General features: G+C 32.7%; 53 protein-coding genes (2 of these 53 running past the window's edge). 27 read left to right on the forward strand and 26 right to left on the reverse strand.

The genetic code is table 11. The features are described from left to right. The 4 genes in view from RH81_RS00575 to RH81_RS00590 are tightly spaced (each overlapping or abutting the next) and all read left to right on the forward strand, a layout consistent with a single transcriptional unit that may run on beyond the window. Window positions 1-235 carry the final stretch of a DUF4381 domain-containing protein gene (locus RH81_RS00575; RefSeq protein ID WP_033956134.1) on the forward strand. The gene continues 239 nt to the left of window position 1, outside the view, so 235 of the gene's 474 nt are visible here — the last part of the coding sequence; its start codon lies beyond the left edge, outside the window; it ends in the stop codon at window positions 233-235. Next, window positions 228-1,220 (forward strand): VWA domain-containing protein, encoded by a 993-nt coding sequence (locus RH81_RS00580; RefSeq protein ID WP_033956138.1) that lies wholly within the window; start codon window positions 228-230, stop codon window positions 1,218-1,220. The genes RH81_RS00575 and RH81_RS00580 overlap by 8 nt, the downstream gene beginning before the upstream one ends. Beyond that, a complete protein-coding gene (locus RH81_RS00585; protein WP_033956142.1) occupies window positions 1,220-2,926 on the forward strand; it encodes a VWA domain-containing protein in 1,707 nt (568 codons plus the stop codon). The genes RH81_RS00580 and RH81_RS00585 overlap by 1 nt, the downstream gene beginning before the upstream one ends. Then, entirely contained in the window at window positions 2,920-4,275 is a 1,356-nt protein-coding gene (locus tag RH81_RS00590; protein WP_052172346.1) for a BatD family protein, read from the forward strand. Before RH81_RS00585 ends, RH81_RS00590 begins: the two co-directional genes overlap by 7 nt. On the opposite strand, the gene RH81_RS00595 is transcribed toward RH81_RS00590, so the two are convergent. After that, window positions 4,265-6,433, reverse strand: a complete 2,169-nt coding sequence (locus RH81_RS00595; RefSeq protein WP_052172347.1) for a multiheme c-type cytochrome — start codon at window positions 6,431-6,433, stop codon at window positions 4,265-4,267. The genes RH81_RS00590 and RH81_RS00595 overlap by 11 nt on opposite strands. Before the next feature lie 286 nt (window positions 6,434-6,719). On the opposite strand from RH81_RS00595, the gene RH81_RS00600 reads away from it, so the two are divergent. Together RH81_RS00600 and RH81_RS00605 are read left to right on the forward strand one after the other, a co-directional pair. Continuing rightward, the gene (locus RH81_RS00600; RefSeq protein ID WP_033956143.1) at window positions 6,720-7,406 is read left to right on the forward strand and encodes a hypothetical protein; all 687 of its coding nucleotides are present in this window, start codon (window positions 6,720-6,722) and stop codon (window positions 7,404-7,406) included. 356 nt (window positions 7,407-7,762) lie between these two features. Further along, window positions 7,763-8,251, forward strand: a complete 489-nt coding sequence (locus tag RH81_RS00605) for a YybH family protein (RefSeq protein ID WP_033956144.1) — start codon at window positions 7,763-7,765, stop codon at window positions 8,249-8,251. A gap of 80 nt (window positions 8,252-8,331) precedes the next feature. Here the strand turns inward: RH81_RS00605 and RH81_RS00610 are convergent, their stop codons facing one another. Then, window positions 8,332-9,501: a hypothetical protein gene (locus RH81_RS00610; protein WP_193788475.1), complete on the reverse strand. Its 1,170-nt coding sequence runs from the start codon at window positions 9,499-9,501 to the stop codon at window positions 8,332-8,334. A gap of 392 nt (window positions 9,502-9,893) precedes the next feature. Between RH81_RS00610 and RH81_RS00615 the strand changes: the two genes are divergently transcribed. The 8 genes from RH81_RS00615 to crcB all read left to right on the forward strand — a co-directional run bounded on the left by RH81_RS00615 (window position 9,894) and on the right by crcB (window position 19,359). Then, window positions 9,894-10,946 carry an AI-2E family transporter gene (locus RH81_RS00615; RefSeq protein ID WP_033956145.1) on the forward strand — a complete coding sequence of 351 codons (1,053 nt, stop codon included), beginning with the start codon at window positions 9,894-9,896 and terminating at the stop codon, window positions 10,944-10,946. A gap of 8 nt (window positions 10,947-10,954) precedes the next feature. Further along, the gene (locus tag RH81_RS00620) at window positions 10,955-11,893 is read left to right on the forward strand and encodes a transporter (protein WP_241478940.1); all 939 of its coding nucleotides are present in this window, start codon (window positions 10,955-10,957) and stop codon (window positions 11,891-11,893) included. A gap of 130 nt (window positions 11,894-12,023) precedes the next feature. Continuing rightward, a complete protein-coding gene (locus RH81_RS00625) occupies window positions 12,024-12,755 on the forward strand; it encodes a DUF3575 domain-containing protein (RefSeq protein ID WP_033956148.1) in 732 nt (243 codons plus the stop codon). Window positions 12,756-12,766: 11 nt separating this feature from the next. Continuing rightward, window positions 12,767-13,789, forward strand: coding sequence for a DUF481 domain-containing protein (locus RH81_RS00630; protein WP_052172348.1), 1,023 nt, complete (start codon window positions 12,767-12,769; stop codon window positions 13,787-13,789). 49 nt (window positions 13,790-13,838) lie between these two features. Continuing rightward, window positions 13,839-14,684 (forward strand): phosphatase PAP2 family protein, encoded by an 846-nt coding sequence (locus RH81_RS00635; protein ID WP_052172349.1) that lies wholly within the window; start codon window positions 13,839-13,841, stop codon window positions 14,682-14,684. A 189-nt stretch (window positions 14,685-14,873) separates the two neighbouring features. Continuing rightward, window positions 14,874-17,675, forward strand: coding sequence for a T9SS type A sorting domain-containing protein (locus RH81_RS16220; RefSeq protein WP_052172350.1), 2,802 nt, complete (start codon window positions 14,874-14,876; stop codon window positions 17,673-17,675). Window positions 17,676-17,971: 296 nt separating this feature from the next. Next, window positions 17,972-18,991, forward strand: a complete 1,020-nt coding sequence (locus RH81_RS00645) for an SRPBCC family protein (RefSeq protein ID WP_033956152.1) — start codon at window positions 17,972-17,974, stop codon at window positions 18,989-18,991. Next, the gene (gene crcB / locus RH81_RS00650) at window positions 18,991-19,359 is read left to right on the forward strand and encodes a fluoride efflux transporter CrcB (protein WP_033956157.1); all 369 of its coding nucleotides are present in this window, start codon (window positions 18,991-18,993) and stop codon (window positions 19,357-19,359) included. The genes RH81_RS00645 and crcB overlap by 1 nt, the downstream gene beginning before the upstream one ends. A gap of 4 nt (window positions 19,360-19,363) precedes the next feature. On the opposite strand, the gene RH81_RS00655 is transcribed toward crcB, so the two are convergent. Next, a complete protein-coding gene (locus RH81_RS00655; RefSeq protein WP_033956173.1) occupies window positions 19,364-19,966 on the reverse strand; it encodes a DUF1684 domain-containing protein in 603 nt (200 codons plus the stop codon). A 228-nt stretch (window positions 19,967-20,194) separates the two neighbouring features. Between RH81_RS00655 and RH81_RS00660 the strand changes: the two genes are divergently transcribed. Genes RH81_RS00660 through RH81_RS00670 form a run of 3 tightly spaced genes read left to right on the forward strand, consistent with a single transcriptional unit; the run spans window position 20,195 to window position 22,543 of the window. Beyond that, window positions 20,195-21,406, forward strand: a complete 1,212-nt coding sequence (locus RH81_RS00660; protein WP_033956193.1) for an MDR family MFS transporter — start codon at window positions 20,195-20,197, stop codon at window positions 21,404-21,406. Next, window positions 21,403-21,780: a VOC family protein gene (locus tag RH81_RS00665; RefSeq protein WP_033956196.1), complete on the forward strand. Its 378-nt coding sequence runs from the start codon at window positions 21,403-21,405 to the stop codon at window positions 21,778-21,780. The genes RH81_RS00660 and RH81_RS00665 overlap by 4 nt, the downstream gene beginning before the upstream one ends. Before the next feature lies 1 nt (window position 21,781). After that, window positions 21,782-22,543: a DJ-1/PfpI family protein gene (locus RH81_RS00670; protein WP_033956199.1), complete on the forward strand. Its 762-nt coding sequence runs from the start codon at window positions 21,782-21,784 to the stop codon at window positions 22,541-22,543. Window position 22,544: 1 nt separating this feature from the next. Here RH81_RS00670 and RH81_RS00675 read toward each other — a convergent pair whose 3' ends face one another. Next, a complete protein-coding gene (locus tag RH81_RS00675) occupies window positions 22,545-22,988 on the reverse strand; it encodes an Lrp/AsnC family transcriptional regulator (protein ID WP_033956202.1) in 444 nt (147 codons plus the stop codon). A gap of 115 nt (window positions 22,989-23,103) precedes the next feature. On the opposite strand from RH81_RS00675, the gene RH81_RS00680 reads away from it, so the two are divergent. After that, window positions 23,104-23,499, forward strand: a complete 396-nt coding sequence (locus RH81_RS00680; RefSeq protein ID WP_033956204.1) for a PLC family EF-hand domain-containing protein — start codon at window positions 23,104-23,106, stop codon at window positions 23,497-23,499. 5 nt (window positions 23,500-23,504) lie between these two features. Here the strand turns inward: RH81_RS00680 and RH81_RS00685 are convergent, their stop codons facing one another. Both RH81_RS00685 and RH81_RS00690 read right to left on the reverse strand, forming a co-directional pair. Continuing rightward, window positions 23,505-23,972, reverse strand: coding sequence for an OsmC family protein (locus RH81_RS00685; protein ID WP_033956207.1), 468 nt, complete (start codon window positions 23,970-23,972; stop codon window positions 23,505-23,507). 3 nt (window positions 23,973-23,975) lie between these two features. Continuing rightward, window positions 23,976-27,386 carry a methylmalonyl-CoA mutase family protein gene (locus tag RH81_RS00690; protein WP_033956210.1) on the reverse strand — a complete coding sequence of 1,137 codons (3,411 nt, stop codon included), beginning with the start codon at window positions 27,384-27,386 and terminating at the stop codon, window positions 23,976-23,978. A 212-nt stretch (window positions 27,387-27,598) separates the two neighbouring features. On the opposite strand from RH81_RS00690, the gene RH81_RS00695 reads away from it, so the two are divergent. Further along, window positions 27,599-28,699, forward strand: a complete 1,101-nt coding sequence (locus tag RH81_RS00695; RefSeq protein ID WP_033956213.1) for an OmpA family protein — start codon at window positions 27,599-27,601, stop codon at window positions 28,697-28,699. Between the two features lie 37 nt (window positions 28,700-28,736). Here RH81_RS00695 and RH81_RS00700 read toward each other — a convergent pair whose 3' ends face one another. Continuing rightward, window positions 28,737-29,849, reverse strand: a complete 1,113-nt coding sequence (locus RH81_RS00700; protein ID WP_033956217.1) for a TlpA family protein disulfide reductase — start codon at window positions 29,847-29,849, stop codon at window positions 28,737-28,739. A gap of 141 nt (window positions 29,850-29,990) precedes the next feature. On the opposite strand from RH81_RS00700, the gene RH81_RS00705 reads away from it, so the two are divergent. Next, window positions 29,991-30,701 carry a DUF4197 domain-containing protein gene (locus RH81_RS00705; protein ID WP_033956221.1) on the forward strand — a complete coding sequence of 237 codons (711 nt, stop codon included), beginning with the start codon at window positions 29,991-29,993 and terminating at the stop codon, window positions 30,699-30,701. A gap of 4 nt (window positions 30,702-30,705) precedes the next feature. Here the strand turns inward: RH81_RS00705 and RH81_RS00710 are convergent, their stop codons facing one another. Beyond that, window positions 30,706-31,209 (reverse strand): hypothetical protein, encoded by a 504-nt coding sequence (locus tag RH81_RS00710; RefSeq protein ID WP_033956224.1) that lies wholly within the window; start codon window positions 31,207-31,209, stop codon window positions 30,706-30,708. A 240-nt stretch (window positions 31,210-31,449) separates the two neighbouring features. Here RH81_RS00710 and RH81_RS00715 point away from each other — a divergent pair, with 240 nt between their 5' ends. Continuing rightward, entirely contained in the window at window positions 31,450-31,650 is a 201-nt protein-coding gene (locus RH81_RS00715; protein ID WP_033956227.1) for a Lacal_2735 family protein, read from the forward strand. Between the two features lie 21 nt (window positions 31,651-31,671). On the opposite strand, the gene RH81_RS00720 is transcribed toward RH81_RS00715, so the two are convergent. The 8 genes from RH81_RS00720 to RH81_RS00755 form a co-directional block, all read right to left on the reverse strand. After that, window positions 31,672-32,454 carry an ABC transporter substrate-binding protein gene (locus tag RH81_RS00720; protein WP_033956242.1) on the reverse strand — a complete coding sequence of 261 codons (783 nt, stop codon included), beginning with the start codon at window positions 32,452-32,454 and terminating at the stop codon, window positions 31,672-31,674. A gap of 11 nt (window positions 32,455-32,465) precedes the next feature. Beyond that, window positions 32,466-34,067, reverse strand: a complete 1,602-nt coding sequence (gene bshC, locus RH81_RS00725) for a bacillithiol biosynthesis cysteine-adding enzyme BshC (protein ID WP_033956243.1) — start codon at window positions 34,065-34,067, stop codon at window positions 32,466-32,468. A gap of 112 nt (window positions 34,068-34,179) precedes the next feature. After that, window positions 34,180-35,652 carry an IMP dehydrogenase gene (guaB, locus tag RH81_RS00730; RefSeq protein ID WP_033956245.1) on the reverse strand — a complete coding sequence of 491 codons (1,473 nt, stop codon included), beginning with the start codon at window positions 35,650-35,652 and terminating at the stop codon, window positions 34,180-34,182. A gap of 35 nt (window positions 35,653-35,687) precedes the next feature. Next, entirely contained in the window at window positions 35,688-36,197 is a 510-nt protein-coding gene (locus tag RH81_RS00735; protein ID WP_033956248.1) for a hypothetical protein, read from the reverse strand. Beyond that, entirely contained in the window at window positions 36,197-36,724 is a 528-nt protein-coding gene (locus RH81_RS00740) for an FMN-binding protein (RefSeq protein ID WP_033956252.1), read from the reverse strand. The genes RH81_RS00735 and RH81_RS00740 overlap by 1 nt, the downstream gene beginning before the upstream one ends. A gap of 89 nt (window positions 36,725-36,813) precedes the next feature. Next, window positions 36,814-37,971, reverse strand: coding sequence for a porin (locus RH81_RS00745; protein ID WP_033956254.1), 1,158 nt, complete (start codon window positions 37,969-37,971; stop codon window positions 36,814-36,816). A 187-nt stretch (window positions 37,972-38,158) separates the two neighbouring features. Further along, window positions 38,159-39,022, reverse strand: a complete 864-nt coding sequence (locus RH81_RS00750; protein ID WP_033956255.1) for a hydroxymethylglutaryl-CoA lyase — start codon at window positions 39,020-39,022, stop codon at window positions 38,159-38,161. Between the two features lie 37 nt (window positions 39,023-39,059). Further along, complete coding sequence (locus tag RH81_RS00755) at window positions 39,060-39,686, reverse strand: LysE family translocator (RefSeq protein WP_033956256.1); 627 nt, start codon at window positions 39,684-39,686, stop codon at window positions 39,060-39,062. Between the two features lie 95 nt (window positions 39,687-39,781). Between RH81_RS00755 and RH81_RS00760 the strand changes: the two genes are divergently transcribed. Both RH81_RS00760 and RH81_RS00765 read left to right on the forward strand, forming a co-directional pair. Then, window positions 39,782-40,732: a spondin domain-containing protein gene (locus RH81_RS00760; protein ID WP_033956260.1), complete on the forward strand. Its 951-nt coding sequence runs from the start codon at window positions 39,782-39,784 to the stop codon at window positions 40,730-40,732. Between the two features lie 87 nt (window positions 40,733-40,819). Then, window positions 40,820-42,568 carry a zinc-dependent metalloprotease gene (locus tag RH81_RS00765; RefSeq protein WP_033956263.1) on the forward strand — a complete coding sequence of 583 codons (1,749 nt, stop codon included), beginning with the start codon at window positions 40,820-40,822 and terminating at the stop codon, window positions 42,566-42,568. A gap of 36 nt (window positions 42,569-42,604) precedes the next feature. Here the strand turns inward: RH81_RS00765 and RH81_RS00770 are convergent, their stop codons facing one another. Continuing rightward, complete coding sequence (locus RH81_RS00770; RefSeq protein WP_033956266.1) at window positions 42,605-43,630, reverse strand: quinone-dependent dihydroorotate dehydrogenase; 1,026 nt, start codon at window positions 43,628-43,630, stop codon at window positions 42,605-42,607. 146 nt (window positions 43,631-43,776) lie between these two features. Between RH81_RS00770 and RH81_RS00775 the strand changes: the two genes are divergently transcribed. Further along, entirely contained in the window at window positions 43,777-44,607 is an 831-nt protein-coding gene (locus RH81_RS00775; protein WP_033956268.1) for a universal stress protein, read from the forward strand. A 77-nt stretch (window positions 44,608-44,684) separates the two neighbouring features. Here the strand turns inward: RH81_RS00775 and RH81_RS00780 are convergent, their stop codons facing one another. The 5 genes from RH81_RS00780 to RH81_RS00800 are packed head-to-tail and all read right to left on the reverse strand — an operon-like array spanning window position 44,685 to window position 52,371. Beyond that, the gene (locus RH81_RS00780) at window positions 44,685-45,128 is read right to left on the reverse strand and encodes a phosphate-starvation-inducible PsiE family protein (protein WP_033956270.1); all 444 of its coding nucleotides are present in this window, start codon (window positions 45,126-45,128) and stop codon (window positions 44,685-44,687) included. Then, the gene (locus RH81_RS00785; RefSeq protein WP_033956273.1) at window positions 45,112-45,795 is read right to left on the reverse strand and encodes an ion channel; all 684 of its coding nucleotides are present in this window, start codon (window positions 45,793-45,795) and stop codon (window positions 45,112-45,114) included. The genes RH81_RS00780 and RH81_RS00785 overlap by 17 nt, the downstream gene beginning before the upstream one ends. Before the next feature lie 9 nt (window positions 45,796-45,804). Continuing rightward, complete coding sequence (locus RH81_RS00790) at window positions 45,805-48,918, reverse strand: efflux RND transporter permease subunit (RefSeq protein ID WP_033956275.1); 3,114 nt, start codon at window positions 48,916-48,918, stop codon at window positions 45,805-45,807. Between the two features lie 7 nt (window positions 48,919-48,925). Further along, window positions 48,926-49,975 (reverse strand): efflux RND transporter periplasmic adaptor subunit, encoded by a 1,050-nt coding sequence (locus RH81_RS00795; RefSeq protein WP_033956277.1) that lies wholly within the window; start codon window positions 49,973-49,975, stop codon window positions 48,926-48,928. 59 nt (window positions 49,976-50,034) lie between these two features. Further along, window positions 50,035-52,371, reverse strand: a complete 2,337-nt coding sequence (locus RH81_RS00800) for a TolC family protein (protein WP_033956280.1) — start codon at window positions 52,369-52,371, stop codon at window positions 50,035-50,037. A 137-nt stretch (window positions 52,372-52,508) separates the two neighbouring features. On the opposite strand from RH81_RS00800, the gene pepT reads away from it, so the two are divergent. Beyond that, window positions 52,509-53,753, forward strand: coding sequence for a peptidase T (pepT, locus tag RH81_RS00805; RefSeq protein ID WP_033956283.1), 1,245 nt, complete (start codon window positions 52,509-52,511; stop codon window positions 53,751-53,753). Between the two features lie 12 nt (window positions 53,754-53,765). Continuing rightward, window positions 53,766-54,365 carry a YdeI/OmpD-associated family protein gene (locus RH81_RS00810; protein WP_033956284.1) on the forward strand — a complete coding sequence of 200 codons (600 nt, stop codon included), beginning with the start codon at window positions 53,766-53,768 and terminating at the stop codon, window positions 54,363-54,365. 71 nt (window positions 54,366-54,436) lie between these two features. Here the strand turns inward: RH81_RS00810 and yajC are convergent, their stop codons facing one another. The 4 genes from yajC to RH81_RS00830 all read right to left on the reverse strand — a co-directional run bounded on the left by yajC (window position 54,437) and on the right by RH81_RS00830 (window position 57,515). Next, window positions 54,437-54,718: a preprotein translocase subunit YajC gene (gene yajC / locus RH81_RS00815; RefSeq protein WP_152604758.1), complete on the reverse strand. Its 282-nt coding sequence runs from the start codon at window positions 54,716-54,718 to the stop codon at window positions 54,437-54,439. A 13-nt stretch (window positions 54,719-54,731) separates the two neighbouring features. Next, complete coding sequence (locus tag RH81_RS00820; RefSeq protein ID WP_033956286.1) at window positions 54,732-55,232, reverse strand: DUF1573 domain-containing protein; 501 nt, start codon at window positions 55,230-55,232, stop codon at window positions 54,732-54,734. Between the two features lie 138 nt (window positions 55,233-55,370). Continuing rightward, on the reverse strand, window positions 55,371-56,315 hold the full coding sequence (gene nusB, locus RH81_RS00825; protein ID WP_173424361.1) for a transcription antitermination factor NusB: 945 nt from the start codon (window positions 56,313-56,315) through the stop codon (window positions 55,371-55,373). 96 nt (window positions 56,316-56,411) lie between these two features. Further along, complete coding sequence (locus tag RH81_RS00830; RefSeq protein ID WP_033956289.1) at window positions 56,412-57,515, reverse strand: Glu/Leu/Phe/Val family dehydrogenase; 1,104 nt, start codon at window positions 57,513-57,515, stop codon at window positions 56,412-56,414. A 132-nt stretch (window positions 57,516-57,647) separates the two neighbouring features. Between RH81_RS00830 and RH81_RS00835 the strand changes: the two genes are divergently transcribed. Further along, window positions 57,648-57,671, forward strand: partial view of an ABC transporter ATP-binding protein gene (locus RH81_RS00835; RefSeq protein WP_033956290.1) — the start only. 1,731 nt of this gene lie beyond the right edge of the window; the window shows 24 of its 1,755 coding nt (coding positions 1-24); its start codon is at window positions 57,648-57,650; its stop codon lies off the right edge, out of view.

The following is a 57,671-nucleotide window of genomic DNA, read 5'->3' on the forward strand; positions in this document are numbered from 1 at the left end:
TATGTTTTTATTGAAACAAACGGCTTTAGAATCTTACGATAGAAAAAAAGTAGCATCATTAGAAGGTGAAAAATGGTTGACTTTTTTAGATAGCAAATTAAATCAAACTGGTTTTATAAAACATCATGATGTTATTTCATCAGCGATTTATAAAAATGAATTTAATGATACAAATTCTTTTAACCTTAAGAGTTTTTCTAATATGAGTATAAATTGGATTAAGAAACATGCCTGATAATTTTCATTTTGCATATCCATATGTCGCTTTTTTAGCGATAGTGCCTTTTATTATATATTGGCTGTTACCTGCTATAAAAAACAGAAGTACGGCACTAATTCACCCTTACTTCGAAGCTAGCGCAACATCTGCTAAACAAAAACCAAAAAAAGCATCACAGATAAAAAAAAGAACTTGGTTTGCTTCCATTTGTATGTATGTAATTTGGTTATTACTTCTATTAGCTATGGCATCACCCGAATTAGTGGGTAAACCAGAAAAGAAAGTAAAAACCTCACGGAATTTTTTAATTCTAGCAGATTTATCCTTCAGTATGGCCAACAATGATTGGTATATAGATAAAAAACGTGTTACGCGTTGGGAAGCCGTCAAAAACATTATGCAAGATTTTATTGTCAAGAGAGAAAGCGATAAAATGGGACTCATATTTTTTGGAAGTAATGCTTATATCCAAGCGCCTTTTACTACAGATCTTAAAACGGTTAAATCCATGCTTGACGAAGCCGATGTTGGAATGGCTGGTCAAATGACTAACATAGGAAAAGCTATTGTTAAAGGAATGGATATGTTTGAACGAGACACCATTCAAAACAAAGTTATCCTATTGCTCACAGATGGTATTGATAGTGGTACAGATATACTTCCGCTTGATGCAGCAAATATGGCCAAAAAAGATTCTACTGTAATTTATACCGTAGGAATTGGAGATCCTGGCAGTCGCTCTTCGGATCTGGATGAGCGTACATTAACAGAAATAGCAGAACTTACCAATGGTAAGTACTTTAGAGCTAAAGATGCCGAAGCTCTAGAAAAGATTTATACCGAATTAGAGAAATTAGAACCAATAGAGTACGAAGAAGAAGTATATACACCAAAGACCTTTTTGTATTACTACCCTTTAGGAGCGGCACTTTTATTAGGTGCCATATTAGCCATACTTAACAACTTTATAATCATATATAAACGATTTACATCGCATTAATGCTGGAGAAAATTAAAAATATAAACTGGGAAGACTTTCATTTTTTACGTACCGATTACGTATGGGAAGGTATTGCCGTATTAGTTTTAATTTCTATTGGATTGCTTTTTCACAAGGAATCTAATGCATGGAAAAAACATATCAGCAAGCATTTACAGCCTTATGTTATTCAAAAAGGTACAACATGGAAAACCAGCTTAATTCGACTTTCCGTCATTTTTATGTTTTGTATAGGTTTCATTGCTTATTTAGGACCTACTTGGAATAAAATTAATGGTCCAACAAAAAAAATAAAATCTCAATTTGTCATTGCTTTAGATTTGTCTAAAAGCATGTTAACTAAGGACGTCTCTCCTACTCGATTAGAGCGAGCAAAATTCAAAATTCACGATTTATTAGAAGCTAATCCAAGAGCAGAAACTAATTTAATGGTTTTTTCAGGTTCTACTCACGTGGCTATTCCTTTTACTACAGACTATAAAATTATACTTGACCAATTAGACGGATTAATGCCCAAAATGATGCCTGTTTCCGGAACGGCTTTTAATGGGTTATTTAATAAAATGGATTCACTCTTTATAGATAACAAAGCCCAAGGAAAAATTCTTCTCATAACCGATGACTTAGAAGATTTATCTATTGAAAGAGTTAGCGTGTTTTTACAACAGAACAACGTAAAGCTTTATATATATCCTTTTGCCACTCAAAGCGGAGGAAACATACCAACATTTAAGAAAAATTCAGCTCTTGATCTTAACAAGCTTAATAGTTTGGCACAAATGGACGCCATTGATATTTTAGAATTTACATTAGACGACAGTGATGTAAAAGATTTAGCTAAAACAATTAGTGATGAATTAGTTTTTGAAGATAAGCCCGATGATAAAGAAGAGAATTGGAATGACAACGGATATTGGCTAATATTTCCATTGGCTTTTTTATTGCTTTTTAGTTTTAGAAAAGGTTGGACTTTAAACCTAATAATTATTTTCATCTCCTTCAGTTCTTGTTCAAATGATAACAACGAAAAAATTACCGATTTAAAATTCAAGGATTTATGGTATACCAAAGCTTATCAAGCGCAACAAGAATTCGATAAGCAAAATTACCTAACAGCAGCTGTTCAGTTTGAAGACCCTATGCACAAGGGAACAGCGTATTACAAAGCAGGTGATTATTTGAGTGCACAAACTGCATTTGAGCAGGATACAACAGTTAGCGGGATCTATAATCTTGGATTAACTTATGCCAAACTTGGGCAATTAAATAAATCACAAGAAATGTTTGAGAAGGTCTTGCAAAAAGACCCTTCAAACCAAAATGCAAATTCCAATCTACAACAAATTATAAAAGCGATTGATGAAATTAGCACCTTAAAACCAGAAAATGCTGATTTAAACGACGACAAGCCAAACGCAAAAAATGAACAAAATGACTCTCCAGAAGATTTGAGTGGTGGTGGACAAGAAGCCACGAAGAAAGATATGGAGAAGGAAAGAAAAGAAGAAACAACAGAAACTGGAGAGCGAAAAGGAAAGGAAATGGAAGACTTACCAGATGATTTCAAGGTTGGTGAAGGCGAATTACCGAAAAATGTATTAATGCGGAAAGTAGATGATGATCCATCTCTATTTTTAAGAAAAAAATTTAGATATCAAGTTAGAAAAGGAATAATTGAAGTTGAAAAAACAAATAAGAAATGGTAAAAAAACTGAAATTAATTATTCTTTTTTTACTGCTGTCCTTTACTGGATTTAGTCAGAACATAATCAGTTATGTCTCTGTCAATACTAATGACGCATATGTTGGCGAACCTGTTCAACTCATTGTATCTGTCTACTCTTCTACTTGGTTTACTGCAGGAATTGATTTAGGCAATATAAAAGTTGATGGTGCATTAACTGTATTTTTTCGTTCTGTAAGCAATTCCAAAAAATTTAACGGTAAAAACCATGCTGGAGTTGACTTTTATTATAATGTTTTCCCAACAAATAATGGAACTATTACAGTCCCTAGCTTATCTATTAATATTGAATCTCCAGCACCAGGAGGCTACAAAGGGATTAAACGTACAGTAAAAACTAAACCAAAAAGCTTTAATGTCAAAGCAATTCCTTTTGGCTATGATCCAAATCAATGGCTTGTAGCAAGTTATTTAAACGTACGTGAAAAATGGTCGATACAACTAAATGATATCAAGGTTGGTGATGTGGTTCAACGTACAATTAACCGCTCGGCAGGAGGTACCTTATCTGAATTTATTCCAGCCACAGTTTGGGATAGCATTTCTGGTGTTAGCCTTTATCCTAAAAGAGCGTCAGTGAACACAAATAAGTCAAAAACTGGTGTATCCTCTTCGCGTTCAGAAACGGTTAATTACTTGTTTGAAAAAGAAGGCCAAGTTTTAATACCATCTATCAACTATTTGTATTGGAATTCAAGAACGAAGACATTCTATAAAAAACGACTGGATTCGATTACGGTTTCTGTTAAACCAAATGCCGATTTACAAATGCTTGCTAGCATTAAAAGATCATTGCAACAAGAAAATACTGAAGAATTAGAAGCTGAAGAAAAACCGTTCTTATTATTTGGATTGCCTCCAAAAACCGTTCTTCAATATTTGATTATTTTGATACTTGGATTGTATATTCTATTTAAGATATTACAAAGAGGCATTAGGTTTTATAAAAAGTATCATTCAGCATATTTAGAATCAGAAAAGTATGCATTTAAAAAAGTCAATAAGACTATAGCCAATAATGATATAATCTTGTTTTCTAAAACATGTAATTCTTGGTTATTAAAATTAGGTGCTAATGATTTGAATCTACAAAAATTTGTAAAAAACTATGGAACTGAGGAGCTTAAAATGGTCCTTCATCAAATCAACCAAGATACTTATAAGCATCACAGATCAACTGACAAAACAAGTTTCACATCATTATTAAGTGAATTAAAAAAAGCAAGAAAACACTTTTTTAAACTTCAAAAGGAAGCAGGTCATTCTAAACAAAAAAATGACTCATGGCTAAATCCAAGGGCTATTGATTAGGATCTAATTCTTGTAAGATTTTTTGGCTGGCAATTGCATTTCCTTGATCACGATAAATTAAAGCTAACAAATACTTATAATCCTGGTTGGATGCTTCTATTTTTAAAGCCCTTTTAATATAGGATTCTGCAAGCTTCAAATCTTTTTTATCTTGAAAATAATAGGTCGCAATATTATACATTGAGCGTGTATCATTCGGATTAAGTTCTATCGCTATGTTTAATTCTGATATAGCATCTTCATTTTTATTCTTCTCGAAATTCAATAACGCTTTTAAATAATGTGGTCTGCTCGCTTTTGGTTCAAGATCGATCCATTTATTTAGTGTCACAGAAGCATTCTCATAATCACTAATCAAGGAATAAGCAGTCGCTAAATTAGAATAAACAGGCGTCAGTAACTCGTCTTTAACTAATGCCATTTTATAATGTTTAATGGCCTCTTTATGATTGTTTTTTTGCAGATAATAATCTCCCAATTGCATCCTTCCACTAGAAAAATCGGCATTACTAAAGAGCATAGTCTCTAGTTCAGTTCGAGCAGTAGTAAAATTCAATTTATCATTTACACCTAAGGTATTCTCATCAAGTCCAATTACCAATTGAGCAGCTCCAATTCTAACTAATCGCGTTGAATCATTTAAATGTTTTAATGCGATAGAGAGTCGATCTTGAGGAGATAATGCACGAAATTTTAATAAGGCATTATATCTAATAATCGCTGAAGAATCATTAAGGGACTGAACCAAAGCGCTAAATTGTTCTTGATTTGTGAAATTCATATTCTCAATTACTGTTGCTCGAGCAATTTCTGGAAAATCTAAATTATTAATAAACGTGTTTAATTCCTCTATCTCAGTTGGACTTAGATTGTTTTTACCACTTAATAATAAAGCATCTGAAAAATGTGGTTGTCTTTCACTCCCATACCATTTTACTATTGTAGAAGCAGCCCACTGGTTTGACTTATCTTTATGACACTCATTACATGCATTTGGTGTTTCATGGGTTACTGATTGATCAGGTCTCGGAATTCTAAAACTATGGTCACGTCGAAAATCATTCCCCATATAAACCTTACCTGTCATATGACAATTAATACATAGACTAGCTTCTGTACTTTCTTTATGAAAGTGATGTGCCTTAGTATTATAATCTGCTGGAACGTGACATTGTGTGCACAAATTGTTCCCTTCAAATTTGAGTTCTAATGAATGTGGATCATGGCAATCACTACACTTAACACCTTCAGCATACATTCTACTCTGAAGAAAAGATCCATATACATAATCCTCCTCCTCTATTTGACCATCACCATGATAAAATTCAGTAGATAAATTTTGTATCAAATATTGATCTTCAAAATTTTCTCCAGTTTTCAAGTTAAATGTAAGTTTAGTGCGTCTTGCATGACATGAAGCACATAAATTCAATTGGTCATTCTGATTCAATCCATTCAAAATATAAGTATCGATCCCTTTAGGATCATCTGTAGCCCAAGTAACATGTTTATTTGCTGGACCATGGCAGCTTTCACAAGCCACATTTATTTCACTATAAGTAGTATTATACGAATCATCTTCAAGGCTATAATTCTCTTCAAGGTTTGTGGAATGACATTCTGCACACATGGTATTCCAGTTTTGAGCACCTCTTGTCCAGTGCAACCAATCATGAGGTTCAATCTGATCGCCTTTATATTGATGATACCATACATTTTTAATAGCATCCCATGTAACTCGCAATACTTGTTTCTTGCCTTTATCAAAATCAACTAGGTACTGCTGCAAGGGTGTAACACCAAAAGTAAATGTTACCTTATACTCAGTTTCTGAAGCATCAATTTCTTTAATCCTAACAAAAAATTCTTTGTTTTTTTTGAAAAAGAAGTATTCTACACCATCAATTTTAGTGTTGATATTGTCAAAATTCCCTAATACAGTTGAATCATTTGCAATCTGCATTGCTAAATCATGATGAGAACCTTGCCATTTGTCAAATTCCTGTTTATGACAACTAACACATGTTTTTGACCCGGCAAATTCTTTAATTACTAATTGCTTTTTATCATCCTTGACTTCTACATAACCACTCTCCTTGCAGTTAATAAAAAATACACATAATATAACTATGCAAGTTATCTTAAAGAAGTCCCTCATTAATAAAATTAGTTTAAAACAAACATAAAGAAAACAGTCCAAAACATCAATTTATTTTTAGTTAAAGGCGGAATTATAACTTGAACTAAATAGTATAAAATCAAATCATCAGTGCTATGGGTTTCAAGAAGAAAAATAAAAACCTACACAACTCTCAAAGTACTGGTTTGTAATTAAGTAATTATTGGAGTTAATTACATAAATTAAATTCTAAATATTTTCTCATATAGTTATATTAACCGTTCTTTGTTACTCACAAATTGACAACTATTTTAAAACACTGACCATGAAAAGCAAAAATTATTTAATCCTTTTAACTTTCTCATTTATCTTTTTTCAAAATTGCTCTAGTACTAAAGTATTAGATTCATGGAAAGCTAATGATGATGTTATAAATAAATTCAAAGAAAAGAATGTTCTTGTAATTGCAAGAACTTCAAATAATCAAGCACGAATTGCTTTTGAAAACGCTTTAGCTGAAGATCTTAGAGGAAGAGGACTAAAAGTTACTGAAAGTTACTCCAAAGCTCCTCAAATTTATCCTAATCGTGAAATGTCTGAAGAGCGCGTAGCTTTAATGAAAAGCTTGTTGGATAGCGAAGGTTTTAACGCCATAATTCTAATAGTTATCAAGGATAAAAGTTCGATAACAAGAACATCAAATAGCGGTATTTATGTTGGCGCTAGTTATGGTAACTACTATCCAAATCATTACGGTGGATTTTATAATTACTACTCCTACCCTTATGCTTATGGTTCTTATTATAATTCATTTGGCGGATATATTCCGACTTCAAGTTCTACATATACTGAAACAAAATATGTTTTAGAAACTGTAGTCTACAACCTTGATGAACCGTCTGAAGACCAGCTTGTTGCCGTAGTAACAACAAGTATTGACGATCCTAAAGACGCCTATAAAACGGCAGATCTGTATGTAGAAGAAATGATGAAAAGCCTTGAAAAAAAATAGAACCTTTTTGATGAAAAAGTTCTTTATAGTTTACATTACCTAAAGATAGGCAAATCATGATTTTTTAAATTATAATTTGCCTATCTTTTTGGTTCGTAATTTAACTCCATAAAAGGATAAATTGAAGTTTCATTAGATTCTAATACTACTGATTAAAGTGATCTAGGTTTAATGATTAATCATACAGAAATATCAAATAAAGATTATAATTGTATAAACGCATTCTACTTAAAGGGCGTAATTCACTTATCTATTTAAGAAGCATTCGATAAAAACATTTTTGGATGTAAATAAATTGCATTTTATTATTACTTTTGATATATTAACAAAATGATTTTTTGAAAAAAAGGATAAATATGAAAAACAAGTTTGTAAAAGGGATAGTATTTGGTAGTCTAGTTTTATTAATGACTTCTTGTAATACGAATGAAGAAAAATCAACGTCTATAGTTGTAGATAAAGAACAGGTAAAAATCGATATTCAAGCTAGGGAGAATCAATTTGCTGAATTATTAAATAGTGGTGAACTTAAGAAGATTGGGTATTATGCTGATGACGCAGTTACTTTTTATCAAAACATGGCTCCAGTAAGAGGCAAGAAAGAGAGGTATGATTTTTTTAAAAGAGATATAGCAGTAAATAATAAAAACAAAATTTCAATCACAACCACTGAAGTATTTCCATCCAAAGATGGAGTTCAAGTATTGGAAATAGGATATTATACAGTAGTTGATTCTACTAATACTGCAATTAATACAGGGAATTATATGAGCCTTTTTGAAAAAAGAGACGGACAATATGTCTGTCTTAGAGATATGAGTGCCTCTGATATGCCTATTGATTAGAGCTATAAATCAATATTAAAAGAGGAGCCCATTTTCAAATGAAAATGGGCTCCTCTTTTTTCAGTAAATAAATACGAAAATTAGCGTCTTCTTCTACCTGCGGTTCTACTTGAGCTTGCTCGACTCGAATTTGTACGGGTTGCACGACTCGTACTTGAAGATGAACGTGATGATCCCATTGACCTTGAAGCGGATGGCCTAGATGTTGACCCTCTACTTGTAGATGCTCTGTTATTATTGGTTCTGTTTGTATTTCCTCTATTAGTTGAAGTTCTGTTTGTATTTCCTCTATTAGTTGAAGTTCTGTTTGTATTTCCTCTATTAGTTGAAGTTCTGTTTGTATTTCCTCTATTTGTAGACGTTCTATTAGTATTTGCTCTATTTGTAGACGTTCTATTTGAACCATTTCTGGCCCGCGAAGCCGAAGGACGAGATCCTCTTTGACCTGACGTTCTGAAATTACCATTATTAATATTTCTATTTACAGTATTAGAGGTGTTTCTTCTGGTAGAATTGTAATTGTTATAGCTATTGTGGTTATGAATATTGACAGTTGTATGACCATAACCTCCATGATAACCATGATGATGATGATAATGATGATGATGATAAACACCAATACTTATTACAGCCCAAGGATTCCAGTAAACAGGGTAGTATCCATAATAATAAGGAGGGTAATAAGGAATGTATGCAGGTGAATAGACATATTGAACTACAGGAGCCGTTTGAACGACCACAACCTTTGTAGTTGCTTCTACATTTACAGTGACTGGATCGTCTCCTACATAAGCTGGATTAGATGTCACTGCCTCTGTAGCTTCAGTACGGGGTTCAATAACATAATCTTTTCCATATAATTCCTTATCTCCAATAATCTGCATGGTAACTTTACCAGCAGTATCTTTTGATACCGTAATTACTGCAACGTCCTGATTTTCTTTTTCACTTATTGCGTCCTGAAGAATAAATAAGAAATCATCTCCATCTTTTTCAGTTACAACTTTTATGAAATCAACTTTACCATCATTATTTAGGTCTAAATTGACAATTCCAGCTTTTTCATCATTTAACGACTTTTCAAAAGCCTCAATGGTCTTTGACTGCTGAAAAACGTTCAATACCGCATAAAGATCTAGATCATCACCTGGCAAACCTAACAGAGGCATTTCATTCTCTGTTTGAGAAAAAGCTGACAAACTAATTAAACTTATTGCTAGTAGTAAAATTGATAATAATCTATTTTTCATAACATTATTTTAATTTTCTCCTTAAAACAATCGAAGAGTGAAATTTTGTTTTCGCCTGAATTATTGTACGTCGTATTAATCGTAAACATTCATAAAATAATAAAAATTCAAAATTATTATTTATTTCTCAAATATATGGGAATTCTAATTATATCTCATTAATTTTGAGATATAATTAATTAACTTCTACTTTATATCAAGGCACTTTGATGTAAAATTATACGGTATTTGTATTTTGCTTTTTTCCATACACTATTTTTGGCTATGCGAATCATAGAAATTATAATTCCAATAGAAGTAGTACCAGAGGTAGTCTTAGTGGTGGCACTGCTCGTCGACGTGGCTAAAATTCACGATAATGAATTAAGGGTTAATTAAATAAGGTTTAAAGAATGAATAAAAACATTTCGATTACAGAAATTTTAAAAATCATCGTTTTATTACTGATGGTTACCTGGTGCTTTTTTATTGTACGTCCTTTTTTATTAGCTATTCTATGGGCTATTATACTTGCCGTAGCATTGTATCCACTGTTTGAAAAATGGATGAAAAAATTCGGCAAAAACAGAAAAACAGGTGTCTCATTATTCACATTATTTGGTTCAATTATTTTGTTTATCCCGTTGTACTTTATGATTGGATCTATTGTAGAAAACACCAAAGTAACTATTAATCAAATCCAAAATCATTCTTTACAAATTCCGCAACCAGAAGACTCAATTAAAGATTGGCCATTGATTGGAGAACCTCTATATAAAGAATGGGACGATCTTGCTACAAATGCTCGTGAATACGCTGTGTTACATGAAGATCTTATTTTAGAAAAAGGTAGTGGCTTGATTACTAATATTGGTGGATTTATAGGGTCTTTAATAACCTTTATTATCTCTTTTCTTATTGCAGTTCTATTTATGTATCATTCCGATTCTGGATATAAGATATCTAAACAGCTTATGCAAAAGCTATTAGGTGACCAATCCGAAGAAATCATTAATATGTCAAGAGACACCATTCGGAGTGTTGTAAAAGGTATTTTACTGGTTGCTCTTATACAAGCATTTCTTGCATTTATTGGGTTTAAAGCCATCGGTTTACCAGCAGCTGGTATTTTTGCATTGGTTGTTTTAATTACAGCAATTGTTCAAATACCTGCCATATTAACTATGATACCTGCAATAATTATTGCTTTTTCTACTTCAGACCCAACTCCCGCTATAATTTTTGCGATTTACTGTGTTTTAGTGGGTCTAGCAGATAACGTTCTAAAACCATTACTTCTTGGGAAAGGATTGCAAACTCCTATGATTATTATTTTAATTGGGACAATTGGAGGTATGCTTTTGCATGGAATAATTGGTCTTTTTGTAGGCGCAATAGTTTTAGCTGTAATGCATAGAATATACATATATTGGGTAACGAGTCCTGATAAAAAAATTAACCTATAAAAATACTATTGAAAAAGATTAGAACATTTATTTTGACTTTTAGAAGAATCTTAGCTCTTTTTGGGTTTCTTATGCTACTGGGCAGTTCTTGTTTCGCACAAGATATTGAACCTAGAAGATGGTCAAACATTCCATTAGGCACTGATATTTTAGGAGTTGGATATGTCCATACAAATGGAAAAATATTTTTTGACCCTCTACTACAAGTTCAAGATGCTAAATTTACTAGTAATTCGTTTATAGTTCAGTACATTAAACCTTTTAAAATTGGAAGCAAATCGGCACGTCTAGATGTAATGATACCTTATAGTATTGCGCGTTGGGAAGGTCTATTAAATGGAGTTTCTACAACTGTTAATCGCAATGGTATTGCTGATCCAAGAATACGGATTTCTTTAAATTTCATTGGTATGTCTGCAATGAAACCTAAAGAAATGATAGAATTTTTAAAAACAAATCCTAAACGAACTTCATTTGGTGCTTCATTAGCTATCACATTACCATTGGGACAGTATTTTGATGATAAGCTACTTAATTTAGGCCAAAATAGATTTGTTTTCCGCCCACAAATAGGAATGCTACACCATTGGAAAAATTGGTCCTATGAATTATCTGGGTCTGTTTTTTTATATACAAAAAATGAAGATTTCTCGAATGGCAAAACCAGAAAACAAAATGCTGTGTTTGCTGCACAAACACATTTGATCAGAAGTTTTAAATCTAAAATGTGGGTGTCTTTAAGTTTTGGATACGGATTAACAGGAGAATCTTTTGTAAATAATGAACCTAATAATGATGATCGGTCAGATATTTTAGGTGCAACTTCCTTTGGATTTGCTTTATCTAAAAAGCAGGCTATAAAACTATCATATATTCGTACTGAAACTCTTAATGATATAGGAGCAAATTTGAATTCAATTTTACTTTCTTGGTCGACCAGAATGTAGATTTAGCATTACACATTTTTGAGAAAAATTAAAAATAAAAAATTAATTTTACTTTATATCTGTAATTAAAAGAGTTAATTTTAAGAATGATTTTTTGAGAGTTTATTTTAAATAATTAAAACTAATAATTATGAATTTAATAAAACTATTTTGTCTGGTTATCCTTTTTCTAGGATCCTTTAATACTAGTGCTCAAGAAATTGAAGAACAAGAGCAATATAAAAACCAAATAAGCATCGTAGCAAGTGATTTAATTGATGGCACACTACAATTAAAGTATGAACGTCTACTTGGTAAACATATATCAGTTGGTTTAGGTTTAGGTCTCCGAGGAGAAGACGGTCTTATTCGCTTGTCCGGTTTAGACACAGAACACATAAAAACAAGTGATATTTTTTATTCTGGATTTAAAATTATACCAGAGGTAAAGTATTATGTAAGTAAAACACAACAATATAGTATGGATGGTTTTTATTTTGGGGCGTACTTAAAGTATTCTAATTTTAAATCTGATATAAATGGTACCTATACAGACGATGCAGACCAAACATTTCTTGTGGCTTTTGAGGGCGAAATTAACGTTACGTCGGTAGGATTTATGATTGGTTACAAGCTTCCTATAGGAAAGCGGTTTTCTATAGATTTTTTAATTGCTGGACCAGGAGCTGGATTTCATAATTATTCTTTTAAAAACACAACAGATTTACCTGAATCCTTTTATGAAGACTTTAATGAAGCCTTAGAAAAATACAGCTTTTTTGATGAATTAAATGGTGATTTCAGATTTTCATCAACAAATGGAACAACACGTTTTACAATACCATCATTTAGATATGGTATTACTTTAGGATTTTCTTTATAATTATTTCGAATTTGAACACCACCATAAATACATATCTATTTTCATTCTTCCTATTATTAACGTGTATTGTTAACGCTCAAAACGATACAATTCAATTAAAAAATGATAATGTTTTAGTCGGTGAAATAAAATCATTTTCAAAAGGCATTTTGATTATGGAGACCTCCTATAGCGATAAGGATTTTAGGATAGAGTTTAATAAAATTGAATCAATAGTTATTCAAAGAAAATGCTTAGTAATCTTGACAAATGGTAGACGACGATTTGGAAAATTAAGCACCAATGTAGATGGACAAGCTGTCATTACCTTAGAAGATGGAACTAAAGAAAAATTTAAGCTAGAAGAGATCGTTGCTCTAGAAGAGATAAAGGATAATTTCTGGAATAGGTTTACAGGAGCTATAGATTTAAGTTTTAGTCTTTCTAAGGCCAATTCTTTTGAACAGTACAACATTGGTGGCAATCTTAATTACGTTGATGAATTATGGTTAGTAAAAGGTTCGATGAGTTTATTGAATTCTAAACAGGATGATGCAGAAACCACTAAACGTAACGATGCAAAATTAGAATTTTATCGTTTACTCCCTAGTTCGCTGTATTTGATAGGAGAAGTATCCTTTCTGGCAAATACCGAACAAGAGATAGAAGGAAGACTAAGCCCTAGTATTGGAGCTGGGAAATTTCTAATTATCACCAATAATTTATATCTTGGTCTGAGTGTTGGGTACGCCTACAACATTGAAAACTATTTGGATTCATCTTTTAATAAAACCTCATCAGAAGCTTTTATTAGAGGATCTTTTAGTATGTTTGATTTTGAAGACATAAGCCTGGATTCTAATATTAATTTTTCTCCAAGTTTATCAGAAAAGGGAAGAATCAGGACCGATTATGATATAGACCTCAAGTATGATTTACCTCTTGATTTCTATATTAAATTGGGGTTTACAATTAATTACGATAATCAACCTGTTTCTATAGGTAATGAGGTTGATTATATTTTCACTAGTGGCTTTGGATGGAGCTTTGACTAAGAAAGATGTAATACATAAATAATATTTAAGACCATTAAAACTATACCATATGAAAAACAAAATGAACTTAATCTTAACCACTATTCTTGGTTTCCTTTGTGCATTAAACTTAAATGCACAAGCTGACTCTACCAAACTAAAAAAAGATAAGCCACAAGTATATAATTACAATAACAAAATAGATATCCCAATTACAAGTTTAGCAGCAGGAATTTCAATCTTTAATTTTACTCAAATCTATTCAAAAGACAGGTCTTCTGAGGAATCCATATTAGCACTTGATGCAAATGAAGTTAATAAGTTTGATCGTCGTGCTGCTGGAAATTATAACGAAGATGCAAAAAGAGCTAGCGATGTTTTCTTTAAAGCTGCAATTCCGTTACCGCTTGTAGTATTTGCTTTTGACGATTCAATGAGAAAAGACTATTGGAAACTTTCTTTATTATATGTAGAAGCCATGTCCATTACTGGTGCTGCTTATAGTACATCACAGCAACTAAATGATCGATTAAGACCATTTACGTATAACCAAAATTTGTCATTGTCTGAGAGAACAAAAGGAGGTGCTAAAAATTCGTTTTACTCAGGTCATACGGCATTAGTTGCTACGTCAACCTTTTTCTTGGCACAAGTTTATGCAGACTATCATCCAGATTCTTCATCCAAATGGATAGTTTATGGTGGTGCAGCTTTAGCCACATACTTTACAGGATACTTTCGAGTTCAAGCAGGACAGCATTTCCCCTCTGATGTTATTGTTGGAGGTCTTGTTGGAGCAGCATCTGGAATTCTAGTACCACTTCTTCATAAAAATAAATTATTTGAAGATGAAAATTTAAGTCTATTACCAGTAACAGGTGAATACCATGGATTAAGACTTGCATATCAGTTTTAATGTTAGTCCATTAAAATTAAAGAACTTTTAAAGCTTTTCTAAAACAATCATAACAGAGTTAAAATCTACTATTCCAAAGGAATACGTGTACGAAAATCTAAAATACCCTTTATTGGGTATTTTTTTTGTAAAATATATTTCCTACATTTATTACAGCTATTAATTCAACATTTTAAAAACCAATTAATTATGAAGAAATTATTACTTAGTTTGACTGCCCTATTATTAACCTTTCTTGCTTTTTCTCAAGTTCCCGCAAATGATTTAATTGAAAATGCCATTCTAATTGACCCTTCAAATTATAGTGAAGAAAACATACGATTAGATTTGGCTACTACTACTGGTGTAGAACCAGGAGGATGTGGAACTGGCACCTTTACTAAAGTATATTATAAATTTACTGCTACTAGTGATGCTAGAGTTAATGCTACGCTTACAGATATGATTAACACTCCTATCACCCAAAGTTTTGTTGTTTTTTATACTGCAGCAGATTTGAATCAAACAGATGAGTCATTACTTAATCTGGCTTCCGACTGTGCCCTTGCAAGTTCAGGTGCTGCAACAGTAACTGCAGGTCAGTCTTATTATTTGCAAGTACATAGAAGTGATGCCAATGCGTTTTCTAGAATACAAGTTGCTTTAGGACCATCAAATGACAGCATTGAAAACGCCATTGAAATGACTTCAACCTTTTATGATGAAAACATACGTCTAGATTTAGCAGTTGCAAATCCTGGTGGTCAAGTTGGCTGCGAATTAGGAGGTTTCAGCAATGTGTATTATAAATTCACAGCAACAACCGATGGTAATGTTACTTTTTTCCTATTCCCTCAATTTGGTGGCCCAGTTACAGGTAATGCATTTGTTATTGTTTATACCGCAGCAAACCTTAATGCAACATCAGATTCGGAATTAACAATTAATTCTAATTGTTCTTTTGACACGCAACCAACCATAGGAATTACAAGTGGTCAAAGCTATTATGTCTTAGTCAGTAGAGATGCTCCAGGTGAGTTATCGAAATTTTCTGTTACCATTCCTGAAGATGGCACTCCAGGTGAGCGACAAGCGTTGATTGATTTTTACAATGCAACTGATGGACCAAATTGGGCTATTAATACCAACTGGGATACCTCAGCACCTTTATCAGAATGGGCAGGAATTACAATTGAAAATGGTCATGTTGCATCAATGGGACTAGGTAATGTTGGAGTAAGTGGAAACATACCTAATTCAATTTTTGACTTACCTTTTTTAGAAAGTTTTGTTTTTCAAAACAATGAATTAACTGGTGAGATACCAGATCTTACTGCTTTAACAAACCTTGAAATCTTTGATGTTTTTGGGAATCGATTCGCTTTTAGTGATTTAGAACCTAATTTAGCCGTTAACTCAACATTAACAAGTTTTGTGTATTCAAATCAAAAGAATATTAATGAAGAAATCATTATTGACGATCCCATAATTGGTCAAGAATATACCTTTACCACAACAACTACAGGAACAAATTTATCCTACCAATGGTATAAAGCTGGAACAACGTTTTCACCTGACGATGAATTAATACCTGGAGCAACAAATTCAGATTATATTATTCCTAGCTTACAAATAGATGATATTTTCACATATACTTGCTTAGTAACAAGTCCATTGATACCTGATTTAACCCTTAGAAGAAATAACATCAAATTGAGAGTTCCTGTATCTCAGTCAGAACGCGACGCATTAATTGCAATTTATAACAGTCTCGATGGCGCCAATTGGGACAATAATGAAAATTGGTTAAGCACAGCTCATGTAGATGATTGGAAAGGAGTTGAAACTTTTGGCGGACAGGTAGTAGTGCTTCTATTAAATTTTCAAAATCTAAATGGACAATTACCAGACGAAATTGGTGATCTTATTCATTTAAAAGAAATTAGAATGAGTGTTAACCCTAACCTTACAGGATCAATTCCATCAACTATTGGCAATTTGACTGATTTAAAATGGCTTAGATTTCAACAAAATGGCATGTCTGGAGAAATTCCAGCCTCTGTCACTAATCTTATTAATTTAGAATACGTGTATTTACAAAACAATCAATTTAGTGGCAACATCCCAGTAGGATTTGGTAATGCACCACTGATGTTTCAAATGTTTCTTAATGACAATCAACTTGATGGAAACATACCAACAAGTATAGGCAGTTTAGATGAGCTAGTATCCTTTGATATTTCAAATAACGGCCTTTCAGGAACTCTGCCTTCTGAACTTGGAAACCTATCATCGATTTTATTATTTGGAATAGCAAACAATGATTTTTCGGGAACTTTACCTGATTGGTCCGGAATCAGTGAGCCAGAAAACGCGAATTTCGATTTAACAAATAACTATTTCGATTTTAGTGACCTAGAACCTTTTATAAATAATGGAGTCGCTTTTGAAAACATATTTTATTCGCCTCAACGTACTTTGGATCAAGAAGAAGAAATCATGTCTCCTCCAGGTGCAGATATTATTTTAGATATTAATGATGCAACCATTGATCGTGATGGCCAGGATACAGCATCAAGCAACCAATTTCAATGGTACAAAGATAATGTGGCTATTAGTGGCGCAATTGCCGACACCTACACCATTGTAAATGCACAAATAGCCGATAGCGGAGTTTACTTTTGTGAAATCACAAATACTACACTACCAGATTTGGTTATTGTTAGAGCAAACATTACAGTAATAGTTGATGATAGTTTGAATACAGCAGGTTTTGAAAATGACGGTTTTGGTATCTATCCAAATCCTGCTAATGATTGGATTTCTATAAAAACCAAATTAGGAAATGATACTGTTGCAAAAGTATTTGATCTAAATGGCAAATTATTATACGAGAAACAACTAACATCTGAGATTACGGCAATTGCTATAGACAATCTATCTGCTGGTATGTATCTCATTTCTGTAAGTAGTGATGCTGTACAAACAACGAAACGATTTATAAAACAATAAATAGTGAGTTTTATTTAACTGTCTTAAAAAACCCCCTTAATTGGGGATTTTTTATTGGCCAATGTGATGACATATATCGGTTTTTAAAGATGTTAAACAACATACAATCATGACTATCATAACTATTTTTATTTCGCTAATTATAATCAATTTAATTTTACTAAAATTTAGTATTAATAAATACAAGCACTAGTCTATATAAAAGTATAGAAGAGCAAAATCTAAGGCTCCAATGATATCATCTAAAAATGATTATCTTTGATTATACAATCAATAATCAATCAAATAATCTGAAGATGAAAGCGTTTAAGTACATTTTATTTTTAATTCTAATTCTCATCATAGGCTTAGCTATTTATATTGCTGTTCAGCCAAATTCCTTTGAAGTTAAACGATCAAGAACCATAAAAGCACCTGTGGCTGTAGTTTATGAAAACATTATTGATTTCAAAAACTGGGAAGCTTGGTCATCTTGGGTTGAAGAAAAACCAGAAATAATAATCACTTTAGCCGATCAAACTAATGGCATTGGAGGTTCATATTCTTGGAAAGATGAAGATGGTGTAGGAACTATGAAAACTATTGATACTAAGCCAATGACATCAATTAGTCAAGAGATGCAGTTTGGTGACTTTCCTAAATCTGATATTACTTGGAATTTAAAACCTAACAGTGATGGTTCTACAGAAGTCTCATGGAATATATCAGGTAATGATTTACCATTTGGTTTCAAGATGTTTTCAACCTTAATGGGAGGAATGGAAAAACAAATCGGACCTCATTTTGAAAGAGGTTTAGAGAAACTAGATAGTATTTTAATTGCAGACATGAAAAAATACAGCGTTAACATCGAAGGTACAACACAACATAGTGGTGGCTTTTATCTCTATAACACAACGTCTTGCAAGATGTCTGATTTCAAAGAAAAAATGCAAGAGATGTTACCAAAAGTTGGTGCTTACGCAATGGTAAACAATATAACTATGGCTGGTAAACCTTTTGTAATTTATCATAAATGGGATCCAGAAAACGATGCTGTAATGTTTTCTTGTTGCATACCAACAACTTCAAAAATAGTAGCAACAGAAGCTGATATAATTACTGGACAACTAGAACCATTTAGAACTGTTAAAACAGTACTTAAAGGCGATTATGATAATCTCCAGGAAGCTTGGGAAAAAACCATGACTTATATTAAAACTAATAATTTAGAACAATCAGTAACTGGACCAATGATTGAATCTTATTTAACCGATCCAAATAGTCATCCTAATCCAGCAGATTGGATAACCGAAATCTTTATTGCTGTTAACTAATGGTCAAACAATTATTACTAGTTTTTATTGGTGGAGGTTTTGGGAGCGTGCTTCGGTTTATCTTTGGAAAATTTCTAAATAATTCTCAAAATGGGATTCCATACGGAACATTTGCTGCCAATATTATTGGGAGCCTTTTAATAGGAATTATTTTAGGGATGGCTGCAAAAAACGACTCTTTAACTTCTAACCAAACACTATTACTTGCTACAGGGTTTTGTGGTGGCTTTACAACGTTTTCAACCTTTGCTTATGAAAACCATATCTTTTTAAAGTCAGGAGATTTCACCTCTTTTGCTATTTACACCATAGCTAGTTTTATTGTGGGATTTTTGGCAGTTTTCTTCGGAATGTATTTAGTGAAATAACCGTTTAATGTTTATCAAACGCCTTCACTCCTGCTCTAACATTTAAAGCTAGATAATTACCTCTTGGAACTATCGGACAAGAATATTTATCATTATAAGCGCAATAGGGATTATACGCTTTATTGAAGTCAATCTCAATAGTATCACCTTCTGGTATTCTCAAATCAATATAGCGTCCGCCTCCATAACTTTCCTCACCATTTGTTTCATCAATAAATGGAAGAAATAGATAATCTGCTAAACCTTCCTTTTCCATAAGATCTTTGCCTTGATATACATTTAAGGTATAGGTTTGTCCTTTGAGTTCAAAAGTCAAGATTCCATAAATACGTTCAGGAGATACACGACTTGTTGTCGTTTTCATATCAAACCATTCTGTGTCTGGAGTTCGCTTTAAATTTGCTTTTACCACATAAGTAGAATCAAACTTAAAAAAGTCAAGACCTTCAAAATGCTTTCTGTCTTTATCTTTTAATGGAGAACTCGTCGCATCTTTATATTCCGAATTCATCTCACGCTGAAATTCAGTTTCTCCTAAAACAGGTTTTTTATCCTGCGCACAACTTAATGCAAATACCAATACTACTCCTAATAAAAAAGACTTCATGTTTTTAGTTTTCTAATTCAAAAATACAACTTAAACATATTTTTCATAGATTTGACTGTAATTAAAAAACAAACCATGCAAAATTGCGTCGTAACCTATACAAAAAGACAAACCTCTTATTTAAAGAGTCGGACTTGCTATATGCTATGATAATATAAATATATAACCAATCAATCATAAAAAGTCCGACGATATCGTCGGACTTTTTATATTTATACAACAACCAAAATGAAAACACTATTTTACAACTATATCGATACGTTTAAAGGCCTTTCCAAAGAAGTTTGGTGGTTGGCTCTTATGACTTTTATTAATAGATCAGGAACTATGGTCATTCCTTTTCTGTCTTTGTACCTCACCGACGATTTAGAGTTCTCTCTTAAAAATGTAAGCTGGATAATGAGTTGCTTTGGTTTGGGTTCTGTAGTTGGAACTTGGATCGGTGGAAAGCTTACTGATAAGATTGGCTATTACAAAGTTATGGTTAGAAGCTTACTAAGTACTGGTGTTTTATTTATTGCATTACAGTTCTTAGATACTTTTGCAGGTTTATGTATTGGAATCTTTTTAGTTATGCTTGTTGCTGACACGTTCAGACCAGCAATGTTCGTTGCTATGAGTGTGTATAGCAAGCCTGAAAACAAAACACGATCTGTTACACTTGTTCGTCTCGCAATTAATCTAGGATTCTCTGCTGGACCTGCTATTGGTGGTTTAATTATCACTACAATAGGCTATTCAGGATTGTTTTGGATGGATGGTATTACTTGTATTCTAGCGACGTTACTATTAATGAAAGTGCTAAACCCAAGAGTTGCGAAACCTATTGATGATATAATTGTTGAAAATCCTGTTTCGGTTTTTAAAGACAAACCATTTTGGGTGTTTTTTGCTGCCATGCTTATTTTTGGAATCATATTTTTACAATACTTTTCTACTATGCCTTTATATTACAAAGAAATCCATGGCTTAACAGAACTTGAAATCGGATTGCTTTTAGGCCTTAACGGATTCTTTATTTTTGTTTTAGAAATGCCGCTGATCAAATGGTTAGAAGATAGCCGCTTTAAAAAAGTAAGTTTAATGCTATTTGGATTATTCCTAACTGTTTTAAGTTTTTATGTTCTTAACTTAACTAGTTGGATTGGCATACTGCTCGTAGGCATGTTATTTATGACTGTAGGAGAAATGATTGCTTTTCCTTTCTCTAATGCGTTTGCAATGGATCGCGCTAAAAAAGGAAAACAAGGTCAATATTTATCAATGTATGTGATGTCATTTTCAATTGCTCATGTTTTTGGTCATAACGTTGGTCTTAGATTGGTAGATAGTTTTGGATACAATAACACTTGGTATATTATGATAGGCTTAGGATTTATAGGTGTATTACTATTAATGTACTTAAGAAAAATGCTTGCTTCAAAAAATAATCTAACATGAATCTAAATCAAATTACCATACCATCTTTAAATGTTGAAAAAGCAACAGCGTTTTATAAAACTTTAGGACTGAAACTGATTGTAAATGCCTTACCAAGATATGTTCGGTTTGAATGTCCTGACGGAAATTCTACTTTCTCTATCCATAAAGTAGAAGGCTTACCTGTTGGAAATGGGCTTAAAATTTATTTTGAAGATGACAATCTTGATGAATTAGTCACTAGCCTTCAACAAAAAGGAATTATATTTACTTCTGAAGCTGAAGATAAAGATTGGTTGTGGCGTGAAGCTCATTTAAATGACTTAGACGGCAACCATATCATTTTATACAAAGCAGGAAAAAACAGAACAAATCCGCCTTGGCGAATAGACTAAAATGAAACATATCTTTTTATTATTCACGATACTAACTTTTGTAAGTTGTAATACTAACAAAGAGAAGAAAGAGAACTCTAATAGTGAGATCCAAAAACAAGTTCAACAGGACGAGAAAGAATTCCCTAAGCTTGAACCTAATAGGTATAATGTCGCATTCTTGATAATGGATGGTGTTTTTAATACTGAATTAACAGCGCCTTTTGATATTTTTCAACACACTATTTTTAGAGATAGTATCAAACCAATGAATGTATTTACAGTAGCCAATACAGATGATCCAATAGTAACATTTGAAGGTATGCGAATTGTTCCCGATTTTAATTATCTAAAGGACGACTTACCAAATATTGATATTCTAGTTGTCCCAAGCGCTGAACATCATTTAGATACTGATTTAGAAGATGAAGCGATGATCAATTTTGTTAAACAAGTAGATACTGAAGCGCAATTTATAACGTCTCATTGTGATGGTGCTTTCGTTTTAGCACAAGCAGGATTGCTTAATAATTCGGTGTCAACAACATTTCCAAGTGATATTGATACCATGAGAGAACGTTTCCCAAAACTAGATATTAGAAAGGATGTGCTATTTGTTCACGACGGAAAATATATCACCTCAGCAGGAGGTGCAAAATCGTTTGAAGCCGCTTTATACTTATGTGAATTTCTTTATGGTAAAGACATCGCTGAAAGTTTAGCAGGTGGCTTGGTGATTGATTGGAAATTAGAAGATGTTCCTCACCTTATTATTGAAAAGTAATTTATTTTAATTGCTTTACCTCATTGTGTTTAATAACGTGAGATAGCACAATTTGAGTTTTGGTTTCTCCGTAAACAATCAATTGATCAATGAATGCTTCTAAGTGTTTTTGGTCTTTTAAAACCACTTCCATCACAATATTCTCGTTACCAGTTATTCGATAACAATTAATCACTTCATTATAGGTTTTTACCTTTGCCAAAAAAGGCTTAAGCATTCCCATAAAAGCGCGTAACGTAATTAGTGCTTTTAGTTGGTAGCCAACTTCAAACGGACTCACGAGAGTGTTATAATTCTGTATAACTCCAGCATCTTCCATCTTTTTAATGCGTTCAGAAACTGCAGGTGAACTTATTCCAACCTGACGACCAATTTCGGCATTAGATAGACGCGCATTGGTTTGCAAGAATTTCAAAATCTTCCAATTTAGGCTATCAATATTCATTTAAAGAATTTTTAAAATATACATTAATAATTAAATCAAATATACGATTTTACTTTAATATCTAAAGTAAAATTTCAACACTTGTCACTAATTTTGTTACCATTGCTATTGAAAAATGAATTATAATATCCCATCACATTTATCTGAACTGCCTATATATCAAAAGGCTATGGACATTCTTGTATTATCAAGAAATATTTCGACGTACATTGGTCAAGATCTATCGTATTTAAGATCTGATGGTACTGAAGATCTTGATATTTACTTTTCTGGAGATATCATTCAACAATCTGAATCTTTAGCTCCAGAAATTGAAAAAGCCCAAGCAGAACGCTTTTCAGAAAACAAACACAAACATTTAGATTCAATTGAACGATTGACACATCGATTACATCTCAATTGCAACCGTTTACAACATTGCAATAGTAACGGTAAAGACTACTTACCTATTCTTCAAAATGAATTAAAGAAATTTAAACGTTTAAAGCGTAGTTGGATGATGACCTTGTAGTTTCATTATTCTACGTTAGCAATCTTAATTACAACGTTGTGTTCAATTGGAAAATTACAAGAGTTAGCTATAAAGCATAAATTATTGGCTTCTTTATGAAGACTAATGGCTTTATCTTTCTTGTGTTCTTGTGATATTGTAATAACAAGATTAAGCATGACAGATGTAAAAGCTCCACTGCCATCAGAATTCAATTCTAAAACACCAACAGCATTATCTGTGTAGTCCACTAAATTTATTCCGTTTTGCTGACATACATAAAAATAAGACATCATATGGCAGGACGACAATGCGCTTAGTAATAAATCTTCAGGATTATGTTTAGATTCATCGCCTTTAAAGGCTTTGGCAGCAGAAATAGTTAAAGGTGCTTTTTTATCAATAAAAACTTGATGAGTTTTCTCGTTTACGGAAACCTCTAAAGCATCTTTAGCTGACCATTTTGCCTGAACTTTGAATTCTTTTTTAAACATGAACTACATGTTTCTTCTGTACTGACCTCCTACCTCAAATAAAGCTGAAGTGATTTCTCCAAGAGAACAGACTTTACAAACATCCATTAACGCTTCAAAGATATTTTCATTATTAATAGCTCTATGCTGTAAGTCATTTAATAACGATTTACTATCATTCGCTTTGTGAAGATTCTCTAATGTCTTAATTTGGAATTGCTTTTCTTCTTCCGTTGCTCGAATAACTTCCGCTGGTAAAACCGTTGGAGATCCTGTACTACTTAAAAAGGTATTTACACCAATAATAGGAAACTCTCCATTATGTTTTAAAGTTTCATAGTACAAACTTTCTTCTTGAATTTTAGAACGTTGATACATCGTTTCCATAGCTCCTAAAACACCACCACGTTCTGTAATACGATCAAATTCTAATAAAACAGCTTCTTCCACTAAATCGGTTAACTCTTCAATAATGAATGATCCTTGGATTGGATTTTCATTTTTATTTAAACCTAACTCCTTATTGATAATTAGTTGAATTGCCATTGCGCGACGCACAGACTCTTCAGTAGGTGTTGTAATTGCCTCATCATATGCATTTGTATGCAACGAATTGCAATTATCATATATAGCGTATAACGCTTGAAGCGTTGTACGAATATCATTAAAATCGATTTCCTGAGCGTGTAAACTTCTTCCTGAAGTCTGAATATGATATTTCAACATCTGCGCTCGTGAATTTGCACCATACTTATTTTTCAAAGCCTTTGACCAAATTTTTCTTGCGACACGTCCTATTACTGCATATTCTGGATCAATTCCATTTGAGAAAAAGAAGGATAAGTTTGGACCAAATTTATTGATGTCCATTCCTCTAGAAAGATAATACTCTACATAAGTAAACCCATTTGATAATGTGAACGCTAATTGTGAAATTGGATTCGCTCCAGCTTCAGCAATATGATATCCTGAAATTGATACCGAATAGAAATTACGAACGTTATTTTCAATGAAATACTCTTGTACATCTCCCATTAATCGCAGTGCGAATTCTGTAGAGAAAATACAAGTATTTTGAGCCTGATCTTCTTTTAAAATATCGGCTTGAACCGTTCCTCTTACTTGAGCAATAGTTTTAATCTTAATATCAGCATAAACATCAGCCGGCAACACTTGATCACCAGTTACTCCAAGAAGCATTAATCCTAATCCATTATTACCTTCAGGTAATTTCCCATTATAAGAAGGACGAACATTATCTTTATAGAGTTTAGCTATTTTAGCTTCGACCTCTTTTTCAAGTCCATTTTCTTTAATATAAATCTCACATTGCTGATCGATTGCTGCATTCATAAAGAAACCTAACAACATTGGTGCTGGACCATTAATAGTCATGCTTACAGACGTCATTACATCTGCTAAATTGAAACCAGAATATAACTTCTTAGCATCATCTAAACAACAAATTGACACACCTGCATTACCAATTTTTCCGTAGATATCTGGTCTGTGATCTGGATCATTCCCATAAAGTGTTACACTATCAAAGGCAGTAGACAAACGTTTTGCAGGTAATCCCATACTCACATAATGGAAACGACGATTAGTACGTTCTGGTCCACCTTCACCTGCAAACATACGTGCTGGATCTTCACCTGTTCGTTTAAATGGATACAATCCTGATGTATACGGAAATTCTCCTGGTACATTCTCTTGTAAGGTCCATCGTAAAATATCTCCCCAAGCCTGATACTTTGGTAAAGCTACTTTAGGAATTTGAGAATGCGAAAGCGATTCCGTATGCGTTTCTATTTTTATTTCTTTATCACGAACTTTAAATGAATAAATCGGATTTTTGTATTTGTTTACCTTATCGTCCCAACCTGTAATGACTTCCCAATTATATGGATCCAAATTAAGTTTTACTCTATCAAATTCTCCAACAAGTAATTTAATGAAGTCTTTGTTTTCTATAGATTCAACAGATGTAGAATCGATTCCAGCTTTATCTAATTGTGGTGCACTACCAACAACAGATTGGATCGTTTTATATATTCCGTATAGTCGTTGAGCAACTTCAACTTGTTCATTTGCCGTTTTATCGTAAGCACGATTACTTTCTGCAATTTCAGATAAGTAACGCGTTCTCGCAGGAGGAATCACAAAGATTTTCTCACTCATTTCATCTGAAATTTCAAATGTCGATTTTAAATCGGTATCTGTTTTCTCTACAAGTTTATCCATTATCGCTTTGTAAAGCGTATTCATTCCTGGATCGTTAAACTGAGATGCGATTGTTCCAAATACTGGCAAATCATCTTGATGTGTGTCCCAAAGATGATTATTACGCATGTACTGCTTTTTCACATCACGTAAAGCATCTAGTGATCCTCTTTTATCAAATTTATTTATAGACACTAAATCGGCAAAATCAAGCATGTCGATTTTTTCCAATTGTGTTGCAGCTCCAAATTCTGGAGTCATTACATAAAGCGACACATCGCTGTGTTCTATAATTTCAGTATCAGATTGTCCGATACCTGATGTTTCTAATATGATTAAATCAAATTCAGCAGCCTTTAAAACTTGAACAGCTTCGTTTACATATTTAGACAAAGCCAAATTAGATTGACGTGTTGCCAAACTTCTCATGTATACTCTAGGAGAATTAATAGCATTCATACGAATTCTATCACCTAAAAGCGCTCCTCCAGTTTTTCGTTTTGAAGGATCTACAGAAACAATACCAATTGTCTTTTCAGGAAAATCAATTAAGAAACGACGAACTAACTCATCTACTAAGCTAGATTTCCCTGCGCCTCCTGTTCCTGTAATTCCGAGAACTGGTGTTTTTGAATCTTTATTCTTAGAATGTATTTTATCTAAAGTTTCCTTTGCTACTTCTGGAAAGTTCTCTGCAGAAGAAATAACACGAGCAATAGCTTTTGGGTTTTTATTTGGAAGGTTATCAATTTCACCATTTAAGACATCACCAATTGCAAAATCTGACTGTTTAACTAAATCGTTAATCATACCTTGCAATCCCATCTCTCTTCCATCATCTGGAGAGTAGATTCGAGCAATACCATAATCCATCAGTTCTTTAATTTCTGACGGAAGAATTACGCCGCCTCCACCTCCGAAGATTTTAATATGACTTGCTCCTTTTTCTACTAAAAGGTCGCGCATATATTTAAAATACTCATTATGACCACCTTGATACGAGGTTAAACAAATGGCATTGACATCTTCTTGAATTGCGGTGTTTACGACTTCTTCAACACTTCTATCATGACCTAAGTGAATCACTTCAACACCAGTAGCCTGAATGATTCTACGCATAATATTTATAGAGGCATCATGACCATCAAAAAGAGATGCTGCAGTTACAATTCTAACTTTATATTTCGGGTTATATGGTGCGACTTGCTTCATTCGTAAAATTATGTGTTTTATAGGGTACGAATTTACGGAATTTTCAAAAAAAGACATCTATTATTTAGAATTGTTTAAGGGTTAATTATGTGTTTTAAAATAAAATGTTAAAAAAAAATGTGACTTTAAATACTTTACGGGTGTCTTAAACTTAGGGGTTCGAATTTTATAGTTCGATATAACCATTAAATAACCATATATATTTTGAAATTATGAAACAAAAATTATTTTTCACGCTATGCTTATTATTAAGTGTAGGTTACGCACAAGCTCAAGGGCTTCCAACAAATCCAGAACCTGGAAAATGTTATGTAAAATGTATTACAAAAGATACGTTTAAAGAAGTAACAGAAACTTTACAAGTTTATCCTGCATATTCAACGTTACAAGTTGTACCAGCGACATACAAAACTGTAGAGGAAACTGTATTAGTTAAAGAAGCAACTGAGAAGTATTCTTATACTCCAGCGACTTATGAAACAGTAGATGTATCTTACATTGGAAAACAAGGTCGTACTGATTTAAGTGTTATTCCTGCTACATTTGGTAGAGATTCAAGAACATTTGAAACTTATCCTGCAACTTCAGGTTGGGAATACAAAATTCTTGAAGATTGCCCTTCTGTAAACAAAGATGATTGTGTTGCTGCTTGTTTTGTTGAATATCCTTCAACTATGAGAGATGTACCTTTCACGACTTTAGCTACAGATGCTTCTACTGCAAGTAATTCTGTTCCTGAAAGAAGTTCACTATACAAGAAAAGAGTAATTAAAACTCCAGCACGTATGGACAAGGTTGATATTCCTGCAGAATACAAAACTATTACACGTCAAGTTGTTGATATTCCTGCATCTACAACTAGTAATACAATTGCTGCAAGATCTGAAACTGTAACTAGAACTATTTTAGATAAAAAAGGAGGTATCACTACTTGGGAAGAAGTTGAATGTGCACTTTTAGACCCAACTATTATTCCAATTTTTTATGAAACTGCAAGTGCTCGTTTAACTCCAGCTTCTAAAAGAACTATTGATGAAACATTATTACCTATCTTAAAAGATCAACCAGTAAATATTGAGATTATGGCTCATACAGATGCAAGAGGAAATGATGATTACAACATGTCTTTATCTCAACAACGTGCTAATTCAGTAGTAAACTACTTAGTATCAAAAGGAGTTTCTAGAAGCCGTTTATCTGCAAAAGGATATGGTGAGTCTAGATTAACTAACCGTTGTGCAAATGGTGTTGAATGTGCAGATGAGCAACACAGAAGAAACAGACGTACAGAATTTAGAATTCTAAATAACTAGAATACAATTTCTAAATACATAATAAAAAAAGGCACCTTTAAGGTGTCTTTTTTCTTATTGTATATGTTTTAAAACTGCCTTTATCCTTGCTGGCTTTAATACCATAAGTGTCTTCCAGATCAGTTTGCATCAAGTTATAAAATCTATGATGTATTTGCCAATCATGCTTTTCAGTATCCGCATCAGCTCCTTTAGTAACTACAGGTAAATTTAATACAGAGGCCAATTGAAACATTACATCTTCAAAGGTTACATTGTCACCTTGTATTTGAGAATCATCTATTAAATATTCAGCTGTATTTTTCCCCCAATCTATTTGTTGAGTGTCCCAGTAATTCATATTAGATATATCTAGTAATATGACATCTCCTTGAGTTTCCGAATGAAATAAGTCTAATTTTAATTCGTCAAGTATTGAAAATAATCCGTTACTCCCTTTTTTAATATAAACCTTATACGTTTTGTTCAATTCTGGAGCAACTTGAAGTTGGCTTTCTAATATCCTCTTTTCTTTAGCTATGATACTTTTTAAATCACCTTTGTAAATAATATAATCTCCAATAGAACTCGTAACTATAGTCTCAAAACTTTCGTTTTTTATTCGTTTTATCTCAAAATCTGCAGATGGTATATAATCTGCTTTAAAAACTTCTTCTTTTATTTTTTGAACTTTTAATACTTTATTGACTTCTTTTTGTTTTGAATTTTGTTTTAAAAAATGCTCTAGATCTGCTTTCTTAAAATCTGTTGGACTCCCTTTCCATAAAACGGTTCCATTGGAATTTAATAATAACCCATAAGGCAATGTTCTTGTATTATTAGCTTTAAATGTTTCACCTTTATAATCTATAGAAACTGCTAAGTCTGTAGGTTTCCTTTTTAAGAATCGTTTCACAATTTCAGGGTTTTCTTGACTTAGAGAAACCACATAAAAACGATCAGGATATTGTTTTTGCAAAACACCCAAATATTCCGAAGCATAAACACATGGACCACACCATGTTGCCCAAAAATCTACAAAAAAAAGGGATGCTTGAGTATCTGTTGCCAATTTTGAGCTTTGGATTGTTTCAGAAAAACGAATTTGACTGTTCCCTAGAAACGGAAGGTTTACAAAAAATATGACTATGAAATACTTAACTAAATTCATCTATTTGTTTTATAACTACCTATATATTAACAACTATTGTGCTAAAATAGTGTTTTACCAAAATAATTTTAGGATTGATTCCAATAATTACTATAAAAAATGTAAAACAATTATATTTGCTACTCAATAAAACCTTAAATCATGTTACGTAAATTATTAGCCTTTGTCCTTATTTTTAGTCTAACTTCTTGTGGAGAGCTACAAAGTATTGTTGACCAATTGCCACAACAAACTGGGACAATATTGAGTAATGCAGATATGGCATCAGGATTAAGACAAGCGTTAGATTTAGGAATTGACAAACAGGTCAGTAAGCTGACTCAAAAGGATGGTTTTTTTAAAAATGAATTGGTTAAAATCTTATTACCTGAAGAATTACAAAAAGTTGATAAAGGCTTACGTGATATAGGTTTAGATAATTTAGCTGATGAAGGTCTTAAAGTATTAAATAGAGCTGCAGAAGATGCTGTAAAAGAAGCGACACCCATTTTCGTAAATGCAGTAAAGGATATAACTTTTAATGATGCAAAAAACATTCTATTAGGAACTGATAATGCAGCAACACAATACTTAACAAGTAAAACACAAACGGAACTTTACAATAAATTTAAGCCTGTTATTAATAATAGTTTTAGTAAGGTAGGAGCTGATCAAATTTGGGCTAATCTTATTAATAAGTACAATGCTATTCCATTTACAAATAATGTAAATCCAGATCTAACAGACTATGTAACTGGTGAAGCTTTAAAAGGTGTCTATACAATGATTGCTGTTGAAGAAAAAGAGATTCGTACAAAAGTATCTTCTAGAACTACAGATTTACTTCGCAAAGTATTTGCATTGCAAGATTAAAACATCATTCCATTTTTTTATACAAACCGTCAAAGGCTACTGTCAAGTCTTTTTCATTAGTTATTGTTTCCCAATATTGACGAACAGATCCGTCTTCATTTAACGTCCAAGTCACACGATGAAAATATGGATCACCATCTTTGTTTTTCTCTTCATCTGTTTGCAAAATCATTTGGTTTCCAATCTTGTTTCCTTTAAGATGCAAACTCTGACCTTGATTATCTACCCAGATTTGTTCCCATTGCTTGGCTTTAGAGTTATAAAAGTTATTGCTAGTGCCAGTAAAGTTTCCCTTAGCACTTGTCCAATTTTCTTGAAGAATACAATTGTCTTGAATTTTTAAAATAGTATTAGTACCTGCAGCTGAACCATCAGGATTTGTGACTGTCCAATCACCTTCCCAGAAATCAAATTCTGCATGCTTTTCTATACAGCAATTACAGGGTTTTGTTTGCGCATAAAAATTTAAAGAACAAAGAATTGCTATTGAAAGTAAAAGTGTTTTCATTAGTGAGTGATTTATCGTTGTTCACTAAAGCTAAAAAATCATTCTTAATGTAAAGCTAATATTAACATAACATTAGTCTACTAACTATGAAACATCTTTGTAATAGTTAACAAAGGGATATATCTTCACCCTTTATTTGAATTAGAAAAGTTAGTTGAAAATCGGTCTTAATCTTTAGGTCGATTTTTTCTTGTTCAATTACAATATTTTGTATACATTTAATAGCTCAATATCATAGTAATGAAGTACTCACAAAAAATTGTTCACAATCAAAGCACGTTACTATCACGTTACAAAACTCTTGTTGAGCAAGCTTATAATTTAAGGCAAACGGATTCTGCACTAAGTGATTTTTCAGAATACAAAGCAATAAAACTTCTACACAAAATGAATAAGCTTAAATTTTTAAGGAGAGATTTAACCGTACTTCAACAAAACTAATTCGAGAATAGATTACAAAAACTAAATTGATTTTTGTAATTCTTCAAAATAGTCAAAGGCTTTTACAAGTCTTGATCCATACCAAGAAAAGGCTTCACCATCTACAATAATAACTTTGATTTCTGGATAAACCGATTTGAATTCTTTTATATCATTATCATTAAACGGATAAGGCTCGCTCGAAAATAAAACAATATCTGGCTGTTTGTTTTTTAATTCTGAAAGCTTTATTTCTGGATATCGATTAACATCTTGGTATATGTTTTCAAAATTATTAAGGGAAAGAATTTCATTGATAAATGTCTGGCTAGCAGCTACCATCCAAGGCTTCTTCCAAATAAAATAGGCCACTTTTAGTTTGGGTTGGTCAGTCATCAATTCATCAAAAGCTTTTATCTTCATTTTGATTTCATCAATAATGGATTGCGATTTTTCTGTTACATCAAACAATTCGCCATACATTTTCATGAGCTCTAAACTATCTTCAATCGTGTAAATATCACTGATATGAACAGGTGCAATTTGTTCCAATTCAGAAATCATTTCCTTAGTATTCTCTTCTTTATTACAAAGGATAATATCTGGCTTGAGCGCTTTAATTTTATCAAAATGTACTTGCTTAGTTCCTCCAACAACTGCTTTTTCTTTGCGAAGCTGTTTTGGGTGAACACAAAATTTGGTCACACCAACAATGGTATCCATTAGACCTAAATCGACTAATAATTCGGTTTGAGAAGGCACCAAACTCACAATACGTTTTGGTGTTTGTAATATTGAAACGGTTCTATTAAGTTGGTCTTTCAAAAGAAAAAGAATTAAACTTGAACTATAGTAAATTCACCTTGTAAGGGTTTTAAACTATGCATCAAGTTAGGAATTAAGTCAGAGCCATATTCTAAATAAAACTCAGAAAAGTTCATATATCGTTCTTGCAAACTCTCCTTTGGAAATAATTCCTTTTGAATCTCTACAATACGATTTATATGATCAGACATTTTACGTTTCTGGGCTTTTAACAAGCGTTTTTCTAAAGCTTCAAGTCCATTGATTTGCTTTTTTTCTTGAGCAGCTACAGCACCTTTAAAAGAATCGTCGGTCTTTTCTGCTAAATCATATAAAGCTTTAAATTGTTGTTTTAGATGATTCCTTTGAGATGAGAAATCAATATCAACTTCAGAAATTTGCTTTGTTATTTTTGTTTTTAGTGCATCTTGATTTAAGAATAAATCGGAAATTTCAACATTTAGTTTGCTTAGCTTTACTTTTTGCTTTTCTGTAATCAATAATGCAGAATTACGTAAAAGCAACATAGGAAACACGACCTTATGGCTTTCAAAATTAGACTTTAATTGCATCCAATATGCAAGTTCTCCTCCTCCTCCAATATAACAGAGATTTGGTAAAACAACTTCTTGAAATAGAGGTCGCATTATCACATTAGGAGAAAATCGTTCCGGCACCTCATTGAGGTGTTTTATTATCTCACTCTTGCTGAATGTTATTTTAGTGTTATTAACGTAATAAACATCATTCTTTTCAACGATACGTTCACGAATTCCGTCTGTTATGTAAAACAAATTTATCTCTCTTGGATTCACCTGAATTTTATAATTTCCATCTAAGGCATTCAAGTTTTCGTTAGCTTCAGATACTTTTGAAAAAGCCGTTTGTTGTAAAAGTTCTTCTTCAACGTAAGGAATAAACTGTATTTTCAAAGCTTGATCATTACCATCAACAATTACCAATCCGAAACCTTTGAATAACTCATTAACCAGAAATTGCATAGCTTCCGCCAAATTAGAATGGTTTAAATAGGCTTCACTAAATTGTCTTTTCAATTCTGTAGCATTCAATGTACCATTTAATTGTGATCCAAAAACTTCAAAAACCTGATCTAATCCTTGTAGATTTAATTCACCTACAGCTCCAGATGCCTCTCTATTCCACTGTACTTTTTTTCCTTTAAAATTAAAGAAATTAATCTCTACAAAATCATGATCTTCTGTAGCCATCCAATAGATAGGAACAAAATCATTCTCAGGATATTGAGCTTTTAATTCCTTACATAAATTGATTGTAGAAATAATCTTATAGAAAAAATATAATGGCCCTGTAAACAAATTCAATTGATGACCAGTGACTACAGTAAAGGCATTTGAATTTTCAAGTAAGTTGATGTTGACTTTTGTTTGATCTGAAACCTCAACATTTCTATACTGATGATTTAAAGCTTTAACTAAAACGTCTCTAGATTCGGAAGTAAAACTTGATTGCTTTTCTTCCATCTGAGCTTTGAAATTTTCAAGCTTAGGAAACCGATTATAGAATGGCTTCAACGCCTCTTTTTCATCTAAATAATCACATATTAAAGATGAAAAATAGTTAGTGTCTCTAAACGATATACAGTCGGTTGGCATAAATACTTTTCTATTGAAGCGTAAATATACAGTTATTGCAATTTTTGAATTACTAAATTTTAGTTAATTCCTCAGAACATCAAATAATCAAAAACAAAAAACTTGTCTAGAACTATCTTGAATAGTTAGGTGATTCTTTTGTAATGGTTACATCGTGAGGATGACTTTCATTAATTCCTGAACTCGTAATTTTCACAAAACGTCCAGTTTCTTTTAGAGTTTCAACATCTTTCGATCCACAGTAACCCATTCCTGCACGAAGGCCTCCAACAAATTGATGGATACTTTCTACTAAATCACCTTTATAAGGCACTCGACCTACAATACCTTCTGGTACTAACTTTTTAATATCGTCTTCTACATCTTGGAAATAACGATCTTTACTACCTTGTTTCATGGCTTCAACAGAGCCCATTCCACGATACGACTTAAATTTTCGTCCTTCGTAAATAATAGTTTCTCCTGGACTTTCTTTAGTACCTGCTAATAAAGAACCTAGCATTACACTATCTGCTCCAGCAGCAATAGCTTTAGGAATATCACCAGTGTAGCGAATTCCACCATCTGCTATAACTGGCACACCTGAACCTTTAATGGCCGCAGCGACTTCAAGAACTGCAGAAAATTGAGGAAACCCAACTCCAGCAATAACACGAGTAGTACATATAGAACCTGGACCAATACCAACTTTCACAGCATCTGCTCCAGCTTCAACTAAATATTTAGCAGCTTCAGCAGTGGCAATATTTCCAACAATGACATCTAGTTTAGGAAACTTCTTTTTAATATCTTTTAAAACCAACACCACACCTTTGGTATGGCCATGAGCTGTATCAATAATTACAGCATCAACACCTGCATTTACAAGTGCAGAAGCTCTTTCCACAGCATCTCCTGTAACACCAATAGCAGCAGCAACACGAAGTCTTCCGTAATGATCTTTATTTGCGTTAGGCTTTTGAGTCACTTTAGTAATATCTCTAAATGTTATAAGCCCTTTTAACTTATAATTATCATCAACAATAAGGAGTTTTTCAATTTTATTTTGCTGAAGAATTTTTTCCGCATCTTTTAATGAGGTCCCAACTGCAGCAGTGACTAGGTTTTCACTTGTCATCACTTCAACAATTGGTCGATCGTTTTCATGTTCAAATCGTAAATCACGATTGGTAACAATTCCTTTTAGAGTTCCATTATCATCCACGATTGGAATACCACCAATACTGTGTTCGGCCATATTGTTCTTCGCATCTGAAACTTTTGCCGTTAATGGTAAGGTCACAGGATCGATAATCATACCACTTTCTGCGCGCTTTACTTTGCGGACTTTTTCGGCTTGATGTTCGATGGACATGTTTTTATGAAGCACTCCAATACCACCTTCTTGAGCCATGGCAATTGCCATTTTACTTTCGGTAACAGTATCCATAGCTGCGGAAACTATTGGAATGTTTATAGTAATATTACGTGTGAATTTGGTTTGAATATTTACTTCTCTTGGTAAAATTTCAGAAAACGCTGGAACTAAGAGTACGTCGTCATAAGTAAGACCTTCTCCAACAATTTTATTCTCGTGTGCTGTCATGATGCAATTACAGTTATAATTGCATGCAAAGATACTTATTTTATGTTAGAAGACACTTTCTTTGAATTAAATATTTGAAACAGGATAATGAGTATCGAAATGGTATAAGTTAGAGTCATCAAAGTTCCTGAAATCATAACTATATATTTCATCCAAAGGATCCCTTTCCATAGAAAATAAAGGCCTCCAAAAGTGAGTAGTACTGAAAGAAATGGTTCAACAATTAAAACTATTTTCAATTTCCTAGACAGTTTTGTTGTGCTCAAGATTATACCTACTAGAAAGAAAATAATAGACATAGATAAAATATGACCATGGACTAGTGTGAGCATTTGCTGCTCATTTTTTTTGAATTTCATTACAGTAGCATCAACATCGTTTTCGTTTCCTAAATATTGTTCTTCAATGCCATTTGGGTTTACAGAAGAAGTTTCTCCAACGAACAATAAACCTGTATAAAAGCCAATACTCAAGACAACTACAAATGCGGTTATAAGCATTTTTATTTCCTTAGGAAACGTTGAAATGATTCCGTTTAACTGCATTATAATTTAGTTTTTGATTGAAGAATCTGTAATGATCTTAGTAAGTCATTTACTGCTGAAGTCATTGAGCGAACAGAGATTGTTGCTCCTGAAATGGCCACAATGTTTTGTTGATATTTTAGCTCGTCTTTTGGTGTTTTACCAATAAATTGTTTTAACCAACGTTTACTTCCAATTTCACCACCATAATCTTCTCTATAAACAAGCACTTTAGCTTTTTCAATAACCAAATCTTTATTTAGAAGAATCAAATAATCAAAAGCATCAGTTTTACTTGGTGCTTTTGAAATATAAGCATAGCCTAATAAAGAATCTGCGTTATTAATTTTGAAAAAATTATCAGCACCAAACTCTGAAGGAAGTGTTTTTACAATTTCGGCATCAAAAGTTTTAGCTTCGAAAGCGAATTCTTCAACATTGTAAGTATTCTTTATTACTTTATCAACTTTCTTTTGAAGGTTTTTTGGTAATCCAGAACTCACAAAAAGGAGAGCAAAACTTGCTATTAAAATGTGCGAAAATTTCATTTTACAAAGGTAAACTATTAAAAGCCTGTTAGCCAAAGAAGATTCTGAAATCTTAATTGGCTATCAGACTCAATTATATTTAATACAATTTAGAACCAAACACCTAAACCAACATTTAACTGATTAGGAACATCTGAATCTGCTGCACTATCTTTTATTTGATAATCTGCTTTCACAACTGCTCCTGGAGCAATTTTATAGCTTAAACCAAATGTCCATTCATTTCGGTCATAGCTATCATTTTTCATTAAACCACCATCTACTGAAGCATGTGTATCATAATCTTCAAATCTAGCAAAGGCATATAATTGTTGCTCTTTTCCTAATGGTAGTAAGTTATAAGCTGCTTCTAAATAGTAACCTTGTAATGCGCTTCCTAAATCTGCAGTATATAAATTGTTATAGTCTTCAGTATCGGTAATACTTGCATGAATAAATTGCCCACGAGCAGTAAAACGTTTGTAAGCATATCGAGCATCGAATCCTATCATTGAAATCCCAACTGATGTTCCATCTATATCTTCTACTTCATCTTCGGCTTGGGAACGACCAAAATATCCAGATAATCCTAAACGTAATCCTGGAATTCCGTAGTAATCTGCTTTTGCTGCAAAATTTGGAGAATCAACTGTAGAACGAATTCCTTTTTGTCTTCCATTTCTTAATCCATTTTTTCCACCCAAAACTTTCTCACCATTTACTGAAGAAAATCCGTTAAAAACATAAGCTTGGTATCGTAAAGAAATTTCATCAAATCGTCCAGAAACTCCAACACCAATTTCTCTCCAAGTTGTTGGTACAATACTGCCATCAATACTTGGTCTCTCTACACCATTGAATGTAGTTGGTTCGTGGTATTCGTTTACAATTCCCATTGGTACTAACATTAAACCACCTCTAAGGTTCACATTATCATTTAGGCTATATTGAAGAAACGCTTGCTCTACAAATATTTCTTCTACATGTTCTAATTCTATTTCTGTAACGAACTGTACTTTATCATTAAATTTATATCCGAATAGTAATACTAATCTCTGGACATCTAATTCACCATTATCTGCTTCTGGTTGGTTGTAAGTGATTTCTCCATAACCACCAACAGTTACACCTGTATTAATATTTCCAGACAAAATACGTTGTGCAGCATTTTGTTGATTTTGTGGATTAGTATACAATGAATCTGGTACTGATTGAGCAAAAGTTATTGATGCTGATAAACTAATAATTAGGGCTAATAATTTTTTCATTTTGATTGATTTGTTATTCTTATTTAGACTTGTTATAAATAAATTTCTGTTTGAGAGTGCAAATTTAAAACAGTTATTAACTTGTGCAAAGTTTATTTAGAATAATTTTAAATAAACTTCAGACAAACAAATTAACTAGTTAATCAACAAGTATTTAGTGAATGTTAAATTTTAAAAAAACAAAGAATTAATGGTAAGAAGTAAAGATTTTAGTCGCTTCATTATACGAGCTTTCAAAACTCATAGCATTGAGGTTGTTGTTTTTATTTGAAGTAAAATAGGACAAAAGCTTTTCGGTTGGCATATTACCTGTAAGTTCATCTTTTGCCATAGGACAACCACCAAATCCCTGAATCGCACCATCAAAACGTATGCAACCAGCTTTGTAAGCTGCATCAACTTTTTCAAACCAAGATGTTGGTGTTGTATGCAAATGTGCTCCAAACTCAATTTCTGGATATGTCGGAATTAAATTTGAAAATAAATAATCAATACTTTCTGGATTTGAACTACCTATAGTATCACTCAGCGAAAGTATCTTCACTCCCATTTTACTAAGACGTTCTGTCCATTCGCCAACAATATCAACATCCCAAGGATCTCCATAAGGATTTCCAAAACCCATAGAAATGTATACCACAACTTCTTTGTTATGTGTATTCGCTAGCTCTAAAATTTCAGAAAGTGTTATAACAGATTGTGCAATCGTTTTATGCGTATTACGCATTTGAAAATTTTCAGATATTGAAAATGGGTATCCTAAATAATCAATTTCTGGATGTTGACAAGCATCATTTGCACCACGAGTGTTTGCAATAATTGCTAATAGCTTACTTGTCGTTTTACTTAAATCTAGTTTTGATAATACTTCAGCAGTGTCTACCATTTGAGGAATGGCTTTTGGCGAAACAAAACTTCCGAAATCAATGGTATCAAAACCAACTCTTAAAAGCGATTGAATGTATTGTACCTTTTTCTCAGTAGGAATAAAATCCTTGATACCTTGCATAGCATCTCTAGGACATTCAATTAATTTAAGAGGTTTGTTCATCTAGCCAAATATAGTGATTAAGATTCTGTTTTTAAATCTATTTTTCAGAAGTAAAAATTAGGATCGCAATACCAACAAATACAATTATTTGCAACCATTTTAGATACAAACCAATACGCTTATGTTGCTTTATATATTCTGAAATGGAACCTGCTAAAATTGCAATTGCAGAGAAAATCACAGCAGAAACAAACATAAATAATAAACCTAGCACATAAAACTGAATAACCGTATTTAATGTATTGCTAAATAAAAAACCAGGAAAGAAGGCTAGGAAGAAAATAGATACTTTAGGGTTTAAAACATTCATAATGAACCCTTGCTTAAAAAGCTGAAATACACTTTTTTTAGGAATACGGTCTGTGTTTAATTTCAATTCAGATGAAGACCTAAACACTTTATAAGCTAAATAGAGTAAATACAATGCACCAAATAGTTTGATTATAAAAAAGAGTGAATCATTTTCTTTTATAATGGCAGAGACTCCAAAAGCGACTAATGTCGTATGTACTAAACAACCAGAAATCAAGCCTGCGACAGTAGCTAAACCAAATTTCTTTCCGTTTACTATACTTTGCATAAGCACATAAATATTATCTGGCCCAGGAGACATTGCTAATACAGAAGTGGCAATTACAAATGATATAAGTAAATCGTAATTCAGTGTGTTTTGTTTTCAGTAAAAATAATATTAAAAATTACTGTAAGGAAATAAAATGCATTTACGACTGAATAAATTCATAACTAAACTGTAACCACATGAAAAACTTTACTTTATCTTTTAAATCCCTTACCTTTTTAATAGTTGTTTTACAAATAGGAACAGGTTATTCACAATCTACAGCTAGTTACGATATTACATTTACTAGTGATTGGGAAAATGAAGTTATTGATCCTATAAATGGAAACAGTACAGCTGCAATTCCAGGGAATGCACATTGGTCAAATCTTGTTGGCACAACACACAATGAAAATTATACTTTAGTTGAAATGGGAGCATTAGCTTCAACTGGAGTAAAAAATGTAGCCGAAGCAGGAAATAACGATGTATTGTTTTCAGAAGTTAGCACTCAAATCACAAATGGTAATGCATACGAATGGTTGCAAGAACCCCTTTCTCCTTTTGATAATATTAGTTCAGCAACTTTAAGTGGTGTTGTAGTCAATTCTAATTTTCCTTTACTAAGCTTAGTATCAATGATCGCTCCTAGTCCAGATTGGATGATTGCTATTGATGGTATAAATCTGAGAGAAGGAGGCACTTGGACCAATGAAATAAGCATTCAATTATTTCCTTATGATGCAGGTACAGATAGTGGTACCATGTATGCCTCATCAAATTCACCAACACTACCTAATCCTGAAACAATATCCGTTTTAATAAATGATGGTCCTTTTAATGCGAAGCCAATTGGCACTATTACAATTTCATTAAATGAAGTGCTTAGTGTTGACAATCAAGATTTAGCAAGGGTAATTGTATCTCCAAATCCCTCTAATGGGATAATCAAAATAAGCACATCTAGTGCTAATATTTTAAAAGAAGCCATGGTATTTGATGTCCTAGGAAAGCAAGTAGCCATTATTAAAAATCAAAACCTAGATTCCAATTTAAACTTAAATTTGACAGCTTTACATAAAGGTGTTTATTTAGTAAGACTAGAACTTGAAGATGGCTCTTTATCAACAAAAAGGTTGGTTCTTAACTAACAAAGCCTTGTCTTTCATCGATTAAATTAGGTGTTTAATCGATTTTTACTATTTTTACATTATTATTTTTAGCCCAAAAATTTAGTTATGAAAAAAGTATACTTACTGAAAAACACAATTATAACAGTTGTGTTTTTAAATTTATTCTTATTAAGCAACGCTCAAACCGAACCACAATGTGGAACGGTTATAAGTCCAGAAGCTCAAGCCTACTTTCAACAACTGTTACCTCAAATCCAACAATTTGAAGAAGAGTTCAATGGATTAGCTTTTGGTCGTTCTTCAACAGCAATAAGCTCTGTGCCAATTAAAGCACATATCATTAGAACTGATACTGGAACTGGTGGACTTCAATTGAATCAATTTAATGCAGCAATAGCACTTATGAATAACTTTTATGCGAATGCATATCTAGAATTCTTCTTGTGTGAGGGCATAAACTATATTGATGATTCCAATTTATATGATTTTGAAACTGATGAACAAGATGCAATGATTGCAGCGCATAGTGTTAACAATGTTATTAATATCTACTTTGCAAATACTGTTACGAGTTCGTCTTCAGGAAGTGGATTATGTGGTTATGCCTATTTTCCTGGTGGTCCAGAAGTTATTTTAATGGATAACTCTTGTGCTATAAATGGAAGTACATTATCACATGAAATGGGACATTTCTTTGCGTTATCTCACACACATGGTAATAGTAATGGAACACTTACATCAGAATTGGTGGATGGTTCAAATTGCGATACTACTGGAGATTTCATTTGTGATACACCTGCAGATCCTCAATTAGGTTATGGAAATGTATCTACTTCTTGTGTATATACAGGAAATGCTAGTGATGCTAACGGACAATTTTTTAATCCAGACCCATTGAATATCATGTCTTATTCTCGTAAACCTTGTCGAACACAATTTTCTCAACAACAGTATGCTAGAATTTATGCTACATATCAAGCGTCGAGAGGAGTTATGGCTTGTCCAAGTTTTAATGTAGATATTGCATCTGACTTTACAATAGAATGTAGTAATACTTTGGATGTTGATTTTACAGATAATAGTGTTGGTGCAACCTCTTGGCAATGGGATGTTGATGGTGATGATATTATTGATTATACAATTCCAAACCCAACACACACCTATACGAGTGGTGGACTTTATGATGTGACTCTTACGATTTCTGATGGATCGAACTCTTTAACCAAGGTTTACCCTGACTATATTGAAGTGGGCGTAAATGACATCAATACCGCACAACTTACATTAAATCTGGTTACAGATGATTATCCAGCTGAAACATCGTGGAACTTAAAAAACAGTAGTGGTACTGTTTTATACGCAAGCCCAACTTATGTTGAAGGTGTTGATGATTTTCAATCTTTCACAGAGAACTTTACAATAAGTACTAATGAATGCTACACATTTGAAATCAATGATAGCTTTGGTGATGGTATTTGCTGTAATGAAGGAACTGGGTCGTACTCATTAACGACACTAGAAGGTACTACAGTTGTAACAGGTGGAAATTATAACTTTGGTGAAATTACTTATATGTCTAATGCAGTATTAGGTGTTGAGGATTATTTTGCTGATAATTCGGTTTCGATTTATCCAAATCCTGCAAATACAACTCTAAATATCAAATTATCTAATACCAACAATTTACCAGATAGTTTTTCAGTATATACTATGTTAGGACAGATTGTAAAAACTGAACGTATTTCACAAACTTCAGATTTAGCAATTGATGTTTCAGCATTTAGTGATGGAATGTATTTTATTGAACTCAAAAAAGACGGCAGTACATCAACAATTCAGTTTGTGAAAAACTAGTCTTAATTAATATAATAACGGAAGCGAATCAATAGTTTATTGGTTCGCTTTTTTTATTAGTGCTTTATTTATTCGTTTTATCAATTTTGGCCCTTCATAAATAAAACCAGTATAAAGCTGTACCAAATCTGCTCCAGCTTCAATTTTTTCTAGTGCATCTTCAACAGAATGAATACCTCCTACTCCAATAATTGGAAACGCTTTGTTACTTTTTTCAGCTAAAAAGCGAATCACTTCAGTTGAACGATGTGATAAAGGTTTTCCGCTTAAACCTCCTACTTCAGATTTATTATCCGAATTTAAACCTTCACGTGAAATCGTGGTATTAGTAGCAATAACGCCATCTATTTTTGTTTCTGATACAATATCAATAATATCCATTAATTGCTCATTTGTGAGATCTGGAGCAATTTTTAGCAATATTGGTTTAGGCTGTTCCTTTTTATAATTTTCTGTTTTCAAGGTGTTTAAAAGCTCTGTAAGCGGTTCTTTATCTTGTAAAGCTCTTAAGTTTGGTGTGTTTGGAGAGCTTACATTCACTACAAAATAATCAACGTAATCAAACAAGGCATTGAAACATATTTTATAATCGTCAACAGCATTTTCATTAGGAGTAACTTTATTTTTACCAATGTTACCGCCAATTAGCACGCCTTTATTTTGCTTTAAATGTTCAACTGCTATCGCAACACCTCCATTATTAAAGCCCATTCTATTAATTATTGCTGAGTCTTCTTTTAGTCTAAACAACCTTTTTTTAGGGTTACCAACCTGAGGTTTAGGAGTAATTGTGCCTATTTCAATAAACCCAAAACCAAAATTCGAAAGTTCGTTATACAATTTTGCATCCTTGTCAAATCCTGCAGCTAGTCCAACTGGGTTTTTAAAATGCAATCCGAAAAGATGTCGCTCTAAGGATTTATCTTCAACCAAATAAACACTTTTAAACAGAGACTTCATACCTGGTATTTTACATGTAAAACGAATTAACGAAAAGGTAAAGTGATGTATTTTTTCAGGATCGAAAAGAAAAAAAAGCGGTCTAACTAAGAGTTTGTACATGAGGTGCTATTTACACTGCAAAAATAAGAATCTAATTATTTTATAAGGACTATAATTCATTTATAATTAATCTAGATAATGTTATTTATCGTATATTAATTGCAATAGTTTATCTATTTTTGAACATAAATTAAATAAAATTAATCATGAAAAAAATCATAATTCCTGTAGATTTCTCACAGCATTCAGAGTACGCTTTAGAAACAGCTGCAGCAATAGCTAAGAAGCATAATTCAGAACTTATTGTAATGCATATGTTAGAGCTTTCTGAATCTATATTTTCGACTTCAAGTACAGAAAGAAATGATGAAACAGCCTTTATGTTGATGTTAACCAACAAAAAATTTGAATCTTTTTTAGACAAGCCGTATCTAGAAGGAATTACTGTTACACCAATGATTAAAAGCCATAAGGTTTTAAAAGAAGTAGATCAAGTTGCTAGCGAATTAAAAGCTGATTTAGTCGTTATGGGATCAAGAGGTCACAATGATTATGAAGGTGTATTCTTAGGGTCTAATACAGAAAAAGTTGTTCGACATAGTGAAACACCTCTTCTTGTCGTTAAATCTAAACCGGAAAGTATCGATTTTGAGCATATAGTTATAGCTACAGATTTTTCTCCTGATAGCGCTTCTGCAGTAAATACTGCTATTGAACTATTAAGTGATCTTAGTAAAAAAGTGACTTTATTGCACATCAATCTTCCTAACGCTCATTTCTTAAGCACAGATGAAATCGAAGAAAGAGTTTCGAACTTATTGACGATGACGAATCGTAAAGATTTGAAAAACAATGTTGCGTTAATTTCAGATTACAATGTGGAAGAGGCAATATTGGGTTATGCAGACAAACACAGTATTGATGCAATCGGTATGATTACTCATGGTCGAACAGGCTTAAACCATTTGTTTGGTGGTAGTATTTCTGAAGACTTAGTAAACCATTCTAAACTACCTGTTTTTACTTTTAAAATGTAAGACAAAACTATAAATCTTAAAAAAGCACCTTTATTAATTTAAAGGTGCTTTTTTATTATCTGTTTTTACCGAAGTTACTATTGTTTTCTGATTACTTTCTTAATCAAGTAATAGCCACCTGACAATACAAGGATTAAAGCACTTATTCCGAAAAGCGTTAATGGTTCTAGATGAGTAACATCTAAATCAATGACATGCCTAGAAACACCTATTAAAGCAACTAACAATACAATCTCTACGTGAACTACATCTTCTTTTAAATACATTTTGATTGTATGAAGTAACTCTATACCAATAAGAACAGATAAGAAGCCACCAAACACACTATGTAGATGTTTTAGTATATTATTATCTCGAGAAAAAGAACTTTCTAATCCTTCAATAATTCCACCGAAAAGTAAAGCAATGAATACTATTGCAGTATATAGCACTACAATTAGTAGAGAAAATAGTAAAACGATAATTATACCTTTTTCTATAAATTCAACAACGTTTAATACTTTTCTATCTATTTTTTTCATCTGGTTGAGATAACTGATTAATATATTTGCCGACCACTATAGCTGTTAAAATTACTAAATAAAACTGTCCTATTAAGCCAATAAATATAGATGCCTTTTGTGCAATTGCTGTCACAGGAAGAATATCTCCATAACCTATAGTCATCAAAGTAATATAAGCATAATACATTAATTGATCTGTCATCTCAGAAGTGGCAGCAGAACCAATTGCTAATCCTGAAAATGAATTAGGATACAGAATTTCTATTGTCAAACATAGGAAAAATGCCAGTAAACCTAGAGAAATGTAACCAGAAACCAATCCTAAAATTACATTTTTATTTACAAATTTAGCTTTCCAAACTTGTTTAATAATTTCAACAGTAACAATAGCATAGAATATGAAATAGGATCCTAATTTAGCGTAATTAAAATTCTTATCTATAGCAGAATTTATAAATCCCGTAATTACCAGTAGAGCCGAAATGGCTAGAAAAGCTAACAAAAATCTGAAAAGCCGTTTCTTTTTAAAAGCTAATAATATTCCTGAGCTTATATTAAGCAACAATAATAATGGCATAATCCAATTTTCGAACCATGAGATTGGCATTGCGATTGAACCAAACAAAACTAAGAGCTGAGTAGTTAAAAATAATTCGAATCGATATGGATAGAGTTTCTCAAACATAATTTAAGTTTAATCATCCATTATGGACTCGTCAAACGTATAACCTTTATAATTGACTTTATAAAGAATACTATAAAGTGAAGGAATAAATAGCAGCGTAATTACAGTACCAAATAGTAAACCTATCATAATACTAACAGCCATTCCTTCCCACATTTCTCCGCCACTTAGATAAAGAGGAATCAATCCTAAAACCGTTGTAAAAGTAGCCAATAAAATAGGTCTGAAACGTTGCAGACATGCTGCTATAATAGCATCTTGAATTGGTCTCTTAATTTCGTTTTCTTCAATTTGAATTCTATCAATTAATACAATGGCATTATTTATTACGATTCCTGCTAATGAAATCACCCCTAAAAAAGGCATAAATCCAAAAGGTTCTTGAAATACTAATAATCCTATAACCACTCCAATAATTCCTAAGGGAATAGTTGCAGCTACCATTATGGTTTTTCTAACCGAATTAAACATAATAATTAAAAGAAGAATAATTATAAAGCCAGATAATGGTAGATAATTAATTACAGCACCCATGTTTTCAGCCGTGTTTTCGGCGTCTCCACCAAATTTATACGAATAACCTTCTGGCCAATCTTTTGAAACTTCGGCCATATAAGGACTCATTTCTTTCATTATAGCAGAGGCATTTCCTGTCGCATTTAATTCAGAACTAACATTTATAGTTCTATCAATATCTAAACGTTTTATCTTTGCATATTGCCATTGAGGTTCAATAGATGCTACTTGAAGTAAAGGCACACTTTTTCCAGAGTTTTGTGCATAAATATTCAAAGTCTCTATAGAGGCTAACGTCTGTTGCTGACTATCATTACTTCGCATTAGTATTGGAATGGATTTATCATTCTCACGATATTCACCCGTTTGAAAACCATCTAAAACAGTTTGAAGTGATGTTGCAATATCAGCACTGGTAATGCCTGCCATTTGTGCTTTATTCTGATCGATATTTACAACAAACTTTTTCGTCTTTGGTCCCCAATCATCCTTAATGTTTTTTGTTCCTGAAACTGTTTTCAATTTTTGTTTGGTTTGTTCTGAAAGCTCGGCTAACACATCTGGATTCTCACCAGATATTTTAACTTCAATTGGAGTTCCTCCTCCTCCAGAACCTAAAAGCCCAACCTTAATATCTGCATTAGCAAAATTATTAAAACAGTAGCCATCTAATTTCTCTACCATGTCATTATTGTAGATAAAATCAGAGGTGTTAATTAGAATATGCGCATAACTTGCATCTGGTTCATCAGTGGAATAACCTAAATCATACGACTCTGGACCGGCTCCAATAAAAGATGACCAATCTGTAATTCCGTTTGGTCTACCTTCATTAACTAATAAGTCTGTTGTTATAAACTCTTCTATACTTTTGATAACATCTTGTGTCGCCTCAATTCGTATTCCTTGAGGTAAGTTTATGTCTACTGTAATCATGTTTCGATCACTATCTGGAAAAAAGATAAACGGAATCTTTCCAAAGCCTAAAAGTGACACAAAAAATGCTGCAAAAATTCCGATGATTACCAGACGCTTGTAAGCAAGAGCAGACAAAATTAAATTTTTATAATAGACTTTTAAATTATTAATGATTGTATCAATAAAGCTAGGTTTCTTTTCTGCTTTTGGAGTAACCTTAAGAAACAAGAAACACAATAATGTAATAACTGTCAAAGCTAGAATCCATGACGATAAAAGCGCCAATGAAATAACCACAAATATTGGACCTACGATATCTCCCATTGTTGATTCTGCCAAATAAAATGCTAAAAATGCGGCAGATGTTGTCAATGTGGAGATGAGCAACGGTGTAAATAATTCACCACAGGCATCAATTGCTGCTTTTTTAGCGTCAATACCATTTTCCATTTTCACCATAACAGTTTCGGCAACTACAATTGCATTATCTACCATCATACCAAGAGCCATAATCAATGCTGCTAATGTTACTTGGTTTAATCCCATATCTATAAGACCCATTAACATTAAAGTCATTATGGTTACCATAGGAATTAAACTAGCAATAATACCACCAGTTCTAAGGCCTAAGAAAACTAACATAACAATCAGTACTATAACAATAGCCTGAATTAAGTTAACAATAAAAGCACTAATCTTATCATCTATGTAAGTGTCTAATGAAGATAAACGTTTCAATTCCAATCCAACTGGTAAACGATTTTGCCAATCTTTAATCACAACATTCATGTCTTCTCCCAATTGAATAATATTGGCACCTTCTTTAAGGCTAATGTGCATAGAAATTGCTCGTTCACCATTAACGGTTACCAACTGTTTGGGTGGATCAATATAACCTTGTGTTACCTTTGTTATATCACCTAAGTAGACTAACTGTGAGCCATCTCCAACTGGTATTAAAGTTTGCTTTATATCATCAAGAGAATTAAAATTTCCTGTTGGTTCTAAAATGATACGTTCATCACCTAAATTAACTTGACCACCAGAACTTAATATATTTGTTGCACCAATAATACTCTGTAATTTTGAAGCAGAGAGTCCATATTCCTTGAGTCGTGCATTATCAAACTCAATAAAAATTCGTTCATCTTGAACACCACCAACTTCGACTTTTGCTGCCAAGTTTAGTTTTATCAAATCATCTTTAATATCGTCAACATAATCTTTCGCTTCAGCATAGCTAAAACCATCCATTACTAAACCAACAGCAATTCCAAATACTTCTCCAATTCCATCATCATTTAAATTTGGAGTTACACCAGACGGCAATCCTTCTATTTGAGACAACTTTCGTCTGAGTCTATCCCAAACTGCTTGTAAATCTTCAGGTTTTACTTGTTCTTTTAGTTCTACCGTAACTACAGATAGACCAGATCTAGATGTACTTGATACTTCTTTTAATTCTGGTAATTCTTGTACAATTTTTTCAACCTTGTCAGTAACTAATTGCTCGACACGTTCTGGGCTTGACCCAGGAAAGGAAGACACCACAGTTGCTACTCTAACTGTGTAAGGTGGCATACTATCACGAGATAAAGATTGATAGAATACCATTCCCAAAATCAAGATGGTAGCGAGAACTGTAAAAGTAATTCGGTTTCTATTAATGGAAAAGGCTGCTAAATTCATTTAATGCTTAGTTTAATTTTACGTCTTGTCCATCTAATAAAGTCTGCAAACCTGCAATCGCAATTTTTTGTCCAACTTTAAGACCACTTACAACTTCAAAACCTTCAGGTGTTAGATTACCAATTGTAATCGCTTGTTTTCTTACAGTAGCTTTAGTTGAATCACCTTCAACTAAAAACACAAACCTTCCATTACCATCCTCTCCAACTGCACTAGCAGGAACAACAATAATTTCTTTGGTCATGTCTTCATCAACAAACTCAAATAAAACGTTCGCTGCCATACCACTCTTTATACGTTCGTCTGCTTCAGTTACCATAATAGTAATTGGGTACGTTGATGTATTAGCGTTTAAAGCTGGAGCTACTTCTGTAATCACAGCGTTAAAGGTTTCACCTTCAATTGCTGTAAATGACACTTTCACTTTCATATCTTTCTTCACTTCGTTAATAACAGATTCTGGCAAACCCAAAGAAATCTCAATAGCTGTTCCCGCATTCAAGACACCTATCGTTTGTCCTGGAGACACGTTTTCATCTACTTCAATAGCTACAGAAGCAATAACCCCATCTTCTGGAGCATAGAGATATCCAAATTGAATTTGATCTTGCTGAATTGCTACACTTCGCTGAGCCGACTCAAAACTAGCAACTGCTGTTCTGTATGAGTTTTTTGCAGCTTCATAATCACTTAAAGAAGAACTCCCTTTTTCGTATAATGTACGCATTCTGTTCAAGCTTAACTTAGTCGTATTCATTTGAGATTCTGTACTGTTCTTCGCAGAAATCGAAGATTCGTAATTCAATCTAGCCGAAACATTGTCTAAGGTTCCTAACAGTTGACCTTTCTTTACTTTTTGCCCTAGATTCATATCTAGCTTAGTAACAATACCGCTACTTCTAAAACTTAGGTTTACTATTTTCTCTGTCTTAGCAGTACCACTAAACTGTCTTGTTTTCTCACCTCCTAAATAGGAAACTTCACTATATTTTACTGGTCGTAAAACAATTTCTTCTTTGACTTCTTTTTCACCACAACTCATAAGTAATATTACCATGAGAAGACTACTGATTTTAAAGATTCGATTGGATTGCATTATCATATATGTGTTAAATGTTAGTCATTATTTTGAGTGAATTCTAAAAAGCGTTGTATAAAATCTACACGTCCACTTTCATCTTCTAGCAAAAAGAATTGCCCTAAAGAACGTTCTAACTGCATTGAACTCTGTAAGTAATTATATGTTGCATTTGCACTTGCAAGTTGTGCCTGCAAATAATTATTTTGAGCATCTAATAATTGAACAATATTAACCGCTCCACTAGCATAAGACGTTTGAGTTAAATCCAAAGCTTCTTTTGCCGTTTCTTCAAAAACTTTAGACAAGTGTATATTCGATGTTTCATTCACTAAACCTAACACTGAATCATTAATGTTTTTTTCGATATTCAGTTTTAAATTATCTCTTGAAACTTCTAGTTGTTCTTTCTGAATGGAGGCAATTTGCTTATTTATATTTTGCTTGTTCTGATTGAATAAAGGAAGTGATACATTAAGTCCAAGACTATAATAGCCATCAGGAAATTCGAAGCCTGGAATAAAACCTGTACCAACTCCAGACCTTGAAAACTCATAATTATATTGGCCTTGAAGCGCGACTGTTGGCAAAAAACGTCCGACACCAAATAAACGCTCACTGCGCTCTGTAGCTTTTAAATTGTACTCTAATGCTTTTAACTCAGGTGCATTAGCTATAGCCTCCTGAACTAAAAATTTTACAAAAGATTGACGTAATGTAGGGGCATCTAAAAACTGGCGTAACCGCTCATAATTATTATCACTAAAAACACCTTTTTGCAACTCCGCATCTTCTACATCAATACTAGTATCAATCGGATTATTTAATAATTGGTTTAATACATAATACCCTTGCTCCAATTTATTAATAGCTTCAACCATTTCCTGTGTATTCTGAGCCATTTCAGATTTAAAACGCAATACATCAGATTTCCCAGCTTGACCAGCTTCGTAGTTTTCGGTAGCAATTTTTAGGTTGTATTTCGTCAATTCTAAATTTTGATATTGAATGGACAAGTTTGCCTTCAAAATTAAGGCTGTAAAGTAAGATGTTGCTACATCAAAAATGGTATTTAATTCTTCGCTGTTATAGTTTTCCTGTTGGGCATTACGAAGTGATCTTTGAATACTAATATTTGCATTTGCAGATTCTGAAAACACGGTTTGTTGTAAGCTTATATTACCTGATGTAGCAAATTCTGGATTTTGACCATTGCTGATTTTTGCTAATTCTGGATCCACATAACTCCCTGTTGCACCTGCAGTAACATTTGGCAAATAATCACTTTTTGCAAATTGTAGGTCTTTTTGAGAAAGCTGAACATCTTGTTCTATAGTTTGCAATTCTAAGTTTTCGGCTATTGCCTCTTGCATGACACTTAACAATGTATATTTAATATCGGCAACTTTATCATTTGGGTTGCCCACAAAATTAGTTGTTGCTATTAAACTATATTTAAGCGGTAATCCAATTTTTTCAGCGGTATTATAATTTACTGTTAATCCGCCTTTAGATTCTAAAGTTTCACTTAAATCAGATAAGCCATTACCATTAACAACAGATTCAACAGTTAAAGCAATCCGTCTAAAAAACTGATTTATTTCAGATTGATCAAAATTTGAGGCAAGTATTCCATTCTTAACATCATTACCTGGATTAGAAGTAAACGAAGGCAATTTTTTTTCAATCAATACTTCTGCAAGTTCTTTCATTTCGAGATCCGTCAAATAAAACCCTCCAGCTAAATATACAGCATCTATATTATCTAAATTCGATGTGATATCACTTAAAGTTTCAAACGGAATAAGCTTCATATCTAATTGAAGTTCTGTACCTAAATCATCAAATGTCTTTTTAATTGGCAAGTTATCCTTAATCGATTTCTCCACAATAACACCAACGGTTTTAGGTTTGGCGATTTCTTTAAATAACTTTAAATCTTCAGTATAAGACTGTGACGTAATAATTGACGTATAATTTTTTATATTAGAAACTTGTAATTTATCCGTTCGCAACTCTTCACTTAATGCTCCAAAAACTATTGTAGGTTTCTGGTAACTCCCTATTTTAGATATAACGGCATTGTTTACAGTTCCGAAAGCAATAATAATATCGGTACCGTTTTGCAATAGAACATTGTAATTACTCAATGCTTTAGCAGAATCAAAATTATTGACTAATGTTCTGGATTCTGAAAATTCCAATACAGCATCCTCACCTACTACAGCAGAAATCTCATTAGAAAGTTCTTCCAATAAGCCATTAATTTCAGTTGAATTTTTATCCAATAAAAATCCAACCTGATACGTGTTGGATTGAGAAAAAGCTAAGAGGCTAGCACATAAAAAAAGGAAAACACTTAAGATATTGCGCATTGGTTAGTTGATTTTATATCGTGAATTTGTAAAAATAAATGTTATTTGCTTGAATGCAAAGGGTATTCTGTTATTAAATTTACAAATAATACTTTCTAATTGCCATATGAATCTTTAATTTTGGAAAAACATCAACCATGATAAACAAACAACACCTCATCAACAGATTTATAAGTTATGTTACTATAGATACAGAATCTGATCCAGAAAGCAAAACTACACCTAGTACAGTAAAACAATGGGATTTAGCTAACAAATTGGCGGAAGAACTTAAAAGCATTGGATTAAGTGATGTGACTATTGACGACAAAGCTTACATTATGGCTACTTTACCTAGTAATGTTGATCACGACGTACCAACTATTGGTTTTGTTTCCCATTTTGATACTTCACCAGATTTCACAGGAGCTAATGTAAAACCAAGAATTATTGAAGATTACGATGGAAAAGATATTACATTAAATGAAACTGAAAACATTATTCTGTCACCAGATTATTTTGAAGATTTATTACTCTATAAGGGAAACACCTTAATCGTTACTGATGGAACCACACTTTTGGGTGCAGATGATAAAGCAGGAATTACTGAAATTGTATCAGCTATGGAATACCTCATCCAGAATCCAGAAATCAAGCATGGTGAGATAAGAATTGGCTTTACTCCTGATGAAGAAATTGGTAGAGGCGCTCATCATTTTGATGTAGAAAAATTTGGAGCTGATTGGGCTTATACCATGGATGGTAGTCAAGTTGGAGAATTAGAATACGAAAATTTCAATGCTGCTGGTGCTAAAGTTCATATCAAAGGAAAAATTGTACATCCAGGTTATGCAAAAGGAAAAATGGTAAACTCGATGTACATCGCTACTGAGTTTATTAACTCCTTACCACGATTAGAAACTCCTGAACATACTGAAGGCTATCAAGGCTTTTTTCATCTTCATAGTATAGATGGGAAAGTAGATGAAACCACACTACAATACATTGTAAGAGATCACGATAAAGATCATTTTGAAGCACGTAAAGACATGCTACAAAAACTTGCAGACCACATCAATTCTGAATATGGTCGAGAAGTCATTACCTTAGATATTAAGGACCAATATTTCAATATGAAAGAAAAGGTTGAACCTGTGATGCATATTGTTGATATTGCTGAAGACGCTATGAAACAATTAGATATCGAACCTTTAATCAAACCCATTCGTGGTGGAACCGATGGTTCACAATTGAGTTATATGGGATTGCCTTGTCCAAATATTTTTGCTGGAGGACATAATTTTCATGGACGTTATGAGTATGTGCCTGTTGAAAGCATGATTAAAGCAACAGAAGTGATTTGTAAAATTGCCGAATTAACCGCAAAGAAGGCCTTAAACTAACAGTCTGAAAAAATGAAAAAAGCTAATTCAGTAGAAGAATACATTGAAAACAACTCCCATTTTGAAGAAGCTTTAGTTTTATTGAGAGACATTTTTAATACTACTGAATTAAATGAATCGGTTAAATGGAACACTCCTGTTTATGATTTAAATGGGAAAAATGTCGCGGGACTTGGTGCTTTCAAACATCATTTTGGGATTTGGTTTTTTAATGGTGTATTTCTAAAAGATGAGCAGAATCTATTAGTTAATGCCCAAGAGAATAAAACGAAAGCCTTACGTCAAATGCGTTTTGAACGGATTGATGATATTGATAAAAACATAGTGTTGGCTTATGTAAAAGAAGCAATCGAAAATCAAAAACTAGGAAAAGAAATAAAACCAGAGCGCAACACCAAAGCGCTAGTTATTCCTGAAGAATTAAATCAGATCCTAAAAACACAATCTAACGTAAACGACAGTTTTAATTCTTTAACATTAGGAAAACAAAGAGAATACTGTACTCATATTGCAGATGCTAAACGAGAAGCCACAAAACAAACCAGAATAGACAAGATTATCCCAATGATTTTAAAAGGTGTCGGATTGCATGATAAGTATAAGAATTGCTAGCGACCACACTATATTAAATATAAAAAGCTCCAAAAGAAATTTTGGAGCTTTTTATTTATAATTTGAAAACGTTATTTAGTAGTCACTGGAGCATTTAACTTCATACTCATTTCCATAGAAATAGCAGAACGTTCAAACTTAATTTTTCCAGCCATAGTTTCAATCACACAGCTATTGTCTTTATCATTTAAGTCAACAACTTTTCCGTGTAATCCACTTTTAGTAATCACCTTATCACCACGTTTTAACTCTGAAGCAAATTTCTTTTCTTGTTTAGAACGCTTCATTTGAGGCGCTATCATAAAGAAATAAACTACAGCAGCCATGGCTACAAAAGGAAGAAAATCCATCATAGGTATTAACGTTTTAGTTTACGGACTTGATTGCTGCTGAACCTGCTTTTTTAGCTGGTGCATTTGGATCTGGCTCAATAAACGCTTTAATTTTTACAATTTCTGAACCTTTTTCAGTGTTTGTTGTTAACGTAATACTTTTGCTTACTTGGTTGTTTCCTTTACCATTGAATTTTACTGTAAACTCAGCAGTTTCACCTGGAGCCAAAGGCTCTTTTTTCCAATCTGAAGGTACTGTACATCCACAAGTACTTTTGATATTACTTACAACTAAAGGTGAATCACCTGTATTTGTATAAGAGAATTTAGTTTCAACTGGAGTACCATTTACGATAGTTCCAAAATCATGCTCAGTTTCAACAAATGAAATTACTGGAAATTCACTAGATGCTGCATCTCTTTCTGCAGCTGCTGCTACATTATCTGAATTAATCTTACTTGTAGCATTCTCTTCTTTACAAGATGTAAAAGCTACCATACAAAGTGCACTTAATCCTAATATTACTTTTTTCATTACTATAATTTTAATTAAACTTTTTAAAATGTTTTTTTGTTCAAGGCGTTAAATGTAGTAATTATTTCATCGAATCAAAATTTTTTAGCATTTTTTTAGATGAAAAAAACAAACCTTAACACTAGCTTTTTAAAGGATTTATAGTAAGCCTCTACCTACTTTATTGAATTTATTTTCGGCTTTATAATCTTTAACAATTTTATCTAAAATACCGTTAATGAAATTACTACTTTTTGGAGTAGAATATTCTTTGGCAATTTCGAGATACTCATTAATTGTCACTTTAACTGGAATGGATGGAAATTTCTGAAATTCACAGATAGCCATTTGCATTAAGACAGTATCTATTTGTGTAATTCGTTCAGAATCCCAATTCTTAGTTTTGGAAGCTATTTCTGTACTGAAAGTACTTTGATTCAAAATAGTCTTTTTTAGCAAGTCCACACCAAAATCTCGGTCATCTTCATCCTTAAAGAGTTTTGGAAGGAAGTGTTTTTCTGATGTTGATGGCTTAAGCTTCTTGAAAAGCTTAAGTATACTTGTATTAACTACAGGAATATCATCTAGCCATGTCAGTTTTTTATCTTCAAAATAATCGTAGAGCTTATCGTTTGGCGCTATAATATCTTCAAATATGGAAATGATGAAGTTTTTATCTTCTTTGAATGTAGATACTGAAGTCGACATGTACTCTTTGTAAAGATCACTCTCATTAATGGCTTTAAATGTAATGTCTACGTATTCAAAATCAAGATACCAAGGATTTAGTTTACGATGTTCTAATTCTGCTTTTAGTGCTTCATTAGCGCTAAGCATCATCAAAACTTCATTCTTAAGAAATTTCAGATTTGGATTTTTTTCAGCTTGAGTCGCCAAAAACTTTTTCTGAGTCTTATTTTGATGATCTTCTGCCTTTTTATGAACCTCAATAATTAAAGACAATATGCTCAGATAGAGATCATACATACTGTTTAAACTATTATTAAGAAAGTTGTCACTTACTTTTAAATCTTCACTCTCGTTTCCTTTAAAAGCGTAGAGTGCTTGCATGACCTTAATACGTATATGTCTTCTATTTAACATGAAAAGAACTTTAAATAATAACGTTTAGTAATTATATGATGTTGACGCTATAAATAACGTGAGGCAAAAATACTATAATTTTAAGAGTTAGAACAATTATTTCCTTTGTTCTCTTTTACGTGTTTCAATACGTTCTTTAGCAATACTTAAAGCCGCAACATTAGCAGTAACTTGACTGTTTTTTGCTCTTTCTAAGATTTCTAAAGTTGTATTGTAGATGTTTTCAGTTTTACGAACAATCTCTTGCTTATCATAATTTTCCAATTCTGCATATACGTTTATAATTCCTCCAGCATTAATTAAAAAATCTGGAGCATAAACGATACCTCTCTCTTGCAATAGATTGCTATGCTTGTCTTCAATTGCTAATTGGTTATTAGCCGCTCCAGCAATTACCTGTGCTTTTAATTTGAAAATAGTATCATCATTAATAGTAGCTCCCAATGCACAAGGTGCATAAATATCCATGTCTTCAGAATAAATGTCTTGACCATTATAAATGGAAACATCATACTTAGATTTCACAATTTCTAGGCGCTCTTGATTAATATCTGCAATTGTTACATTCGCACCTTCATTAACCAAATGTTCTACAAGGGCTTCACCAACATGACCAATACCTTGAACAAATACTGATTTATCTTCTAAGACATCACTCCCAAATTTAAATTTCGCAGCTGCTTTCATTCCCATAAAAACACCGTAAGCTGTAATTGGAGATGGATTTCCAGCTCCTCCTTTACTTTCTGAAATACCTGTAACATAAGGAGTAACTTCACGTACCAAATCCATATCGGCAGTAGTCATACCAACATCTTCTGCAGTGATATACCTTCCGTTTAAAGAATGTACAAACTCTCCAAACTTTTTCATAAGTTCAGGCGTCTTTTGTGTTTTCGCATCACCAATAATAACGGCTTTACCTCCTCCAAGATTCAATCCTGTGATAGCTGATTTAAAGGTCATCCCACGAGACAATCTCAACACATCGTTAAGAGCTTCCCATTCGTTGTTATAATTCCACATTCTTGTACCTCCAAGTGCAGGTCCTAAAACTGTGTTATGAATACCAATTATTGCTTTTAAACCAGTATCTTTGTCGTTGCAAAAAACGATTTGCTCGTGATTATCAAAGGATAATTGCCCAAAAACCGGGTCTATTTTATGAAGTTCTTTAGAACTAATAACTTCTGATGTCATGTGTTTTTTATTTGAAAGCCATTTTGCAGTATATACAAAATAGCGTGCAAAAATAAATCAATATTAGAGTATTAACAAAAATATAGGTGTTAAATTATACATCTGTTAACAACTTGGCGCTCCATTTTTTCAATGAAGGAACTAAAACACATTAAC

The sequence above is a fragment of the Psychroserpens jangbogonensis genome (genome assembly GCF_000797465.1).
In the GTDB taxonomy this organism is placed as follows: domain Bacteria; phylum Bacteroidota; class Bacteroidia; order Flavobacteriales; family Flavobacteriaceae; genus Psychroserpens; species Psychroserpens jangbogonensis.

What these genes read in the sequence shown, in the direction of transcription:
- RH81_RS00665 (WP_033956196.1), top strand. Translation starts at nt 21,403, where the DNA reads ATGAATCTAAATCAAATTACCATACCATCTTTAAATGTTGAAAAAGCA.
- RH81_RS00735 (WP_033956248.1), bottom strand. Translation starts at nt 36,197, where the DNA reads ATGCAGTTAAACGGAATCATTTCAACGTTTCCTAAGGAAATAAAAATG.
- RH81_RS16220 (WP_052172350.1), top strand. Translation starts at nt 14,874, where the DNA reads ATGAAGAAATTATTACTTAGTTTGACTGCCCTATTATTAACCTTTCTT.
- RH81_RS00745 (WP_033956254.1), bottom strand. Translation starts at nt 37,971, where the DNA reads ATGAAAAAATTATTAGCCCTAATTATTAGTTTATCAGCATCAATAACT.
- RH81_RS00710 (WP_033956224.1), bottom strand. Translation starts at nt 31,209, where the DNA reads ATGAAAACACTTTTACTTTCAATAGCAATTCTTTGTTCTTTAAATTTT.
- RH81_RS00820 (WP_033956286.1), bottom strand. Translation starts at nt 55,232, where the DNA reads ATGAAAAAAGTAATATTAGGATTAAGTGCACTTTGTATGGTAGCTTTT.
- RH81_RS00655 (WP_033956173.1), bottom strand. Translation starts at nt 19,966, where the DNA reads ATGAAGTCTTTTTTATTAGGAGTAGTATTGGTATTTGCATTAAGTTGT.
- RH81_RS00775 (WP_033956268.1), top strand. Translation starts at nt 43,777, where the DNA reads ATGAAAAAAATCATAATTCCTGTAGATTTCTCACAGCATTCAGAGTAC.
- RH81_RS00760 (WP_033956260.1), top strand. Translation starts at nt 39,782, where the DNA reads ATGAAAAACTTTACTTTATCTTTTAAATCCCTTACCTTTTTAATAGTT.
- RH81_RS00585 (WP_033956142.1), top strand. Translation starts at nt 1,220, where the DNA reads ATGCTGGAGAAAATTAAAAATATAAACTGGGAAGACTTTCATTTTTTA.
- RH81_RS00715 (WP_033956227.1), top strand. Translation starts at nt 31,450, where the DNA reads ATGAAGTACTCACAAAAAATTGTTCACAATCAAAGCACGTTACTATCA.
- RH81_RS00750 (WP_033956255.1), bottom strand. Translation starts at nt 39,022, where the DNA reads ATGAACAAACCTCTTAAATTAATTGAATGTCCTAGAGATGCTATGCAA.
- RH81_RS00695 (WP_033956213.1), top strand. Translation starts at nt 27,599, where the DNA reads ATGAAACAAAAATTATTTTTCACGCTATGCTTATTATTAAGTGTAGGT.
- RH81_RS00740 (WP_033956252.1), bottom strand. Translation starts at nt 36,724, where the DNA reads ATGAAATTTTCGCACATTTTAATAGCAAGTTTTGCTCTCCTTTTTGTG.
- RH81_RS00625 (WP_033956148.1), top strand. Translation starts at nt 12,024, where the DNA reads ATGAATTTAATAAAACTATTTTGTCTGGTTATCCTTTTTCTAGGATCC.
- RH81_RS00615 (WP_033956145.1), top strand. Translation starts at nt 9,894, where the DNA reads ATGAATAAAAACATTTCGATTACAGAAATTTTAAAAATCATCGTTTTA.
- RH81_RS00610 (WP_193788475.1), bottom strand. Translation starts at nt 9,501, where the DNA reads ATGAAAAATAGATTATTATCAATTTTACTACTAGCAATAAGTTTAATT.
- RH81_RS00800 (WP_033956280.1), bottom strand. Translation starts at nt 52,371, where the DNA reads ATGCGCAATATCTTAAGTGTTTTCCTTTTTTTATGTGCTAGCCTCTTA.
- pepT (WP_033956283.1), top strand. Translation starts at nt 52,509, where the DNA reads ATGATAAACAAACAACACCTCATCAACAGATTTATAAGTTATGTTACT.
- RH81_RS00765 (WP_033956263.1), top strand. Translation starts at nt 40,820, where the DNA reads ATGAAAAAAGTATACTTACTGAAAAACACAATTATAACAGTTGTGTTT.
- RH81_RS00670 (WP_033956199.1), top strand. Translation starts at nt 21,782, where the DNA reads ATGAAACATATCTTTTTATTATTCACGATACTAACTTTTGTAAGTTGT.
- RH81_RS00785 (WP_033956273.1), bottom strand. Translation starts at nt 45,795, where the DNA reads ATGTTTGAGAAACTCTATCCATATCGATTCGAATTATTTTTAACTACT.
- RH81_RS00690 (WP_033956210.1), bottom strand. Translation starts at nt 27,386, where the DNA reads ATGAAGCAAGTCGCACCATATAACCCGAAATATAAAGTTAGAATTGTA.
- RH81_RS00580 (WP_033956138.1), top strand. Translation starts at nt 228, where the DNA reads ATGCCTGATAATTTTCATTTTGCATATCCATATGTCGCTTTTTTAGCG.
- RH81_RS00675 (WP_033956202.1), bottom strand. Translation starts at nt 22,988, where the DNA reads ATGAATATTGATAGCCTAAATTGGAAGATTTTGAAATTCTTGCAAACC.
- bshC (WP_033956243.1), bottom strand. Translation starts at nt 34,067, where the DNA reads ATGCCAACCGACTGTATATCGTTTAGAGACACTAACTATTTTTCATCT.
- RH81_RS00810 (WP_033956284.1), top strand. Translation starts at nt 53,766, where the DNA reads ATGAAAAAAGCTAATTCAGTAGAAGAATACATTGAAAACAACTCCCAT.
- RH81_RS00595 (WP_052172347.1), bottom strand. Translation starts at nt 6,433, where the DNA reads ATGAGGGACTTCTTTAAGATAACTTGCATAGTTATATTATGTGTATTT.
- RH81_RS00790 (WP_033956275.1), bottom strand. Translation starts at nt 48,918, where the DNA reads ATGAATTTAGCAGCCTTTTCCATTAATAGAAACCGAATTACTTTTACA.
- RH81_RS00795 (WP_033956277.1), bottom strand. Translation starts at nt 49,975, where the DNA reads ATGGTAATATTACTTATGAGTTGTGGTGAAAAAGAAGTCAAAGAAGAA.
- RH81_RS00680 (WP_033956204.1), top strand. Translation starts at nt 23,104, where the DNA reads ATGAATTATAATATCCCATCACATTTATCTGAACTGCCTATATATCAA.
- RH81_RS00700 (WP_033956217.1), bottom strand. Translation starts at nt 29,849, where the DNA reads ATGAATTTAGTTAAGTATTTCATAGTCATATTTTTTGTAAACCTTCCG.
- yajC (WP_152604758.1), bottom strand. Translation starts at nt 54,718, where the DNA reads ATGATGGATTTTCTTCCTTTTGTAGCCATGGCTGCTGTAGTTTATTTC.
- RH81_RS00685 (WP_033956207.1), bottom strand. Translation starts at nt 23,972, where the DNA reads ATGTTTAAAAAAGAATTCAAAGTTCAGGCAAAATGGTCAGCTAAAGAT.
- RH81_RS00770 (WP_033956266.1), bottom strand. Translation starts at nt 43,630, where the DNA reads ATGTACAAACTCTTAGTTAGACCGCTTTTTTTTCTTTTCGATCCTGAA.
- nusB (WP_173424361.1), bottom strand. Translation starts at nt 56,315, where the DNA reads ATGTTAAATAGAAGACATATACGTATTAAGGTCATGCAAGCACTCTAC.
- RH81_RS00660 (WP_033956193.1), top strand. Translation starts at nt 20,195, where the DNA reads ATGAAAACACTATTTTACAACTATATCGATACGTTTAAAGGCCTTTCC.
- RH81_RS00600 (WP_033956143.1), top strand. Translation starts at nt 6,720, where the DNA reads ATGAAAAGCAAAAATTATTTAATCCTTTTAACTTTCTCATTTATCTTT.
- crcB (WP_033956157.1), top strand. Translation starts at nt 18,991, where the DNA reads ATGGTCAAACAATTATTACTAGTTTTTATTGGTGGAGGTTTTGGGAGC.
- RH81_RS00605 (WP_033956144.1), top strand. Translation starts at nt 7,763, where the DNA reads ATGAAAAACAAGTTTGTAAAAGGGATAGTATTTGGTAGTCTAGTTTTA.
- RH81_RS00645 (WP_033956152.1), top strand. Translation starts at nt 17,972, where the DNA reads ATGAAAGCGTTTAAGTACATTTTATTTTTAATTCTAATTCTCATCATA.
- RH81_RS00780 (WP_033956270.1), bottom strand. Translation starts at nt 45,128, where the DNA reads ATGAAAAAAATAGATAGAAAAGTATTAAACGTTGTTGAATTTATAGAA.
- RH81_RS00705 (WP_033956221.1), top strand. Translation starts at nt 29,991, where the DNA reads ATGTTACGTAAATTATTAGCCTTTGTCCTTATTTTTAGTCTAACTTCT.
- RH81_RS00830 (WP_033956289.1), bottom strand. Translation starts at nt 57,515, where the DNA reads ATGACATCAGAAGTTATTAGTTCTAAAGAACTTCATAAAATAGACCCG.
- RH81_RS00635 (WP_052172349.1), top strand. Translation starts at nt 13,839, where the DNA reads ATGAAAAACAAAATGAACTTAATCTTAACCACTATTCTTGGTTTCCTT.
- guaB (WP_033956245.1), bottom strand. Translation starts at nt 35,652, where the DNA reads ATGACAGCACACGAGAATAAAATTGTTGGAGAAGGTCTTACTTATGAC.
- RH81_RS00590 (WP_052172346.1), top strand. Translation starts at nt 2,920, where the DNA reads ATGGTAAAAAAACTGAAATTAATTATTCTTTTTTTACTGCTGTCCTTT.